52 protein-coding genes (2 of these 52 cut by a window edge) are annotated in these 57,551 nt (G+C 61.3%); 17 read left to right on the top strand and 35 right to left on the bottom strand.

The features are described 5' to 3' along the window. A protein-coding gene (locus tag BVU99_RS05435) for a PLP-dependent aminotransferase family protein (RefSeq protein WP_099817027.1) crosses the window boundary here: on the bottom strand, positions 1–420 show its 5' end (the start). It extends 930 nt beyond the left edge of the window; only the first 420 of its 1,350 coding nucleotides appear in the window; its start codon is at positions 418–420; its stop codon lies off the left edge, out of view. Between the two features lie 139 nt (positions 421–559). On the opposite strand from BVU99_RS05435, the gene BVU99_RS05430 reads away from it, so the two are divergent. The 3 genes from BVU99_RS05430 (at position 560) to BVU99_RS05420 (ending at position 2,710) form a co-directional block, all read left to right on the top strand. After that, the gene (locus BVU99_RS05430; RefSeq protein ID WP_043139101.1) at positions 560–1,189 is read left to right on the top strand and encodes a LysE family translocator; all 630 of its coding nucleotides are present in this window, start codon (positions 560–562) and stop codon (positions 1,187–1,189) included. Positions 1,190–1,222: 33 nt separating this feature from the next. After that, positions 1,223–2,074 (top strand): PhzF family phenazine biosynthesis protein, encoded by an 852-nt coding sequence (locus BVU99_RS05425; RefSeq protein ID WP_060435210.1) that lies wholly within the window; start codon positions 1,223–1,225, stop codon positions 2,072–2,074. Between the two features lie 69 nt (positions 2,075–2,143). Next, positions 2,144–2,710: a DinB family protein gene (locus tag BVU99_RS05420; protein ID WP_244590492.1), complete on the top strand. Its 567-nt coding sequence runs from the start codon at positions 2,144–2,146 to the stop codon at positions 2,708–2,710. A gap of 77 nt (positions 2,711–2,787) precedes the next feature. Here BVU99_RS05420 and gorA read toward each other — a convergent pair whose 3' ends face one another. Together gorA and BVU99_RS05410 are read right to left on the bottom strand one after the other, a co-directional pair. Next, complete coding sequence (gene gorA, locus BVU99_RS05415) at positions 2,788–4,140, bottom strand: glutathione-disulfide reductase (RefSeq protein WP_025304617.1); 1,353 nt, start codon at positions 4,138–4,140, stop codon at positions 2,788–2,790. A 130-nt stretch (positions 4,141–4,270) separates the two neighbouring features. Next, positions 4,271–5,113 (bottom strand): 23S rRNA (adenine(2030)-N(6))-methyltransferase RlmJ, encoded by an 843-nt coding sequence (locus tag BVU99_RS05410; protein ID WP_004931012.1) that lies wholly within the window; start codon positions 5,111–5,113, stop codon positions 4,271–4,273. A 135-nt stretch (positions 5,114–5,248) separates the two neighbouring features. Between BVU99_RS05410 and BVU99_RS05405 the strand changes: the two genes are divergently transcribed. From BVU99_RS05405 to rsmJ, 4 genes are all read left to right on the top strand, one after another. Further along, complete coding sequence (locus tag BVU99_RS05405; protein WP_025304616.1) at positions 5,249–5,653, top strand: ASCH domain-containing protein; 405 nt, start codon at positions 5,249–5,251, stop codon at positions 5,651–5,653. Positions 5,654–5,669: 16 nt separating this feature from the next. Then, positions 5,670–6,131 carry an HIT family protein gene (locus BVU99_RS05400; protein ID WP_025304615.1) on the top strand — a complete coding sequence of 154 codons (462 nt, stop codon included), beginning with the start codon at positions 5,670–5,672 and terminating at the stop codon, positions 6,129–6,131. 118 nt (positions 6,132–6,249) lie between these two features. Beyond that, positions 6,250–8,292, top strand: a complete 2,043-nt coding sequence (gene prlC / locus BVU99_RS05395) for an oligopeptidase A (RefSeq protein ID WP_025304614.1) — start codon at positions 6,250–6,252, stop codon at positions 8,290–8,292. Between the two features lie 8 nt (positions 8,293–8,300). Further along, positions 8,301–9,047: a 16S rRNA (guanine(1516)-N(2))-methyltransferase RsmJ gene (gene rsmJ / locus BVU99_RS05390; RefSeq protein WP_043139088.1), complete on the top strand. Its 747-nt coding sequence runs from the start codon at positions 8,301–8,303 to the stop codon at positions 9,045–9,047. Between the two features lie 28 nt (positions 9,048–9,075). On the opposite strand, the gene BVU99_RS05385 is transcribed toward rsmJ, so the two are convergent. The 10 genes from BVU99_RS05385 to BVU99_RS05340 all read right to left on the bottom strand — a co-directional run bounded on the left by BVU99_RS05385 (position 9,076) and on the right by BVU99_RS05340 (position 20,214). Continuing rightward, positions 9,076–9,675 (bottom strand): SIS domain-containing protein, encoded by a 600-nt coding sequence (locus BVU99_RS05385; RefSeq protein WP_043139085.1) that lies wholly within the window; start codon positions 9,673–9,675, stop codon positions 9,076–9,078. After that, positions 9,675–11,312: an FGGY-family carbohydrate kinase gene (locus BVU99_RS05380; protein WP_038873847.1), complete on the bottom strand. Its 1,638-nt coding sequence runs from the start codon at positions 11,310–11,312 to the stop codon at positions 9,675–9,677. Before BVU99_RS05380 ends, BVU99_RS05385 begins: the two co-directional genes overlap by 1 nt. Before the next feature lie 10 nt (positions 11,313–11,322). After that, positions 11,323–12,276 carry an ABC transporter permease gene (locus BVU99_RS05375; RefSeq protein ID WP_025304610.1) on the bottom strand — a complete coding sequence of 318 codons (954 nt, stop codon included), beginning with the start codon at positions 12,274–12,276 and terminating at the stop codon, positions 11,323–11,325. 1 nt (position 12,277) lies between these two features. Beyond that, on the bottom strand, positions 12,278–13,267 hold the full coding sequence (locus BVU99_RS05370) for an ABC transporter permease (RefSeq protein WP_015379367.1): 990 nt from the start codon (positions 13,265–13,267) through the stop codon (positions 12,278–12,280). After that, entirely contained in the window at positions 13,260–14,759 is a 1,500-nt protein-coding gene (locus BVU99_RS05365) for a sugar ABC transporter ATP-binding protein (RefSeq protein ID WP_099817026.1), read from the bottom strand. The genes BVU99_RS05370 and BVU99_RS05365 overlap by 8 nt, the downstream gene beginning before the upstream one ends. 105 nt (positions 14,760–14,864) lie before the next feature. Continuing rightward, positions 14,865–15,851 carry an autoinducer 2 ABC transporter substrate-binding protein gene (locus tag BVU99_RS05360; protein ID WP_025304608.1) on the bottom strand — a complete coding sequence of 329 codons (987 nt, stop codon included), beginning with the start codon at positions 15,849–15,851 and terminating at the stop codon, positions 14,865–14,867. A 329-nt stretch (positions 15,852–16,180) separates the two neighbouring features. Next, positions 16,181–17,524 carry an NADP-specific glutamate dehydrogenase gene (gene gdhA, locus BVU99_RS05355; protein ID WP_099817743.1) on the bottom strand — a complete coding sequence of 448 codons (1,344 nt, stop codon included), beginning with the start codon at positions 17,522–17,524 and terminating at the stop codon, positions 16,181–16,183. Between the two features lie 199 nt (positions 17,525–17,723). Beyond that, positions 17,724–18,161 (bottom strand): universal stress protein UspA, encoded by a 438-nt coding sequence (uspA, locus tag BVU99_RS05350; RefSeq protein ID WP_004930988.1) that lies wholly within the window; start codon positions 18,159–18,161, stop codon positions 17,724–17,726. Positions 18,162–18,428: 267 nt separating this feature from the next. Continuing rightward, the gene (locus tag BVU99_RS05345; RefSeq protein WP_025304607.1) at positions 18,429–19,337 is read right to left on the bottom strand and encodes a LysR family transcriptional regulator; all 909 of its coding nucleotides are present in this window, start codon (positions 19,335–19,337) and stop codon (positions 18,429–18,431) included. Between the two features lie 103 nt (positions 19,338–19,440). Beyond that, on the bottom strand, positions 19,441–20,214 hold the full coding sequence (locus BVU99_RS05340) for an SDR family oxidoreductase (protein ID WP_099817024.1): 774 nt from the start codon (positions 20,212–20,214) through the stop codon (positions 19,441–19,443). Positions 20,215–20,648: 434 nt separating this feature from the next. On the opposite strand from BVU99_RS05340, the gene uspB reads away from it, so the two are divergent. Further along, entirely contained in the window at positions 20,649–20,984 is a 336-nt protein-coding gene (uspB, locus tag BVU99_RS05335) for a universal stress protein UspB (protein WP_016930435.1), read from the top strand. Positions 20,985–21,057: 73 nt separating this feature from the next. On the opposite strand, the gene pitA is transcribed toward uspB, so the two are convergent. Continuing rightward, the gene (gene pitA, locus BVU99_RS05330) at positions 21,058–22,560 is read right to left on the bottom strand and encodes an inorganic phosphate transporter PitA (protein ID WP_025304605.1); all 1,503 of its coding nucleotides are present in this window, start codon (positions 22,558–22,560) and stop codon (positions 21,058–21,060) included. Between the two features lie 300 nt (positions 22,561–22,860). Between pitA and BVU99_RS05325 the strand changes: the two genes are divergently transcribed. Continuing rightward, entirely contained in the window at positions 22,861–24,060 is a 1,200-nt protein-coding gene (locus BVU99_RS05325; RefSeq protein ID WP_043139059.1) for an NAD(P)/FAD-dependent oxidoreductase, read from the top strand. Between the two features lie 17 nt (positions 24,061–24,077). Here BVU99_RS05325 and BVU99_RS05320 read toward each other — a convergent pair whose 3' ends face one another. From BVU99_RS05320 to BVU99_RS05300, 5 genes are all read right to left on the bottom strand, one after another. Further along, entirely contained in the window at positions 24,078–24,314 is a 237-nt protein-coding gene (locus BVU99_RS05320; protein WP_043139055.1) for a hypothetical protein, read from the bottom strand. A 137-nt stretch (positions 24,315–24,451) separates the two neighbouring features. Beyond that, on the bottom strand, positions 24,452–24,868 hold the full coding sequence (locus tag BVU99_RS05315) for a VOC family protein (protein WP_049205612.1): 417 nt from the start codon (positions 24,866–24,868) through the stop codon (positions 24,452–24,454). Between the two features lie 144 nt (positions 24,869–25,012). Next, positions 25,013–25,429, bottom strand: a complete 417-nt coding sequence (locus BVU99_RS05310) for an SRPBCC family protein (RefSeq protein WP_049294966.1) — start codon at positions 25,427–25,429, stop codon at positions 25,013–25,015. 36 nt (positions 25,430–25,465) lie between these two features. Further along, positions 25,466–26,263, bottom strand: coding sequence for an SDR family oxidoreductase (locus tag BVU99_RS05305; RefSeq protein ID WP_025304600.1), 798 nt, complete (start codon positions 26,261–26,263; stop codon positions 25,466–25,468). 53 nt (positions 26,264–26,316) lie between these two features. Then, positions 26,317–27,327, bottom strand: a complete 1,011-nt coding sequence (locus BVU99_RS05300) for an aldo/keto reductase (RefSeq protein ID WP_025304599.1) — start codon at positions 27,325–27,327, stop codon at positions 26,317–26,319. A gap of 141 nt (positions 27,328–27,468) precedes the next feature. Here BVU99_RS05300 and BVU99_RS05295 point away from each other — a divergent pair, with 141 nt between their 5' ends. After that, entirely contained in the window at positions 27,469–28,368 is a 900-nt protein-coding gene (locus BVU99_RS05295) for a LysR substrate-binding domain-containing protein (protein ID WP_025304598.1), read from the top strand. Positions 28,369–28,400: 32 nt separating this feature from the next. Here BVU99_RS05295 and BVU99_RS05290 read toward each other — a convergent pair whose 3' ends face one another. The 3 genes from BVU99_RS05290 to BVU99_RS05280 are packed head-to-tail and all read right to left on the bottom strand — an operon-like array spanning position 28,401 to position 34,764. Then, a complete protein-coding gene (locus tag BVU99_RS05290) occupies positions 28,401–30,584 on the bottom strand; it encodes a virulence factor SrfC family protein (protein WP_099817023.1) in 2,184 nt (727 codons plus the stop codon). After that, a complete protein-coding gene (locus BVU99_RS05285) occupies positions 30,581–33,526 on the bottom strand; it encodes a virulence factor SrfB (RefSeq protein WP_168186791.1) in 2,946 nt (981 codons plus the stop codon). Before BVU99_RS05285 ends, BVU99_RS05290 begins: the two co-directional genes overlap by 4 nt. Next, positions 33,526–34,764, bottom strand: coding sequence for an SrfA family protein (locus BVU99_RS05280; RefSeq protein WP_099817021.1), 1,239 nt, complete (start codon positions 34,762–34,764; stop codon positions 33,526–33,528). The genes BVU99_RS05285 and BVU99_RS05280 overlap by 1 nt, the downstream gene beginning before the upstream one ends. Before the next feature lie 297 nt (positions 34,765–35,061). Between BVU99_RS05280 and BVU99_RS05275 the strand changes: the two genes are divergently transcribed. Beyond that, complete coding sequence (locus BVU99_RS05275; protein WP_049205608.1) at positions 35,062–35,976, top strand: DMT family transporter; 915 nt, start codon at positions 35,062–35,064, stop codon at positions 35,974–35,976. Here the strand turns inward: BVU99_RS05275 and BVU99_RS05270 are convergent. The 9 genes from BVU99_RS05270 to BVU99_RS05230 form a co-directional block, all read right to left on the bottom strand. Further along, positions 35,973–37,466 (bottom strand): PLP-dependent aminotransferase family protein, encoded by a 1,494-nt coding sequence (locus BVU99_RS05270; protein ID WP_043139028.1) that lies wholly within the window; start codon positions 37,464–37,466, stop codon positions 35,973–35,975. The two genes, BVU99_RS05275 and BVU99_RS05270, sit on opposite strands and share 4 nt — an antisense overlap. 79 nt (positions 37,467–37,545) lie before the next feature. Next, entirely contained in the window at positions 37,546–38,169 is a 624-nt protein-coding gene (locus BVU99_RS05265; protein ID WP_043139025.1) for a LuxR family transcriptional regulator, read from the bottom strand. 101 nt (positions 38,170–38,270) lie between these two features. Next, positions 38,271–38,801, bottom strand: a complete 531-nt coding sequence (locus BVU99_RS05260; protein WP_230203414.1) for a fimbrial protein — start codon at positions 38,799–38,801, stop codon at positions 38,271–38,273. Between the two features lie 8 nt (positions 38,802–38,809). After that, positions 38,810–39,754: a fimbrial protein gene (locus BVU99_RS05255; protein ID WP_049209137.1), complete on the bottom strand. Its 945-nt coding sequence runs from the start codon at positions 39,752–39,754 to the stop codon at positions 38,810–38,812. Continuing rightward, positions 39,732–40,343, bottom strand: coding sequence for a fimbrial protein (locus tag BVU99_RS05250; RefSeq protein WP_060448478.1), 612 nt, complete (start codon positions 40,341–40,343; stop codon positions 39,732–39,734). The genes BVU99_RS05255 and BVU99_RS05250 overlap by 23 nt, the downstream gene beginning before the upstream one ends. Before the next feature lie 11 nt (positions 40,344–40,354). Then, entirely contained in the window at positions 40,355–41,098 is a 744-nt protein-coding gene (locus BVU99_RS05245; RefSeq protein WP_049209134.1) for a molecular chaperone, read from the bottom strand. Positions 41,099–41,128: 30 nt separating this feature from the next. Continuing rightward, entirely contained in the window at positions 41,129–43,630 is a 2,502-nt protein-coding gene (locus tag BVU99_RS05240; RefSeq protein WP_080440189.1) for a fimbria/pilus outer membrane usher protein, read from the bottom strand. 79 nt (positions 43,631–43,709) lie between these two features. Next, on the bottom strand, positions 43,710–44,261 hold the full coding sequence (locus tag BVU99_RS05235) for a fimbrial protein (protein ID WP_099817020.1): 552 nt from the start codon (positions 44,259–44,261) through the stop codon (positions 43,710–43,712). Between the two features lie 88 nt (positions 44,262–44,349). Then, positions 44,350–44,886: a fimbrial protein gene (locus BVU99_RS05230; protein ID WP_049209131.1), complete on the bottom strand. Its 537-nt coding sequence runs from the start codon at positions 44,884–44,886 to the stop codon at positions 44,350–44,352. Between the two features lie 1,106 nt (positions 44,887–45,992). Here BVU99_RS05230 and BVU99_RS05225 point away from each other — a divergent pair. From BVU99_RS05225 to fetB, 3 genes are all read left to right on the top strand, one after another. Then, on the top strand, positions 45,993–46,280 hold the full coding sequence (locus BVU99_RS05225; RefSeq protein WP_099817019.1) for a FaeA/PapI family transcriptional regulator: 288 nt from the start codon (positions 45,993–45,995) through the stop codon (positions 46,278–46,280). 191 nt (positions 46,281–46,471) lie between these two features. Continuing rightward, positions 46,472–47,149, top strand: coding sequence for an iron ABC transporter ATP-binding protein FetA (gene fetA / locus BVU99_RS05220; protein ID WP_004930881.1), 678 nt, complete (start codon positions 46,472–46,474; stop codon positions 47,147–47,149). Next, a complete protein-coding gene (gene fetB / locus BVU99_RS05215) occupies positions 47,136–47,909 on the top strand; it encodes an iron export ABC transporter permease subunit FetB (RefSeq protein ID WP_025304582.1) in 774 nt (257 codons plus the stop codon). The genes fetA and fetB overlap by 14 nt, the downstream gene beginning before the upstream one ends. Positions 47,910–47,944: 35 nt before the next feature. Here fetB and BVU99_RS05210 read toward each other — a convergent pair whose 3' ends face one another. Continuing rightward, the gene (locus BVU99_RS05210; protein WP_043139001.1) at positions 47,945–48,781 is read right to left on the bottom strand and encodes a TIM barrel protein; all 837 of its coding nucleotides are present in this window, start codon (positions 48,779–48,781) and stop codon (positions 47,945–47,947) included. A gap of 31 nt (positions 48,782–48,812) precedes the next feature. After that, positions 48,813–50,255, bottom strand: coding sequence for a sugar porter family MFS transporter (locus BVU99_RS05205; protein WP_025304580.1), 1,443 nt, complete (start codon positions 50,253–50,255; stop codon positions 48,813–48,815). Between the two features lie 556 nt (positions 50,256–50,811). Between BVU99_RS05205 and BVU99_RS05200 the strand changes: the two genes are divergently transcribed. Next, positions 50,812–52,317, top strand: a complete 1,506-nt coding sequence (locus tag BVU99_RS05200) for a CoA-acylating methylmalonate-semialdehyde dehydrogenase (RefSeq protein ID WP_025304579.1) — start codon at positions 50,812–50,814, stop codon at positions 52,315–52,317. Positions 52,318–52,394: 77 nt separating this feature from the next. After that, the gene (iolB, locus tag BVU99_RS05195) at positions 52,395–53,216 is read left to right on the top strand and encodes a 5-deoxy-glucuronate isomerase (RefSeq protein WP_049209128.1); all 822 of its coding nucleotides are present in this window, start codon (positions 52,395–52,397) and stop codon (positions 53,214–53,216) included. Positions 53,217–53,254: 38 nt separating this feature from the next. On the opposite strand, the gene BVU99_RS05190 is transcribed toward iolB, so the two are convergent. Continuing rightward, entirely contained in the window at positions 53,255–54,091 is an 837-nt protein-coding gene (locus tag BVU99_RS05190; RefSeq protein ID WP_004930856.1) for a MurR/RpiR family transcriptional regulator, read from the bottom strand. Between the two features lie 203 nt (positions 54,092–54,294). Next, on the bottom strand, positions 54,295–56,226 hold the full coding sequence (iolC, locus tag BVU99_RS05185; protein ID WP_025304577.1) for a 5-dehydro-2-deoxygluconokinase: 1,932 nt from the start codon (positions 56,224–56,226) through the stop codon (positions 54,295–54,297). 545 nt (positions 56,227–56,771) lie between these two features. Here iolC and iolD point away from each other — a divergent pair. Then, positions 56,772–57,551, top strand: the start of a protein-coding gene (gene iolD, locus BVU99_RS05180; RefSeq protein WP_099817018.1) for a 3D-(3,5/4)-trihydroxycyclohexane-1,2-dione acylhydrolase (decyclizing). Its footprint extends 1,161 nt past the window's final position; only the first 780 of its 1,941 coding nucleotides appear in the window; it begins with the start codon at positions 56,772–56,774; the stop codon falls past the right edge of the window.

Raw genomic sequence — 57,551 nt, 5'->3', positions numbered from 1 at the left:
CAACAGACGCCGATGTTCCAAGTGCCCGGTCGGAGGGGAATAGAGGTTCAGATGATCTGCATCCATTTTCCGTGCGATGCCGGCCAGCGTGCGTGCCAGCAAACGGTCAGTCAGCATCGCCGGCGGCGCATTGGACGAGAGATCGATTTCACGTTCTTCACGGGCGCGGCGGATCGCCACGAACATCCCGCGCCCCTTCACGCTGCGGACCAGCCCGCGTCGTTCCAGGATGGCGTAGGCTTTGGTCACCGTGCCCAGACCGATCGCCAATTGCCAGGCGAGGGGGCGGTGTGCCGGCAAACGATCGCCTCCTTGCAGCTTGCCCTCGATAATGTCGTCAGCCAACGCCAGCACCAGCCGTTCGACGGTAGTGGCTTCCACGTTGGCCAGGCGGGGTTGCCAGGGGGATTGAAGCCGCATGGTCGCTCTCCGGAGAAAGAATATAGTGTCACGTGACACTATTTAAATAGGCGAAAAGTGTAACACATACTATGTTGGTGAGGAGCCCCGGCGTTTTCAACAACGGCTCGGCCGTAAGGCGGGTCAGCGGAGTTTTTCCATGATGGTCAGTCAGCTTGCATTGGTTTACGGCGCCTATCTCCTCGCTACCGCCAGCCCCGGCCCCAGCAACATGGCGATCATGGGCGTGGCGATGCGTGACGGCCGCAGGCCCGCATTGGTGCTGGCCGCCGGCGTGATGACCGGATCGCTGTGCTGGGCGATGTTGGCCGCGACCGGCCTTTCCGCCGTGTTGGCCACGTATGCGCAGGCGCTGTGGACCATCAAAATCGTTGGCGGCGTGTATATGCTATATCTGGCGCTGCGCGCTGGAAAGTCCGCGTTACGGACGTCCGCCGCGGCGCCGGGCATGGCCGCAGGGCGCGATGCGAGGCCTTATCGGGCGCTTTATCGGCAGGGCGTGCTGATGCACCTCGGCAATCCCAAGGCCATCATGTCCTGGATGGCGATCATGTCGCTGGGATTGCGGCAAGGCGCGCCTGAGCAGGTTTTACCGGCAATTATTGGCGGTTGCGCGCTGCTCGGCGTGACGATTTTCGGGGGGTATGCCCTGCTGTTCTCAACGGCGCCGATGATCGCGTTTTACACCCGGGTGAGGCGCTGGATTGAAGGAACGCTTGCGCTGCTGTTCGCTTTGGCGGGCCTGGAGCTGTTGATATCGCGGGGGTAATGAACGCCCGGCGTTAACCTGAGGAGAGAAGCGATGGTTTTTGGCATGCAGATGGTGGATGTCTTTGGCGCCGGGCCGCTCGCCGGCAATCCGTTGGCGGTGATCACGGGCGCCGGAGCGTTGTCGACGGAAGACATGCAGTGTTTGACGCGTTGGTTCAACCTGTCGGAGACGGCCTTTTTGCTGCCGCCGACGCACCCCCAGGCGGATTACCGGGTGCGGATATTCACCCTGGATCGTGAAATGCCATTTGCCGGACACCCGACGCTGGGCAGTTGTCATGCCTGGCTCACTGCGGAGGGGATGCCGCGCAATAGGGCGGAGATCATCCAGGAATGCGGGGCGGGCTTGGTGAGCATTCGCCGCGAGGCAGGACGGCTGTGTTTTGCCGCGCCGCCGTTGATTCGCTCCGGGGCGCCCTCAGAAGAGACGTTGGCCGACGCGCTGCAGTTTTTAGGTATCGCGCCTGAGGAGGCGCTCGATGCCGCCTGGATCGATAACGGTCCGGGGTGGCTGGGGATCCGGCTGGCCAGCGCTGAGCGGGTACTTTCCCTGACGCCGGCGAGAAGCTGGCCGCGCAGAGTGGACATTGGCGTCGTCGGCCCACATGCCGATGGTGACGCAGCCTTCGAAGTTCGCGCCTTTTTGAGCGATCATCTTGGCGCTATCGTCGAAGATCCGGTCACCGGCAGCCTCAATGCCTCGCTGGCCCAGTGGTTGTTCGCAAGCGGCGTGGTCAGCGGTGGCTATATCGCCGCCCAGGGCCGCTGCCGTGGGCGCAACGGGCGCGTGCATATCACCCGCGACGAGAGCGGCCGGATTTGGGTGGGCGGCAATACGCGCACTCAGGTCGAAGGGCGGCTGCAAGGGATTGGCACGGCGTAGAAAGCGTCGCCGCACTGTGTGCGGCTGAACGGAATATCGATTTTCATCCGATGATAAGGAGTGAACAGTATGTCTGCGATGCCACCAAACGATACCCCTGTCGAAGCTGATATTACGCAGCCGACGACGGTCACCGAAACGTTGAAAATGCTGGTACGTTACAAAGCGTGGGCGAATGCGCTGACCTTTGACACCGTGATGTCCTTGCCGGCCGGTGAAGCCTTACGGCAGCGGCCGACCCGTTTTGGCAATATGGTGCATACCTTAAATCATGTGTACGTGGTGGACGATATCTTCAAACACCATCTGCAAGGCCGCAAGCACGGCTACACGGCGCGCAACACCGAGCAAACGCCTGCGCTTGACGACTTGCGGTGTGCGGTGGAGGAAATGGACCGCTGGTATATCGAACAGGTGGACAACTGGTCACCCGAGGCGCTGGCGCAGGTGGTACATTTCGAGTTCGTCGGCGGGGGGGAAGGCCGGATGACGCGCCAGGAAATCGTGCTGCATGTCGTCAACCACGCTACCTATCATCGCGGTTTTGTCGGCGATATGCTCTATCAAGTACCCTTCGCCTCGCCGGCGAACGATTTGCCGGTGTTTCTTCGCGATCATTACCGCCAGGCGCGGTGAGGCGAGCGAGAGAAATAAAAAAGCCAGACGCTTTCGCGCCTGGCCTGTTACGCGCCGAAACTCGGCGAGGTTGCGCCTCAGCGCATGGTGACGAACTCTTCCGCCGCGGTCGGGTGGATCGCCACGGTGTTGTCGAAGTCCTTCTTGGTGGCGCCCATCTTCACTGCCACCGCGAAGCCCTGCAGGATTTCATCCATGCCGAAGCCGATGCCGTGCAGGCCGACGATCTTCTCTTCTTTACCCGCGCACACCAGCTTCATGCGGCACGGCTGGCGGTGCTGCGTCACGGCGCTGTACATGGCGGTGAAGGAGGATTTGTACACCTTCACGTTGTCCGCGCCGAATTTCTCGATGGCTTCCGGCTCGGTCAGGCCGACGGTGCCGATCGGCGGGTGGCTGAATACCACGGTGGCGATGTTGCTGTAATCCAGGTGCTCGTCCGGCTTGTTGTTGAACAGGCGCTCGGACAGGCGGCGGCCGGCGGCCACGGCGACCGGGGTCAGCTCTACCGCGCCGGTGTTGTCGCCCACCGCGTAGATGCCTTTGACGTTGGTGTTCTGGAACTTATCGACGTCAATGTAGCCTTGCTCGTTGGTTTTCACTCCGGTGACGCCGAGGTTCAGGTTGTCGGTCGCCGGTTCGCGGCCGATGGCCCAAATCAGGCAGTCGACGGTGAATGCTTTGCCGTTTTCCAGCTGCAGCGTCAGGCTGCCGTCGGCGTTCTTGACGATCGCTTTCGGCACCGATTCGGTGTGCAGGCTCGGCCCCTCGGTGTTCATTACTTCCACCAGGGTTTCGACGATCATCGGATCGAAGCTGCGCAGCGGCGCGTGCTTGCGCACGAACAGGTGCGTTTCCGCGCCGAGCGCGTTCAGCACGCCGGCGATCTCCACGGCGATATAGCCGGCGCCGACTACGGCGACGCGTTTCGGCATGGCGTCCAGCTCAAAGAAGCCGTCGGAGTCGATGCCGTATTCCGCACCCGGAATAGCCGGATGGCTCGGGCGGCCGCCGGTGGCGATCAGGATGTGGTCGGCGGTGATGGTCTCGCCGTTCACCTCCACGGTGTGCGCATCCACGAAGCGCGCGAAGCCTTTGATCACGTCGACCTTGTTCTTGCCCAGCACGTTATCGTAGGAGTTGTGGATGCGGTCGATATAGGCGGTGCGGTTGGCGACCAGCTTCTTCCAGTCGAAGGCGTTGACGGTGGTGTCGAAGCCGTAGTCCGGGCCGTACTGATGGATGGCCTCGGCGATCTGCGCCGCGTGCCACATGACTTTTTTCGGTACACAACCCACGTTTACACAGGTGCCGCCCAGCTCTTTGGCTTCAATCAGCGCACACTTTTGGCCATACATGGCTGCCCGGTTGATCGATGCGATACCGCCGCTGCCGCCGCCAATTGCTAGATAATCGTAATGTTTCGTCATCTGGGATTTCCATGAGTTGTGAATTTGAAGAGGGTAAGAGTTTAACGCCTGACCGGGGTTTGTCGCAAAGATTGCGTCGATGGCTGCGATAGGTGGACGCAGGGCGCGGCAAACCGCGCCCTGATGGGGATTATTCCGGTACCACCCAGTTCACCAGATGGTGACCGATGCCCGACGGCACCAGCACCTTGTGCAGCCACGGCAGCACGTTTTTCATCTGCTGTTCCAGCTTCCACGGCGGGTTGATGACGATCATGCCGGAGGCGGTCATACCGCGCTGATCGCTGTCGGGTTTCACCGCCAGCTCGATCTGCAGGATGCGGCGAATGCCGGTGGCTTCCAGATCGCGCAGCATGCGTTTGATCTGCTGGCGCATCACCACCGGGTACCACAGCGCATAGGTGCCGGTGGCGAAACGCTTGTAGCCTTCCTGAATGCCTTTGACCACGTCCTGGTAATCGGTCTTCATTTCATACGGCGGGTCCATCAGGATCAGGCCGCGGCGCGACAGGGGCGGCAGCTGGGATTTCAGCTGCTGATAGCCGTCGGCGCGCTGCACTTTGGCGCGCTCGTCTTTCTGGAACTCGCTGCGCAGCAGCGGGTAGTCGCTCGGGTGCAGCTCGGTCAGGTGAATTTTGTCCTGCGGGCGCAGCAGCTGGCGGGCGATCAGCGGCGAACCGGGATAGTAGCGCAGCGTGCCGGAACGGTTGAAGTTGTGCACCACGCTCATGTAGGCCGCCAGCTCTTCCGGCAGATCGTCGCGTTGCCACAGCAAGCCGATGCCTTCCAGGTATTCGCCGGTGCGCTCGGCGTGTTCGCCGCTGAGCTGATAACGGCCCGCGCCCGAGTGGGTATCCAGGTACAGGAACGGCTTCTCTTTTTCCTTCAGCGACTCGATGATCAGGCTCTGAACGGTGTGTTTGAGCACGTCGGCGTGGTTGCCGGCGTGGAAACTGTGGCGATAACTTAACATGACGGGTGGCGGTTCCTTGTGCTCCGCAGACGGAGCATTCAATGCAATAAGGCTTATAATCTGCACAGTATAAACTGTCTGGCCGGGAAAAACCGGACTCCGTTGCCGCAGACGTTAACAGAAAGGGACAGGACGATGAGCAAACAGGCGATTTTGGCGAATTACCCCGACGCGGCGCGCTGGGCGTTCGGCGACGGCCCGGCGTTAGCCGACGAACTGCTGGGATTGGTGCTGAGCGGGGATAAAACCGCCACCTGCAGTTCCTATGCGAGCTATCGTCGGGAACAAACCCCGCGGATCGGCGATTACAGCATCGTTCTCGATGGCCGCGGCGAACCGGCCTGCGTGATCAGAACCCTGGCGCTGCGCCTGGTGCGCTACGACCAAGTGACCGCCGAGATGGCGGCCAAAGAGGGCGAAGGCGACAAAAGCCTGGCGTTTTGGCGCGAGGGGCATCAGGCATTCTTTACCCGCGAGGGGAGCTTTGCGCCGGACATGTGGCTGGTGTTCGAAGAATTCGAACGGGTTGAAACGCTGTGAATCACAAGGAGAAAGGATGAGCTGCATTTTTTGCGACATCGTGGCGGGCAAGGCGCCGTGCCATAAAATCTGGGAAGACGACGACCATCTGGCGTTCCTGTCCATCTTTCCCAACACCGACGGCTTCAGCGTGGTGATCCCCAAGGCGCACCACCCGAGCTACGCCTTTGACCTGCCGGACGAGGTGCTGAGCGCGTTGATGCTGGCGACCAAGCGGGTGGCAAAGCAGCTGGATCGCGCGTTCGACGACGTCGGCCGCTGCGGCATGGTGTTCGAGGGCTACGGCGTTGACCATGTGCACGCCAAACTGATCCCGCTGCACGGCACCGCGTCGCTGGAACAGTGGCGGCCGATCGAATCGACCTCGCCGAAGTTTTTCGCGCGTTACGAAGGCTATATCTCCTCCCACGACGCGGCGCGCGCCGACGACGAACAGCTGGCGGCGCTGGCCGCCCGCATTCGCCAATGCGCCGTTTAAGGCACGAACGATCAACGCCGGGCATTGATTTTCCTGTTGCCTGGCTCCATGTTAGAGATTCATACGCATTTTAAGGCTCGCCCCCGTGGCGGGCCCCAACGCTAATCAGGACTGCCCTATGACAAATCCGTTGCTGACCCCGTTTTCCCTGCCGCCGTTCTCGGCGATCCGCCCTGAAGATATCGTGCCTGCGGTGCAATCCGCGCTGGCGGACTGCCGCGCCGCGGTAGAGCGCGTGGTCGCGCAGCCGGGGCCGTTCACCTGGGACAATCTGTGTCAGCCGTTGGCGGAGTCGGACGATCGCCTGTCGCGCATCTGGTCGCCGATCGGGCACCTGAACTCGGTGAAAAACAGCCCGGAGCTGCGTGCCGCCTATGAGCAGGCGCTGCCCTTGCTGTCCGAGTACGGCACCTGGGTTGGCCAGCACGAAGGGCTGTACCAGGCCTACCGCAGCCTCAAAGAGGGCGCGGCGTTCGAGACGCTGAGCGTGCCGCAGCGCAAGGCGGTGGACAACGCGCTGCGCGACTTCGAGCTGTCGGGCATCGGCCTGTCGGCGGACAAACAGCAGCGCTACGGCGAGATCGTCGCACGCCTGTCCGAGCTGGGCTCCACCTACAGCAACAACGTGCTCGACGCCACCATGGGCTGGAGCAAACTGATTACCGACGAAGCCGAGCTGAGCGGCCTGCCGGAGAGCGCCCTGGCGCAGGCCCAGGCGATGGCGCAGGCCAAAGAGCAGGACGGCTGGCTGCTGACGCTGGACATGCCGAGCTACCTGCCGGTGCTGACCTACGCCGACAACCGCGCGCTGCGTGAAGAGATGTACCGCGCCTTCGCCACCCGCGCCTCCGATCAGGGGCCGAACGCCGGCAAATGGGACAACAGCGAAGTGATGGCGGAAACGCTGGCGCTGCGCCATGAGCTGGCTCAGCTGCTGGGCTTTGACACCTACGCCGACAAGTCGCTGGCGACCAAGATGGCGGAAAGCCCGGAGCAGGTGATCGGCTTCCTGAGCGATCTGGCCAAGCGCGCCCGCCCGCAGGCCGAGCAGGAGCTGGCACAGCTGCGCGCCTTCGCCAAACAGCACTATGGCGTGGACGAGCTCGACGCCTGGGACATCACCTACTACGGCGAAAAACAGAAGCAGCACCTGTTCTCCATCAGCGACGAGCAGCTGCGCCCGTACTTCCCGGAACAGCGTGTGGTGGAAGGGCTGTTCGAAGTGGTGAAACGCATCTACGGCATCACCGCCAAAGAGCGTAAAGACGTGGAGACCTGGCATCCGGACGTGCGCTTCTTCGATCTGTTCGACGCCGACGGCGAGCTGCGCGGCAGTTTCTACCTCGATCTGTACGCCCGCGAAAACAAACGCGGCGGCGCCTGGATGGACGATTGCGTCGGCAGCCTGCGCAAGGCCGACGGCACGCTGCAAAAACCGGTCGCTTACCTGACCTGCAACTTCAACCGTCCGCTGGGCGACCAGCCGGCGCTGTTCACCCATAACGAAGTGACCACGCTGTTCCACGAGTTCGGCCACGGTCTGCACCATATGCTGACGCAGATCGATACCGCCGGCGTCTCAGGCATCAACGGGGTGCCGTGGGATGCGGTCGAACTGCCGAGCCAGTTTATGGAAAACTGGTGCTGGGAGCCGGAAGCGCTGGCGTTTATCTCGGGCCATTACCAGAGCGGCGAGCCGCTGCCGAAGGCCATGCTCGACAAGCTGCTGGCGGCCAAGAATTACCAGGCGGCGCTGTTCATCCTGCGCCAGCTCGAGTTCGGCCTGTTCGATTTCCGCATGCATTTCGAATACAGCCCGGAAAAAGGCGCGCAGATCCTGCCGACGCTGGCGGAAGTGAAGAAAATGGTGGCGGTGGTGCCTTCGCCGAGCTGGGGCCGCTTCCCGCACGCCTTCAGCCACATCTTCGCCGGCGGCTACGCGGCGGGTTACTACAGCTATCTGTGGGCGGAAGTGCTGTCGGCCGACGCCTACTCGCGCTTCGAAGAAGAGGGGATTTTCAACGCCGAAACCGGCAAATCCTTCCTCGACAACATCCTGTCGCGCGGCGGGTCGGAAGAGCCGATGACGCTGTTCAAACGCTTCCGTGGCCGCGAGCCGCAGCTGGATGCTATGCTGCGCCATTACGGCATTAAAGGATAACCCGACACGTGAGCGTGTGTTTATTGTGTGAAGCAGGCGCCGATCCCGGCGCCTTGTCTGTTTTGGCGCAGCGCTGGCGGCTGGTGTCCGATGACGATGCGCCGATGGCGCTGGTACTGACGCCGGAACGGCTGGAGCTGCGTAAGCGCGACGAGCCGAAGCTCGGCGGGATCTATGTCGACTTCGTCACCGGCACCATGGCGCACCGGCGCCGTTTCGGCGGCGGCCGCGGCGAGGCGGTGGCCAAGGCGGTCGGCATCAAGGGCAGCTACCTGCCGGACGTGGTGGACGCTACTGCCGGGCTGGGGCGCGACGCCTTCGTGCTGGCGGCGCTGGGCTGCCGGGTGCGGATGCTGGAGCGCAATCCGGTGGTGGCGGCGTTGCTGGACGACGGACTGCAGCGCGGCTATCAGGATGCGGAAATCGGCCCGTGGCTGCGCGAGCGCCTGACGCTGTTGCACGCCTCCAGCCTGACGGCGCTGGCGGATCTCAGCCCGCGCCCCGAGGTGGTGTATCTCGATCCGATGTTCCCGCACAAGCAAAAAAGCGCGCTGGTGAAGAAAGAGATGCGGGTGTTTCAATCGCTGGTGGGCAGCGACGATGACGCCGACGGCCTGCTGGAGCCGGCGCGCCGCCTGGCGACCAAGCGCGTGGTGGTGAAACGCCCGGACTACGCGCCGCCGCTGGCCGACGTGCCGGCGCACGCCGCCACGCTGACCAAAAGCCACCGTTTCGATATCTACATGCCGCTGTAATGTCAGCCGGGCCCGCCGTGTCGGGCCCTCAGTTTTCCTCCCGCAAACTTTTCCCCACGCCGCCGCCCGGATGCACCGCCAGCAAGGTCTCCTTGTCGTAACCGCTGCGCGCCATCAGGCAGGCGCAGGCGGCGTCGAAGATCGCCAGCACCAGCACAATTGAGGTGGTGGCCAGCATGTTCAGCGGATCTATCTCCTTTTGCACCCCGGTGGCGATCGTCAGCTGCGCCGCCTGCGCGATGGCGGAGTGCGGGTTTTCCGTCACCGCGATCAGCGTCACCCCCTTGGCCTGCAGCGTCGGCAGCAGGCGGGTTAGCTCGTCGGAATTGCCGCCGCGCGAGATCAGGATCAGCAGATCGTCGGCGCGCAGAAAACCCAGATCGCCGTGCGCCGCGCCGGTGGCGTCGAGGTAGATCGCCGGCCGTTCCACGCAGGCTAGCATGTGGGCTATCTTGCGCGCCGCAATCCCCGAGGTGCCGACGCCGGTGACGGCGATTTTACCGCGGCAGTCGGCCAGCTGCGCCAGCAGCCGTTGCCAGGTGCGCGCGTCGAGGCGCTCGCCCAGCTGCGCCAGCTCCTGGCTGTAGGTTTGCCAACCCTGCACGGCCTGCCGCCACTCCTGCTGCATCACGCCTCCTCCTGCATCAGCCGGCGGTATTTCATGTGGTCGTTGTACAGCTCATGGAACACCCGGTATTTGCGGTCGTAGTAGCTTTTTATCTGATTGGTCTGCGGCGTCACCGTCTTGCCGATGCGGCTCATGGCGCTCATCGCCTCCGGCAAGGTGTCGAACACGCCCGCCGCCACGGTGCCCATCATCGCACCGCCGAGCAGCATCGCTTCGCTTTCCTCCGGCAGCAGCATGGCGCAGCCGGTGGCGTTGGCGTGCTCCTGCACGAAGATCGGGTTCTTGGTGCCGCCGCCGCTGGCCATGATGGTGTCGATGCTGTAGCCGCTGTGGTTCATGGTTTCGATGATGTGGCGGGTGCCGAGCGCGATGGCCTGAATGGTGGCCAGGTAGTGCAGCGCCATATCCTCCGGCGTGCGCGACAGCTTCAGCCCGGTCAGGATGCCGGTCAGCGTCGGGTTGGCGCGCGGCGAGCGGTTGCCGTGGAAGTACGGCAGCATGTGAATGTCCTGCGTCAGGAAGGCGATATTCTCCGGCTCGCCGGCCATGCGGCGCAGAATGGCGTTCAGCACCTCATAGATGGTCTGCCCCTGGGTTTTCGCCTGCGCCAGCAGCTCCGGGTAGCACGGGTGCGACTGGATGACGTGGTCGATCAGCGCGCCGGTGGCAGACTGGCCGCCCTCGTTCAGCCAGTATTCCGGCAGGATCGCCGAGTAATACGGCCCCCAGACGCCGCCGATAAAGCGCGCGGTGCGCGACATCGCCATATGACCGGTGGAGGTGCCGCCGATCAGCGCGACGCGGCGGTTGAAGTCGGCCACCTCACCGGAGACGCCGGTGGCGCCCAGCGTGCCGAGGGTGCCGGCGTGGGCATCGATTATCGATACGCTCACCGCCGTGCCGGCGATCAGCCCCATCTCGCTGGCGGCGCGCTGAGTCAGGCCGTGGCCCAGCGGCTCGCCCATCATTTTAACGTCGCTGCCGATCTTGGCCGCGTCGTGTTCCAGCACGTCTTCCAGCCCGATCTGCTGGAAGTAGCTCTTGTCCCAACGCTGCTCGTGGCCGAGATAGGTCCACTTGCACACCGTCGAGCACAGCGAACGGGTGGCGTCCTGGGTGGCGCGCCAGGTGAGGAAGTCCGGCAGATCGAACAGGTAGCCGGCGTTGGCCCAGGTGGTGGGCATGTGCTGTTTCAGCCACAGCAGTTTCGGCGTCTGCATCTCCGGCGAGATAATGCCGCCGACGAAGTCCAGCACCCGGTGTTTGGTGGCGTTGATGCGCTCGGCCTGGGCGATCGCCCGGTGATCCATCCACACGATGATGTTCTGTTCGGTGCGGCCGGAGGGGCTGACGGTCAGCGGCTTGCCCTCTTTATCCAGCACCACCAGCGAACAGGTGGCGTCGAAGCCCAACCCCTTGACCTGGATCGGGTTGATGTCGGCCTGGTTGACCGCGTCGCGCACCGCATTGCACACCGCCTGCCAGATGTTATCCGACGACTGCTCGACGAAATCCGCCTTCGGCCGGTACAGATCGATGGCCCGGCTGGCCTGGCCGACCATGCGGCCGTTGAGATCGAATACGCCTGCGCGCGCGCTTCCGGTGCCCACATCTACGCCAATAAAATAGCTTGCCATTATTTTCTCCTCAGGCTTTTCGATTCTGTAACGCGATAAACAGGATCAGCACGCCGCCCCACAGGGCCATGGTCAGGTAGCTGCTGACCCCCAGCAGATTGAGGCCGCTTTCCAACATTTGCAGCACGATCAGCGCCAGCACCAGCCCCAGAATACGGCCGAAACCGCCGTCCGGGTTAATGCCGCCCAGCACCGAGGCCAGAATGGTCACCAGCAGATAAGATTCGCCGTAGCCGGCCTTGGCCGAGTTGAACTTGGCCATCATCAGCAGGGCGGCGCCCCAGCCGAGCAGCGCCGACAGGATATACACCGCGATCTGCACCCGCGCGGTGTTCACGCCGCTGAAGCGGGTGGCCTGCTCGTTGGAGCCGATCAGGTACAGGCTGCGGCCCAGCGTGGTGTGCTCCAGCAGCAGCCACAGCCCGACCGCCACCAACAGAAACAGGATCAGTGCCACCGGCACACCGAGCACGGCGCCGTTGCCGAGAAATTGAATCGCCGCCGGGAAGCCGGAGATCACCGCGCCGTTGGACAGCAGGATATTCAGGCCGGTGATCAGGGTCATGGTGCCGAGCGAGGCGAGGATCGGCGAAACGCCGATCCAGGCCACCAGCACCCCGTTCAGTGCGCCGATCGCCACCGCCACCAGCAGGCCGGCCAGCAGCGCCAGCACCAGGAACAGCGGCTGGTCGGGATGGCTGACGATGATCGCCGCCATCACCAGCGAACAGGCGTTGGCGCCGGCGATGATCGACAGATTGATGCCGCCGGTCAGCATGGTGATGCCCATGCCGAGCGCCAGCAGGCCGAGGATCGGCAGCTGCGAGGCGATCGACTGGAAGTTGCCGAGGCTGAAGAAGCGCGATCCGAGCAGACCGGCGAACAGCAGCGCCACCGCGATGATGATCGCGCCCTGCAGACGAATGATCCGATCGCTTGGGATCAACCGAGTTAACTGCGTCATGTCAGATCTCCTTGAGCAGCTTGCGTTTTTCGTTCCAGGCGGTGGTGCTGATGCTGATCAAAATGATCGCGCCGCTGAACACCTGGTGCCAATAGGCCGAGACGCTGAGCAGCGTCAGCCCATTTTGCAGGAAGGCCAGCAGCACCACGCCGAGCAGGGTGCCGGTCAACGATCCGCGGCCGCCGCTCATGCTGGTGCCGCCCAGCACCACCGCCGCCAATACCGTCAGCTCGAAGCCGAGCAGCGAGTTGGGCGCCACCGACTGGGTGATCTGCGCCTGCACTACCGCCGCGACGCCGGCCAGAATGCCCATATAGCCGTAGACGCAGAAGTGCAGCCGCAGCAGGTTCAACCCCAGGCGCGACGCCGCGTCGCGGTTGCCGCCCATGGCGTAGATCTGGCGCCCCAGCCGGGTGCGGTTCATCAGCACGCCGGTGACGACGATGGTCGCCAGCAGGCACAGCAGCGGCAGCGTCAGGCCGTAGTCGTAACCGTCGGCGCCCTGGAACGAGAACCAGTTGATGCCGTTCATGAACCAGTCTGGGAAGCCGTACAGCCAGGTGCCGTTGGTGGCGTACACCAGCAGGCCGTAGAACAGGTTAAGGGTAGCGATGGTGATGATGATCGCCGGCACCTTCAGCCAGTACACCAGGAAACCGTTCACCAGCCCGAGCAGCAGGCCGACGCCGATCGCCAGGGCGAACGCCAGCGGGAAGCTGCCGCCGTGCTGGATCACCCAACTGGCCATCACATACTGGGCGATGGCGGTGACCGCCGGGAACGAAATGTCGATGCCGCCGGCGATCAGCACCACGAACAGCCCGCAGGCCAGAATGCCGAGAATGGCGTAGCTGGTGGCGACGTCGGTCAGGTTGCCGAGCGTCAGAAACTCATCGGTACCGGCGCTTAGGCCGATCGCCAGCAGCAGCACCAACAGGCCGAGATAAAACTCGTGCCGCCCGGCCAGGCGGGCCAATAATGACTTATCCATTCACCACCTCGGCGATCTGTTGTTCGGTACTCTGGTGCGGCGCGAATTCGGCGAGCAGTTCGCCCTTGCGCATCACCATCACCCGATGGCTGTTGTAATAGGCTTCCGGGATCTCGTCGCAGATCATCAGCACCGCCATGCCTAGCTGCGCCAGATCGCGGGCGATCTGGTAGATCCCCTCTTTGTTGGCGATGTCCACGCCGACGGTAGGCGAGTCGAGGATCAGGATCTTCGGCTGGGTCGCCACCCATTTGGCGATGGCGATACGTTGGGCGTTGCCGCCGGACAGGGTTTTCACCGGCAATGCGCTGTCGGACACCTTGATGTTCAAATCGCGGATCAGCCGGTTGACCAGCTCGGTCGCCTTGGCGTGATCCAACAGCCCGAGCGAGGTATGCAGCCGATCGAAGACGGTGACGATGGTGTTGTCGTAGATCGATTGCTCCATGATCAACCCCTGCGTCAGGCGATCTTCCGACACATAGCCGATGCCGTGGCGCACCGCTTCGCGGTTGTTGTGCAGCTGCACCGTGCGGCCCTCGATGCGGATCTCGCCGCTGTCCGGCCGCGTCATGCCGAACAGGCTGAGGCACAGTTCGGTGCGGCCGGCGCCGAGCAGGCCGACGATCGAAACGATCTCGCCGCCGCGCAGCGCCAGATTGACGTTGCGGTATTTCTCGCCGCGGCTGAGGTTGCGCACCTCGAGCAGCGGCGCTTGTTCAGCCGGCGGCAGCGGCGGCAGCGGGCTGTAATGGAAGCGTTGGCCGGTCATCAGGAACGCCAGTTCATGGCTGTCCAGTTCGCTGGCCGGCCAGGTGCCCACCAGCTTGCCGTCGCGCATTACGCTGATGCGATCGGCGACTTCCATCACTTCGTCCAATCTGTGGCTGACGAACACCACGCAGATGCCGGCCGCCTTCAGTTCGTTAACCACCCGCAGCAGGCCGTCGACTTCCTGGCGGGTCAGCGAGGCGGTCGGTTCGTCCATGATAACCAACCGCGCTTCGGCGGCGATGGCGCGGCAAATCGCCACCAGCTGCCGATCGGCGATCGACAATTTTTCCACCTTTTTATCGGGATCGATGTGTACGCCGACCCGTGCCATGGCGTCCAGCGCCGTCTGGCGCATCACCCGCTTGCGCACCCAGAAGTGGCCGCCGGGCAGGTAACGGTGGATAGCGATGTTTTCCGCCACCGTCAGGTTAGGGAACAGCGACAGGTCCTGGTAGATCACCTGTATGCCGTAATAACCGGACAGCTGCGGCGTCAGGGCGTGGAAGAGTTTGCCTTCCAGCGAAATGTTGGCGCCTTTTTCCGGCTGATAGACGCCGGAGATGATTTTAATAATGGTGCTTTTGCCGCAGCCGTTTTGCCCGGCCAGGCAGTGCACTTCGCCTTTATTCAGCGTCAGGTTGATCTGGTCTAATGCCAGCACGCCTGGGAATCGCTTGCTGATATTCTCCAGGGTGATAAATGCGGGGGAGGCTGTCATAACGTTAACCTGTGCTTGCGTAGCGGCCGAAGCCCTGGGCGCAGCAACGCTGCGCCCCTACGAGGGTTTAACTTCTTTCCCGGTGTGGCGAAATTACGCGAAAAATCAGAATCCGAGCGATTTGGCGTTGTCTTTGGTCACTTCCAAAATCTTATTAAACCGAATCACTTTGTGTTCCATATCGACGTCGGCCTTACCGAGGCCCTCGATCGACAGGTCCTTATTCACTTCCTTGCCCTGCAACAGCTGGTCGGCCACCGTCACCAGCGCATAACCGGCGTCTTTCGGATCCCACAGCAGCGCTTTCTTGATGTCGCCGCGCATCAGGTAAGGGGCGGCCTGCGCCGGCATGGCGATGCCCACCACTGCGATTTTGTCCTTGGCGCGTTTCTTGGCCACCGCCTGGCCGGCGCCGATCGGGCCGAGCGAACCGAAGCCGATGATGCCCTTCATCTGCGGATAGGTTTTCATCAGATCCAGCGTGGTGGCGTAGGATTTGTCGATGCTTTCCGCCACCGGCAAGCGCGAGGTGACTTCAAACATGTCCGGGTATTTTTCTTTCTGGTATTTGATGGCGAAGTCGGCCCAGGCGTTGTGCAGCGGCACGGTCAGCGAACCGACGTAGATCGCATAGCCGCCTTTGCCGCCCATGTCTTTCGCCAGCTCATCGACGTTGGCCTGCGCGTATTTCTCGCTGTCGATGGTCTCGATGTCCCACTGGCCGATCTGTTGGTCCGGGGATTCATGGGTCAGCACCACGATGCCTTTGTCGCGCGCTTTTTTCAGCACCGGTTCCAGCACCTTGGCGTCGTTCGGCACCACGATGATGGCGTTGACGTTCTTGGCGATCAGATCCTCAATCACCTTGACCTGCGCGGCCGGATCCGGCGTAGAAGGGCCGGTCTGGTAGGCGTTGACGTCGAGTTTTTTCGCCGCTTCGTTGACGCCCACTTCCATGCGGTTGAACCACGGGATGCCGGTCACTTTGGCGACTACGGCAATCTCATACTTATCAGCGGCGAACACAGGTGTTGTCGATAACATGCACGCAGAAACCACACATGCATTTAATAATGCGAGGTTAAATTTCATTAGCTGTACCTTTTTTTATCTGTAGGGGTGGCGGTTTTTCCACCGCTGCAGATTACAAAGGAATGGAAGAGGGGGCGTAGCTGAAGTTAATGAAATGTGATCTGCGCACATTTAAGTAAAATATTGGCGTATTTAGTGTTAAATAAATGTTTAATTATTTGATGGTGGTAAATTTACTACCAATTAAATGGTAGTAAATAACTATTTATTAACTTTTATTTAACTAGGTTGCATCATTCTGATGGCGTGAAGGCATAAAATAATGCCGGCGCAGAGGCCGGCATTGAAGCATTTAATCGATGTGTGAACAAGATCACCTTTACGACGGATTACAGCACGCCCTGCGCCAGCATCCCGTCCGCGACCTTGACGAAACCGGCGATATTCGCGCCGTGTACATAGTGGGTTTGCTTGCCCTTGCCGCCGTATTCCACGCAGGCATGGTGAATATCCGCCATGATATGTTGTAAACGTACATCCACTTTTTCCGCCCGCCAGCCGATGCGCGCGGCGTTTTGCGCCATCTCCAGCCCCGACGTGGCCACGCCGCCGGCGTTGGCCGCCTTGCCGGGTGCGAACAGCACCCCGGCGTCGAGGAAGGCGTCGGTGGCCTGGATGGTGGTCGGCATGTTGGCGCCTTCCGCTACCGCCTTCACCCCGTTGCGGATCAGCGTCTGCGCCGCCTCGAGATCCAGTTCGTTCTGGGTGGCGCACGGCAGGGCGATATCCACCGGCACGTTCCACGGCTGTTGGCCCGCCAGATAGGTCAGGCCGCGTTCGCGGGCGTAGTCCGCCACCCGGCCGTAACGCTGGTTTTTGATCTCCGCCAGGTGCGCCAGCTTCTCGGTAGTGAAGCCGTCTTCGTCCACCAGGGTGCCACCGGAATCCGACACGGTGATCACGCGCGCGTCCAGTTCCAGCGCTTTTTCGATGGTGTACTGCGCCACGTTGCCGGAGCCGGACACCGCCACCCGCATGCCCTCAAAGCCCAGGCCGTGGCGCTGCAGCATGGCGTCGGTAAAGTACACCAGGCCGTAGCCGGTCGCCTCGGGGCGGATCAGGCTGCCGCCGAAGGAGAGCCCTTTGCCGGTAAATACGCAGGCGGTGTTGTTGGACAGTTTCTTCATCATGCCGGCCATAAAGCCGACTTCACGGCCGCCGACGCCGATGTCGCCGGCCGGCACGTCGGTGTCCGGCCCCAGATGGCGGTACAGCTCGGTCATCAGCGCCTGGCAGAAGCGCATGATCTCGCCCTGGCTTTTGCCCTTCGGATCGAAATCGGAGCCGCCTTTGCCGCCGCCCATCGGCAGGGTAGTCAGCGCATTCTTGAAGGTCTGCTCAAAGCCGAGGAACTTCAGGATCGACAGGTTTACCGATGGGTGGAAGCGCATGCCGCCCTTGTAGGGGCCGATGGCTGAGTTGAACTGCACGCGGAAGGCGCGATTGACCTGCACCTGGCCGCGATCGTCCACCCAGCTGACGCGGAACTGAATGATGCGCTCGGGCTCTACCAGGCGTTCCAGCAGCGCCTGTTCGCGATAGCGCGGGTTGCGCTCGATAAACGGCCACAGCGAGGTGAACACTTCGCGCACCGCCTGCAGATATTCCGGCTGGTGGGGGTTATGGCGTTGTAACGAGGACAGGAAAGACTCTACCGATACGGCATATTCCATGGATAACTCCTTTTCGCATTAAGTTTCCCCCGCTATTTCTTATAGATTTGGGTGTGGGTGATGCCCGGGGGAGGATGTTGTGTCTTTAGCGACTATATCATCGGAGGGCGGTTGATTATCAAGCGATTAATCGGCGTGGCGGCATGAAAAACGCCCGCAGGGCGCGGGCGTTGGGTAGTTAAGTTAGCAAGCGCTTACTTTATTCGTCTTCTTCGTCGCGCAGCGGCACGATCAGCATATCGATGTGCACGGTATTGATCAGCTGGCGAGCGGAAGACATCAGCTTGCTCCAGAAGTCCTGATGGTGGCCGCACAGTACCAGGTCCATGTCGTATTTCTTGATGGCATCGACCAATACCTGCGCCAGATCGCCGCTGCCGCTCAGGGTCTCGGTGATCGGGTAGCCGGCGTTCTGCGACAGCTCGGTTAGCGCCTGATGGGTTTCCTCGGAGATGCGTTTTTGCATGTCGCCGAGATTGACGTCGATCAGGCCAGTATAGAGGTCGGAATAGTTGACATCGACGTGGATCAGAGAAACTTTAGCGTTGTACGGCCGCGCCATCGAGACGGCTTTTTCTACCAGGATCTTGCTTTCCGGGGATAGGTCCACCGCGATCAGTATGTGTTTGTAAGCCATAAGAATACTCCTTCCATAAACATGCCGATTAAAAAGGGTTAGCAGGCGTTCCGTTTACCCGCCTGGCGCTTTTGGTTCCATAGTATCATTCGGATAACGCAATGATATGTTGGGGCGATCACACTGCGCCGCATCGAAAATCTCTCCGCCCGATACCTTTCGTTGTACACCCGCGCGGCGTAAAAGCCTATGGGTTATGCGGGCTTTAACGGTCTGACCGCTTGAATTATAAGCGTTATTAAACAAAGTATAGCGCTAAATGTGCAATCAGCGCTCCAGATGCGGCTGCAGCAGGCTTTCAAACCACTCATGAAACACCGCCAGGCGGCGCGATCGCTGGCGGCGATGGGGGTAGATCAGGGCGATCGGCATGGAGGCGGCGCGGTAACCGGGCAGGACTTCCACCAGTTCACCGGCGTCGAGCAGGTGTTGCACGTCGTAGCGCGGGATTTGCATCAGCCCCAGCCCGGCGCGGCAGCAGGCGATATAGCTTTCGGCGTTGTTGACCACCACCCGGCTGGGCAGTTCGAGGCGTTGCGTATGGCCGTCGTCGGTCAGGTATTCCCAGGGGGATTCGCGGCCGGTTTTGGGCGAGGCGTAACCGATGCTCCAGTGCCCCTCAGCGAGGTCGGCGGGCTGGCGCGGATGGCCGAATTCGCTCAGGTAGGCGGGGCTGGCGCAGTTGATCAGCGCGATATGGCCGAGCGGGCGCATCACCAGGCTGCTGTCGTGCAGATCGCCGACGCGCACCGCGCAGTCGACCCCTTCCTGCACCAGATCGATGGCGCGATCGGCGGAGCCGAGCACCAGCTGCAGATGAGGGTGGCGCCGCAACAGGCTAGGCAGCGCCGGGGCGATCAACCGGCGAGCGATGCGGCTCGGCACGTCGACGCTGAGCCGCCCGGAGGCCTGCCGCTGGCTGGCCTGAAACGACTGATCGATGTCTTCCACCTCGGCCAGCAGCGGGCGCAGCCGCTCGAGCAGCTGTTCGCCGTCGGCGGTTAGGCGCACTTGCCGTGTGGTGCGGTGCAGCAGGCGCACGCCCAGCTGTGTTTCCAGTTGTTGCACGGCGGCGGACACCGAGGCGCGCGGCACCTCCAGCGCGTGGGCCGCCCGGATAAAGCTGCCCATTTCCGCCACCTGCACGAATACGCGGTATTGATTGAATCTGTCCATCTCGTGACCTGCTGTTCCGTGGCGCCGTTTCTGACAGAGAGTGTAGCCGTATGACGCGGTTGCGCGCGAGCAGGTGCGGGGGCATCTCCGCCCCCCGTCGAACTTATTTGGTGGTGTAGCCGCCGTTGATCAGGATGGTTTGGCCGGTTACCCACCAGCCGTCGCTGACCAGATGGCGGATGAACGGCACCACGTCTTCGATATCGGTCAGGCCGGTTTTGCTGAACGGCGACAGCGCCGCCGCCGTCTTGTGGTAGGCCACGGCGTCCGCACCCTCAGCCGGGTAGAAGAACGGGGTGTCCATCGGGCCGGGGCCGACCGCCGTCACGGAGATGCCACGCTCGCCGAACTCCTTGGCGGCGGCGCGGGTGAAGTGCTCCACCGGCGCTTTGGTGCCGGCGTAAGCGGCGTAAAACGGCGTGAAGGCGCCGAGCAGCGAGGTGACCAGCGTACAGATTTTACCGTTGTCGTTAAGGTGCTTGCCCGCCTCTTTCAGGAAGAAGAACGCGGTTTTGGCGTTGACCGCGGTCATCTCGTCGTACTCGGCTTCGCTGATGTCGACCATCGGCTTTTTCAGCACCTTGCCGACGGTATTGATGGCGATATCCGGCTTGCCGACGGCGGCGACCGCATCGGCGAACAGCTTCTCGACCGCGCCCGCGGTGGTCAGATCGGCCTGCAGCGCGACGCCTTGCGCACCGGCGGCCTGAATGGCGGCGACGGTTTTCTCCGCTTCGGCTTTGGAGGCGGAGCTGTTGTAGTGGATCACCACCGCTTTGGCGCCTTGCTCAGCCAAATCGCGCGCGATCAGCCCGCCGAGGTTCTTGGCGCCGCCGGCGATGAGGACGGTTTTTCCCTTGATTGAATGGTTTGCCATAACAGTTTCCTTGGATGAACGTAACGGAAACCTGAGTCTAGCCAGCGTGGGAGGAAAGATCAGCGGCGTGGCGCGGGATAGACTATCCATAAAAACCGCCTAATCGAAAACGGGCGGTTATCGCTTATAACGTCCCGGCAGGTGACTTTTCGGCACAGGGCGGTAAATTTTATCCACTGCTCAGGCCAGTTTGCGTTTCATTAACCTACAATGATGGATATGGGCCTCATCATTTCCCCTCTGAGTGGAACCACGCCGTGCAAATCTCTCTGTGCGGTGCGGTAACGTCTCCGGAGGCGGTGGGTTATGGGCATGGCCCGTGCAGGCAAAAAAAGGGGATGAGAGCGGTAAGCTCCAGCAGAGTATCGGGTAATGAGGTAGGGCGGTTGGACCCGGCGGAAGGCCGCGGATAACAACGCCTTGAGGGGGTAATCATGATCAGTACCGTCGCGCTGTTTTGGGCCTTATGTGTGGTGTGTGTGGTAAACATGGTGCGGTATTACTCTTCTCTGCGCGCGTTGCTGGTGGTATTGCGCGGCTGTGACCCGTTGCTGTACCAGTACGTCGACGGCGGCGGTTTCTTCACCGCCCACGGGCAACCCAGCAAGCAGCTGAGGCTGGTGCGCTATATCTTCGCGCAGCGCTATGTCGAGCATCACGATCCGGAGTTTATCCGCCGCTGCGAGCGGGTGCGCGGGCAGTTTATGCTGACCTCGGCCCTGTGCGGCCTGGTGGTCATCAGCCTGATAGCGCTGATGATCTGGTATTAATGCCTTTCTGTTTCCCTTGATGCAGGCAAAAAAAAGGCGGCCCAGTGGCCGCCTTCCTCATGATGCTTATCGCTTAGATCAGCTTCAACGCAACCCAATACAGCGCACCGGAAAGCAGGATCGAGATTGGTAGGGTCAGTACCCAGGCCAACAGGATGTTCTTCACGGTTTTGCTCTGCACGCCGCCGCCGTCCACGATCATCGTCCCGGCAACCGCCGAAGAGAGGACGTGGGTGGTGGAGACCGGCATGCCGGTATAACTCGCCACGCCGATAGACAGCGCTGCGGTCATCTGGGCCGATACGCCCTGGGCGTAGGTCATGCCTTTCTTGCCGATCTTCTCGCCGATGGTGGTGGCCACGCGTTTCCAGCCCACCATGGTGCCGAGCGACAGCGCCAGCGCGACGGCGACGATGATCCACATCGGCGCGTACTCGACGGTCTGCAGCAGATCCTGACGCAGGTTCTTCAGGAAACGCTGGTCGGCGGATGAGGTTTCCGGCAGCTTGGCGACTTTATCCGCCGTGTCGGTCACGCACATCAGCAGGCGGCGCAGGTGGCTGCGCTGGTCAACCGTCAGCTGATCGTAGCTTTGCAGGTTGGTCAGCATGCCCTGAGCCAGCTCGATCGCCGGCATGGCGCGCGAACTGTCGCAGTGGAACTCGGCAGGCTTGCCAGGCGCGGCTTCGTCATCCGGGCTTGGCACCAGCGGCGTCAGCGACACCGCATGCGACAGCGCGTCGCCGTGCTGCTGGTAATATTGCTGCAGGTGGGTCACGGCATCACGCGTACGGGTGATGTCATAACCGGTTGCATTCATATTGACCACGAAGCCGGCCGGCGCAACGCCGATCAGCACCAGCATGATAAGGCCGATACCTTTCTGGCCGTCGTTGGCGCCGTGCGAGAAGCTGACGCCAATCGCCGACAGGATCAGCGCGATACGGGTCCAGAACGGCGGCTTGCGTTTGCCGTCGACCTTTTCACGTTCCGCAGGGGTCATGTGGATACGCTGGCGTTTCTTGGTGCCACTCCAATAGCGGCGCAAGGCGAACACCATCACTCCCGCCACCATCATGCCGACCAGCGGCGAGAACAGCAGAGAAAGGAAAATGCCAATCATTTTCGGGACGTTAAGCGCATCCACGACCGAGGTGTGGGTCATCAGGGCGTTGGTTAAACCGACACCGATGATTGCGCCTATCAGCGTATGGGAACTGGAGGCCGGCAGACCGAAATACCAGGTGCCGAGGTTCCAGATGATTGCCGCCAGCAGCATGGAGAAGACCATGGCTAATCCGTGTGCTGAACTGACGTTCAACAACAGATCGGTAGGCAGCAAGTGGACGATGGCGTAAGCAACACTCAAACCGCCGAGCATTACGCCAAGAAAGTTGAACAAACCTGCCATCACGACCGCAAGTTGCGAGCGCATGGCGCGGGTATAAATAACTGTAGCGACCGCATTGGCCGTATCATGAAAACCGTTGATGGCTTCATAAAACAACACGAACAACAATGCGAGAATTAACATCAGGCCGGTATGGAAATCCAGGCCAGCGAACAAATGCAGCATAAGCGTTACGCCAGTTTGTGGACATGAACGCCGCGCATTATCAGTGACAACCGGTGCCGGGGAAAAGGAAAATATGACGTTTTTTTGATTTGGACATGACGAAACGATGACGCGCCTATAACAAAAATATGGAATATCAACGCGTTAATCTGCTCTGACCTCTGTAATATTTTCTTACTATGGCGTTGGCGCCGCCGGGGCTTTACAATCTGCCGCCGTGAATTTGGCGGTGACCGGCGGCGAAACGGCGTAATATGGCGCTCTTTTGTCGCGATTGTGGTTTTGATAAGTGAGGCTCAGGTGGAACAGTTTGATGTCGTAGTGATTGGGGCGGGCGCCGCCGGCATGTTTTGCGCCGCGCAGGCGGGGCAACTCGGTTGCCGCGTATTGCTGCTCGACAACGGCAAAAAACCGGGCCGCAAGATCCTGATGTCCGGCGGTGGGCGCTGCAACTTCACCAACATGTACGCCGAACCGGCGGCCTATCTGTCGAACAACCCGCACTTCTGCAAGTCGGCGCTGGCGCGCTATACCCAGTGGGACTTCATCGATCTGATCAACCGTTACGGCATCGCTTACCATGAAAAAACGCTGGGGCAGCTGTTCTGCGACGATTCGGCGCAGCAGGTGGTGGATCTGCTGGTCAAAGAGTGCGAGCTGGGCCAGGTGACGATGCGCCTGCGCAGCGAAGTGCTGGACGTAGAGAAAACCGAGAATGGCTACGCGCTGGCGCTGAATGGTGAAAAAGTGAGCGCTCGCTCACTTGTGGTGGCCAGCGGCGGATTATCCATGCCGGGGTTGGGCGCGTCGCCGTTCGGTTACAAACTGGCTGAGCAGTTCGGTCTTAAGGTGCTGCCGACGCGCGCCGGGCTGGTGCCGTTTACCCTGCATAAACCGCTGTTGGAGCATGTACAGACGCTGTCCGGCGTCTCGGTGCCGGCGGTGATCACCGCCGAGAACGGCGTCAGCTTCCGTGAAAGCATTCTGTTTACCCATCGCGGCCTGTCCGGCCCGGCGGTGCTGCAGCTGTCCAGCTACTGGCAACCGGGTGAGTATGTGAGCGTTAACTTACTTCCTGAGCTGGATCTGGCGGGCTTCCTGGATGAACAACGCTTGCAGCACCCGAACCAAAGCCTGAAAAATACCCTGGCGCTGCACTTGCCGAAGCGGCTGGTGGAGTGCTTGCAGACCCTGGGACAATTGCCGGAGGCGACGCTGAAGCAGCTGAATGCGCCGCAGCAGGCGGCGCTGGTGGATCTGTTGCAGAACTGGCGCGTGCAGCCGAACGGCACCGAAGGCTACCGCACGGCGGAAGTGACGCTCGGCGGTGTCGACACCAACGAACTTTCCTCCAAGACGATGGAAGCCCACAAGGCGCCGGGGCTCTACTTTATCGGCGAAGTGGTGGACGTGACCGGGTGGTTGGGCGGCTACAACTTCCAGTGGGCCTGGAGCTCGGCCTGGGCCTGCGCCCAGGCGCTGGCGGCGCAGGGGCGTTAACGTTCAGCAGTGACGGGTTAGGCCGATTTTTTTGGCATAAAACGCAGACACAACCCCGCGACCGCCGCTGCTGCTGCATAAAGCATTAGCAGGTAGGCGGTCGAAAGCGCTTGCGGATCGCCGAGACCCCATTCATTAGACTTGTGAACCATTTCCCACGCCATGTCCGGTGTCAGCAGCAGCCGAGAGGGAATGATGTTCGGCAAGACAGCGAATACCAGGACAAAAATCACCGAGGCGATCGGTTTTCTCATATGGGGCAGCGCCTCTCGTAGCCAATGACATCGATAGAACCATAAGCTAGCAGCTTATTGTTGGTGCGTGGAACACCTACCCGTGGCGTTCAAACAGATGGGGCCGATAAGGCTCCATTATCTATGGCCCGTTAATCTCATCCCGCCGGCCCTTTCAATTCCACGCGATTACCGTCCGGATCGCTGAAATAAATGGACGGCCCGTCGCCTTCCGCCCCATAGCGCGATTCGGCGGGATCAACGCCGATCCCCTGCGATCGCAGATAGGTCAACAACGCCTCTTCGTTGAACGGATCGATGCGCAGGCAGACGTGATCGACATTTTGCCTATGAGGATCGGGCGCTTCGCCGCCTTTTTTCCCCAGCACGCCATTGATGTCCACCAGGTCGATCATGGAGGCACCGGCGCGCAGGTGCACCAGCCCCAAATCCGGTCGCTGTTTGGCGATATCACAGCCGACGATCTGGGTATAAAAACGCAGGCTGTTCTGCATATCGCGCACGCGCAGAACCACATGATCCAGCCGTTGCAAGTTGAAGGGGCGCACGGTCATCTCCTCAAATGAACATCTCCTTTACAGCATAAGCGGCGATGACGGATTTATCCTGCTTCGCGGCGTGCCCGTTCGTGCGCCCAAACCCCAAAAAAAACGGCCGATGGGTGCAGCCATCGACCGTGGGGCTTAAGCGTTCAAGCGTTAACGAGGGAAGTTGCCGCTCAGCGCATCCAGGCCGCCCTGGTAGATGCCGCTGAACAGGGCGATGGCCTCGTCGTCGCTGATGTTGACCGGCGTGAAGCTGCCCGACCATTCCACGCGCGCCACGTTGGCGTCGTCGGTGGCGTGCACTGACAGGGTGGACAGGTAATTCACCACCGGGAACGGCGCTTGCATGATGGAGTAGCTGTAGCTGCGTTGACGGTTGTCGAACGCTTCCAGCCGCTCGATGACGGTGCCGCCGTCGGCGGTGGTTAAGGTACGCACGCGGCCGCCTTCAGAAACGACGCTTTTCGGGATGAACGGCAGCCAGTCAGGCAAGGCGTCGAAGCCGCCGATCAGTTGCCATACGGTGTCGGCAGATGCCGGGATGTCCATAGAGACGGATGTAGTAGCCATTTTCTTTCTCTCTTAATATCGGTTTCGGATACAGGGTTACATTGCCAGCGTATCTACGACGCCGCCGTCAACGCGCAGCGCCGCGCCGGTGGTGGCCGAAGACAGCGGAGACGCGAGGTAAACGGCCAGGTTGGCCACTTCATCGACGTCCGCCGCGCGCTGAATGATGGAGCTTGGGCGTTCGGTTTTAACGAACTCGTCGGCCTGATCGCGTGCGCTGCGCCCGGATTTGGCCGCCGCATCCGCCAGCATTTCTTGCAGGCCTTCGGTAAAGGTTGGCCCCGGCAGGATGGCGTTGACCGTCACACCGGTGCCGGCGAGGCGTTTCGCCAGGCCGTGAGACACCGCCAGGTTGGCGCTTTTGGTGACGCCGTAGTTGATCATGTCCGCCGGGATGGCGACGCCGGATTCGGACGACACGAAAATAATGCGTCCCCAACCCTGCTCGGTCATGCTCCGCGCATAGTGGCGCGCAAGACGCACGCCCGAGAGGACGTTGACGTTATAGAAGTGCATCCACTCGCTGTCGGGCACGGTAAAGAAGTCTTTATCGTTGAAAATGCCCAGGTTGTTGATCAGCACGTCGGCTTTCGGTTCCGCGGCGAACAGGGTGGCAGCCCCTTGTTCCGTCCCGAGATCTGCGACCACGCCGCGCACCTGCGCGCCGGGCACGTTGGCGCTGATGTCGGCGATAGCGTTATCGACCCCGGTTTTCTGACGGCCGACGATCACGACGGTGGCGCCCGTTTTGGCGAGCCCGCGCGCGATGCCGAGGCCGATGCCGGAGGTGGAGCCGCTGACGACGGCGACTTTGCCTGATAGATCCAGTTTCATCATGTATCTCATCGAGTTAATGGGGGTAATGGGGCCATGCGGCCCCATAAAACTTAACGAATCGGCAGCGGCGCGTTGTCGGCCACCAGTTTCTGACGGCGCATTTCGGCCCAGAATTCAGCCGGGATAACGGCGTCCAGCGCAGCCAGATCTTCGGCCATGCGGCCAGGGCGGCTCGAACCGGGGATCACGGCGGCGACCGCCGGGTTAGCCAGCGAGAACTGCAGCGCGGCGGCTTTGACGTCGACCTGGAAGCGAGCGGCGATCGCTTTGATTTGCGCCACTTTCGCCAACACCGCCGGGGATGCTTTCTGGTATTCGTAGTGCTCGCCACCGGCCAGCACGCCGGAGTTGTAAGGGCCGCCGACGACAATGTCGACGTTGCTCGCCAGGGCTTCCGGCATCAAACGCTGCAGCGCGCGTTCATGATCCAGCAGGCTGTAACGGCCGGCCAGCAGGAAGGCGTCCGGCTGCGTTTCGCTCAGGCCCAGCGCCAATTCGCAAGGCTCGACGCGGTTGACGCCGAGGCCCCAGGCCTTGATCACCCCTTCTTCACGCAGACGGGTCAGCGCGCGGAAAGCGCCGGTGCGAGCGATGTTGAACTGCTCAATCCAGTTGTCGCCGTAAAAGTCCTGGGCCGGATCGTGGATCCAGACGATGTCCAGACGGTCGGTTTTCAGGCGCTTCAGGCTGTCTTCAATGGAACGCAGCGTGGCGTCGGCGGAGTAGTCGTTGACGATCTTGTTCTTCAAACCGTGTTCGAACAAACCGCCTTTCTCACCCAGATCGCGGGCGGAGGTGTCTTCTTCTTCGTCCAGCATGATGCGGCCCACTTTGGTGCTCAGCACATACTCGTCGCGTGGGTATTGCGACAGCACTTCACCCATGCGGATTTCCGACAGGCCGGAACCGTAGAGCGGCGCGGTGTCGAAGTAGCGGATGCCCAGATCCCAGGCGCCGCTGACGGTGGCTTGCACGTCCTCTTGCGGGATGTTGCGGAACATATTGCCGAGTGGCGCGCCGCCCAAACCGATCTTGCCGGGTAAAATATTTTTGATGCTCATAGTCGATCCTCAATACGTTATCTTTTCAGGGAAACTTATGGGGCTCATACCTGTCTGCCCCGTCACGAGGCTAAAGATAACGTGGCAAGTTGTGACTTGATAGGACATAATTCGTCTAAGTTAAGTCCTTTGAGGTCTCACATGATCGATTTACGTCAGTTGAAATACTTTGTCGCGGTGGCGGAAGAGGAGCACGTCGGCCGCGCCGCCGAACGGCTGCACATTTCCCAGTCCCCGCTGAGCAGGCAGATTTCCCAGCTTGAGGAGCGCCTCGGGTTGATGCTGTTTGAGCGCAATCAGCAGCGCATCCGCCTGACGGCCGACGGCCAGACGTTTCTGGCCGAAACCCGCGCGCTATTGACGCACGCCAACCGGCTTGAGTCGCTCGGGCGCCGCCTGGGACGGGGGGAAGACGGCGGGCTGTGCATCGGCTATATCGAAAATGCGATGCACTCCGGCGTTTTGTCGAACGCATTGCGGGCGCTGCGGGTGTCCCGGCCGGATGTGCACATCGTGCTTTACAGCCAGCCTTCTTCCATGCAGCTCGAAGGGCTGCGGCAGCGTAGCCTGGACGTGGCGCTGGTCAATACGGCGCCGGATCGCGACGATCAGGATTTGGACTATACGCAGGTGTTGGACGATCGCATGCTGCTGGCCCTGCCGCAGACGCATCCGCTGGCTGAAAGGGAGACGCTGCAGCCGGCGGATCTCACCGATCAGGCCTGGATCTCGGTGATCCACAAAGAGGATGCCCATTCGCGCGACGACTTCGTGGCGGCCTGCGTGAAGGCCGGGTTTGATCCGGATATTCGGCTGGAAGCGGGCGAGCCGCTGACCGCGCTGGGGCTGGTCGCCGCCGGGTTGGGGATGACGCTGATCCAGCACAGCCTGCGGCATAACGCGCCGCAGGGCGTGGTGCTGCGCGAGCTGCCATGGATGCAATACACCACGCAGCTGTGGGCAGTGTGGCACAAGGCCAACCTGCGCCCGCTGGTCACCCATTTTCGCGAAGTGATGTCGGCCGGGCCGGCCTGCCACTGATCGCCGGCGGCGCCCGGCCCGGATTGCGCCCACTACGGCACAGCGCGCAGGGTGGCGACGATCGCCGCCAGGTCGGCGCGCTGCTCGTCTGCCAGCGCGGGCTGCGCCTGCGCGGCATTCTCCGCCAGCAGGGTTTGCAGGCCGATCAGCCAGTCATAGATATAAAACGCGGTATTCTTGGTCGGCGTCGGCGCCAGCCGGGTTAGCCGCTGCTGGCCGCTCCAATCCACCGCCGGCTGCGGCGGCGGGGTAAAGATCGGCTGGCCGGGATTGACGCGGCTTTCGGGGCGCGTTGCCACATCGCGCCGCGGGAAGCCGAGCCAGGCGACGAAGTCGCCCAGTAGCGCCAGCGCCTGACTGATCTGCCGATCTTCACCCTGTTCCGGCAGGCCCCCGGCGCACAGTGCACGCTCCAGTTCGTCGTCGAGCTGCAGGCGGCAGGCGGCGCCGATCAGCGCATCGACCAGCAATTCCAGGTGTGGTTTCTCGACGCCGAGCAGATCCAGCAACCGGCGGCTGTCCGGCAGCGCACGCAGATGATTGACCCAGTCTGCGAAGATCCGTGCGGCAAAAGGCGATGCGGGCTGCTCGCCGGGCGCCGCAGGGTCTTGCTCGCCGAACAGATCGATATCCAGCCCGAACGGTGAAGGCGCCATCGTCGGAGCCGGTGCGGTGTGCTGCTGTTGCTGATAAAGCTGGCGCAGCGTATCGCGCTGGGGTAGCAACCGCTCCAGCAGTTCGCCGTGGCGGCCGGCCTGTGCCTGCAGTGCGCGCAGCAGCTGTTGCGCGCGTTGCTGCGTCGCGTGCGGATCGGCGGCGGTGAGCCAGTTGCCGAGCAGGCTTTCCGTCAGCTCGCGCTGCAATTCCTCACGCTGTTCGAGCAGGCGCGCTTGCTTGTGGGCCGGACGCGCCTGAGCGGCCAGGTAGTTCACCATGCGGCGACAGTCCTGTTCATCCAGCGCCAGCAGCGTGGCCCAGCTGTCGCCGGGCTCGCCGACCTGACGCTGGACGGCGTCGTCGGGCCGCGCTTTGCCTTCCTGACGCGAGTCGAACGGCGTGATTGCCCAGATTAAACCGGGCTTGCGGCGTTGGCGCAGCGCCGGGGTTTCCCCCTGGGTGTGGTTGACCCAATCGCCGAGCGCCTGGCCGACGCGCGCGGCGTCCTGCGGCGTGGCGGCGGCATCGGTTACCAGCAGCAGGCTGGCGTGCTGGCCGTCCGAGCAGCGGGTCAATAAATGGGCGCGCTTTGCCTGTTGCAGACGCTGCGCCGGCTCCGCCTGCGGACAGCTGCGGCTGCCGGGCAGGTCGATCAGCGCCACCTCGGCGGGCAGGCCCGTCTGCGGCAGAACGGTGGTCACTTCGGCGGTCAGCCAGGCCAGATCGCTCAGTGCGATCTCCCGTTCATCGCCGTTTTCGGTCATGACGGCGATCGTGGCGTTTTCCGGTACGGCGTTTGCGGTCAGCAGCGCCAACGCGCGGCGCGGGGCATGAACCTGTCGGCTGCCGCCGAGGGTATGCAGCGCGTGCGCCAGCTGGCGATAACGCGCCGTCAACGTCGCCTCCTCTCCCCACAGCGGTGCAAACAGGCGCGCGCGATCGTCGATGCTCAGCTGCGGCGCCAGCGCCACGGCCTGCGGCCAGAAGTGCCTGTCGAGCGTGGGTTGCTCTTTGCCGCCGTGGCGGCGTTGGTTGTCCCACAGCGCCAGCACGGCGTTGCCATCGAGGCCATCGAGGGCGACGGCTTGGCGGTGGCGCGCCAACGCTTGCAAATGGCCGGCGATGGCGCGGGCGTCCCAGTCCGGGCGAAAGCCGCGCATCGCGGCGGCGTCGATCGTGATGGCCAACCACTGCGCTTCGTTGAGCAGCGCGAGGGCGATCGGATAATCGGCGGGCCCCGTTTCGGCCGCCGTGCAGTAGCGCACCGCGAGCGACAGGTCCGCGTTGAAGCGTTTGGCGCCAGGCGCCAGCGCCGCCAGCAGATGGGCCTTGGCGGCGGCGTTGTGGCCATACAAACCGATGGCGACCTGCGCAGGCCGGGTGTTTTCCAACTGGACGGCGCGGTTATGGCAACCGCGCAGACGCAGCGTCAGGCGATCGGCTTCCCGCTCCAGGCGGGCGGATTGTCGGCGTGTGGCGTCCACCCAGTCGATCGCCTGCACAATGCCGGCGCTGAGCGCGTTATTCGGAGCCGCTGGGGCAAAGGTGTGCGTTTTCATCGTGGGTAAATGCTCCCGCTGTCTATCCAGTAGTGGGTCGCACCGGAGGCGCTGGCAGCCAGGGTATTGAGTTTCAGTTGCAGGTGGTGAGCCGGGACGGGGCTGCCGTCGGCCAGCACCGCCTGCGCGATCTTGACGCTTTCGGCGCCCTGTTCGGCGCTGGCGGTGATGGCCAGACGCAGGCCGATCACCGCGTCGCCGGCCAGCTTGCGCGCCAGCTGGGCGTCATTGATGGTCAGCGTATAGAGCGGGGAGGCCGGCCAACGTTCGTTGTCCAACTGGCGGAAGCCCAGACGCAGTGGGCCGCGCAGCTGGAAGCTGACGGCGGGATCGAGCGCGAAATCGGCGCGATCCAGATCGATGTCGCGGTAATAGACGTTATCGTCCGCCAGCATGTTGTTGCCGTCCAGCATGCCCAGATAGCGAATGGTGGAGTAGGGCTGGAAATCGCCGACGTTGAAGTAAAAGCTCTCCAGCCGCAGATCGATCGCCAGCAGGCACAGCATGGCGCCCACGGCAGCGGTGGATTTCGGGTTGTCGATGCGGCCGCGTTTGTTGAACGGGTACCAGCTGCGGGTGTGGTAGCCCTCGAGAGGCAGAATGCGGCTGGCGGGCAGTGGCTGCAGGTGGCGCAGCAGCGCCTGCACGCCGGGGAAACGCGCCGGGCGGCCGGTCAGCAGCAGCACGTCGCAGGTATACAGCGCCACCACTTCGGCCAGCAGGCGCAGGCAGCGGCCGATGCCGATGCGATCGGACAAGAAGGCGGCGTGCAGATCGGCCAGGCGGGTCACCAGCGGGGTGTGCAGAATATCGAAGGCGTCGCTGTCGGCTTCGCGCTGCACTTCGCCGTTGATAAACGCCAGCACCTGCGGCGTCGGCGGCTGCGGCAGCAGATCGCCGAGGTTGGCGGCGATTTCCGCCCGGCTGTCCAGCGGATCGTACTGCTCATAGGCGGCGAGCAGCGCGCGTCCGGCGGGCATGAAGATCTGCAGCGCGGCCTGCTGACGCAGGGTGGAAAGCCCGTCCATGCGCCCTTCGTTGCCGAACAGTTTGTCCATCAGTGCCGCGGCGGCGCTCACGCCGGCGGCCTCGAACGCCTGTTGCACGGCGGGCAGGACAAACTGCTGGATGATGTCCAGCAAGATATCGTCGCCGGCGACCTTAAAGCCCTCGCGGAACAGCAGGCGCGGGTTGATTTTGATGTTGTTGCCTACGCCGTCATCGAGCGAGTAGTGCGTGATCGCCAGATCGGTGGTGCCGCCGCCGATGTCGATGGAGGCGATGCGCAACGTCTTGCCGGGCTGTTCACCCGGCGCCAGCGGCCGATCGGGCCGCGCCATGGCGGCGAAGAAGGCGTCGGTGCGGCCGGCGAAGTTCACCTGGGTTTCGTTGTACAGATAGACCATCTGGCCGCAGGTGGCTTCGTCCCACTCGATCTGCACTTGCGGCGCCGGGAAGCGGGTGTGCTCGCCGTTGAACGGCGCATCCTGCGGGTGCCAGCCGAGGGCTTTCCATACCAGCCCAATCGCTTCCTGCATGCGGCGGCGGAAGATCTCGCGCTCCGGCTTCGGCATCGCCGAAGGCAGCGTCAGGATGATGGCGCGTAAACGGCGCGGGGCGGCGGCGTTCGGCATGCGGCTGCGTTGGGCGATGCTGTTGATCTGCATCAGCGCCTGCGCCAACAGCTCGCTCAACATCAGGCTCATCACCGCACTGCGGCTGTAATGGGCGGCGAACACCGGCAGCCGTTCGGCCGTCGGCAGGGCGGACAGCGGCACGCCCTCGTCGTTGATCAGGGTGGTCAACGGCGCGGCGGCGGCCATCGGCTCGTGCCGCTCGTTGAAGCGCCAGCCGGGCGCATAGCGCTCCTCGTCCCACAGATAACGCCGTGGGCTGGAGATGCCGGTGGTGCCTTCATGCCCTTCGCGTCGCTGCGCCAATTGCGCGGCTTCATGGCCGACGCGGGTGATGGACGGCCATTGGAAGGCATCGTCGCGTCCGCTCTGGAAGGACAGATGCGGCTTGCCGAACGCGGCCCGAGAAAACTCCACCCGGCTCTCGAACAGTTCGTTGTAGACCTGATGCGGTTCGGACAGCGAGCGCAGCTGCAGCTCATAGGTTTGCTTCAGGCCGTTGCTCTCTTCCGGATGGTCCTCGACCAGCACGCCGCAGGTGTGAGAATTGCCGACGTCCAGCACCAGATCGACGTCGATCGCCGGTTGTTGCAGCGTCGCCGCCACCATTTTTATCTGCGGCACCGTCAGCTGATGGCCGAGCATGTGCAACAGGTTGAGGTAGTGCGCCTGATACTCGAAGGTTTTCAGCCCGGCGTTGATCTCCGCCTCGGCGCGCTGTTCCCGCTCGGCGGCGCGCTGGCTGAACGCCTCGCGCAGCCAGCCGTCCACCCAGGTCAGATCGAGGAACTCGCCCAGCTCGTGGTTGCGGTGCGCCAGCGTGAAGTTCAGCCCGGTGCCGAGATCGCTTTCGCCCGGCGCTAATGCTTCCTGGCCGGGCGCGGCGGCGCGGGTGTCGAAGGCCAGCACCACGCGCAGCAGGTTACCGTCCTGATCCGGCTCATCCAACTGCACCACCTGCAGACGTGCCCAGTTATCCGGGCCCGATAAAAACATTCCCGAGGTGGTGTAGCGCAGGAACGGCAACGGCAGCCAGAGCTTATCCAGCAGGCGCAGCGACTGCTGCAGCGGGTAGCTGAACTCCGGCCGTACCACTTCGGCGGCCTGGTCGCCCACGGCCGGCAACTGGTATTTGCCGCTCTCGGCCTCCCATTGCAGGCGCAGCAGCGGGCCGCTGGCGGTCTTGCGCACGAATTTGCCGGGAAACTCGGCGTCCAGCCGCGGCGTCAGGGCAAAGTCCAGAAACTGAATGCCGCTGTCCTGAATCAGCGTAACGCCGTGTTTGTAGTCAGTAAGGGGGGCCAGCATCATTTACTCTCGCGCTTGAACGTCATGGGATAGGTGGTGTCCGCATCGTAGCGGCCGGTGCACTCCGCCGCGCCGGTCTCGCCTTGGCGGCAGACGATTTCCGGGATCTGATAGCGGCTGCCGTCGCTGCAGCGCGCCTTGGTGCGGCTGTTGATCACCAGATTGCCGGACTGCATCAGGCCGGCTTCGACCGCCGCCCGGCAGGTGACGCCGTCGCCGTAGGCGATGATGGCGCTGCCTTTGCCCGCGTTCAGGCGGTATTGCAGGCTGGGGCGTTTGCCGGTGATCGGATCTTTCAGCGCCACCGTGGCGCGCCATTTGCCGTTAAGGAAACGGGTGGAGCCAGCCTTCACTGCCTCGGGTGGCAGCACCAGCGCATTTTTGTCCAGCGGTTGCGGGATGGTCGGCGCCGGGGGCGGCGGCATCAGCGTGGCGTGCGCCAGCGGCAAGCGCAGCTTAGGCAATGGCGCGGCGGTTTTTTCCGGTGGTGCCGGAGGGTGCACCTCAGCCGGCATCGCCGGTTGCGGCGTCGGTGAGCGGTGCAGCCAGGCGGCCAGCGCCGCACTGCCTAACAGCAGTACCGGTAACAGCCACAGCGCGTGGCGCCGACGCGGGCGCACGACGGCAGGGGATTCGACGGGGGCCGCCGGAGCGAGCACCGGTTCAGGCTCGGCGGCCGGTGTTGGTTTTGCCGGTTCAACAACGGCCGGCTTGCGTGGTGCGGCGGCGATCGGCGCCGGTTTTTCCACTTCCGATTCGAGCGGGCGCAGGCAGGCTAACGGATCGTCCGGGCTCTGCGCCTGCGGTTTGATAAAGCCCCAAAAGGTCAGCACCGGTCGGTCGTCTACCAGGTAGACGTGGTTGGGATCGGGAATATGCATCGCTTTGGCCAGCAGCGCGCCGAACAGGCGGTGGCTGGGATGATCGGTCGCCCGGGTCTGTTCCGTCAGGCTGCGGAAGGTCGCCAGACAGTGTTCCAGGTGGCGCACCGCCTGCGCGCGCTGGGCGTCGCTTGCCGCCAGCCAGGAGGTCACCTTTCCCGGGAAGGGCGCATACCAGTCGATGCGGGTGCCGCTTTCGTTCGGCTGGGGGATCGCCAGACAGTCGGCGGCCTGCGGCTGCCGGCGAAGACGCAGGGTTTCCCGCAGCTGCTGCGCGCAGGCGTAGATCGGTTGCCCGTTCTCGCCTAAAGCGAGCACATCATCCAAACTGCCACTGCGTAAGAAGGGTTTCACCACGGCACCGCACCTTGTCCTGTTCTGCAAAAACGCATAAAAGTCCATGATACCCCGCAGGCGGCGGCGCCAAACGGCCAAGGACAGCCCGAAAAACGCCCTTCTTCGGCGTTAGCGATGCGCTTTGGCAACCGGCACAGTGAAAATCTCGCTATCTGGACCTGTCCGTGAGCCGCTTTATCTGAAAAATAGAACGCAACCCCGGCAAGCGACGCCGGGGAATGCTGTTCTCTTTCACTATGACCTCGCCTCGCGGGTTGCCGATTTCGGTATGCCTCAGGCGTGCGGAGCGTTCGCATCATGGACAGTCAGTCTGAAAAAACTCTCGTTGTTACCCCCGCTCATCCCGTTGTCGGGCATTCCGCCCAGGGCTGGATGAACGGCTTCCTCGGCATGATTATCTTCAGCGGCTCGCTGCCCGCCACGCGGGTGGCGGTACTGGAGCTCGATCCGCTGTTTCTGACGGCGGTCAGGGCGGCGATCGCCGCCTTGCTGGCCCTGTGCGCGTTGCTGATCACCCGCCAGGCGCGGCCGACGCGGGCCGATTTGCCGCCGCTGCTGTTTGTGGCGCTCGGCGTGGTCATCGGCTTCCCGCTGCTGACGGCGCTGGCGCTGCAGCACACCACCTCGGCGCATTCGCTGGTGTATATCGGCCTGCTGCCGCTGGCGACCGCCGGTTTTGGCGTCTTGCGCGGCGGAGAGCGGCCCAAGCCCGCTTTTTGGGCCTTTTCCGGTATCGGGGCCGCGCTGGTGGGGGCGTTCGCGCTGAGCCAGGAAAGCGGCGGTGCCTGGCAGGGGGATGCGCTGATGATCGGCGCGGTGCTGCTGTGCGGTCTGGGTTATGCCGAAGGGGCGGTGCTGTCGCGCCGGATCGGTGGCTGGCAGGTGATCTCCTGGGCGCTGGTGGTCGCCTTGCCGTTGACGCTGGTGGCGGCGTGGTGGGCGGCGCCGGCCACTTGGCCTGCCGTCAGCGGCGCCGCCTGGCTGTCGCTGGTGTACGTCTCGGTGTTCAGCATGTGGATTGGGTTTATCTTCTGGTATCGCGGCCTGGCGCAGGGCGGCATCGCCGCCGTCGGGCAGCTGCAGCTGCTGCAGCCGTTCTTCGGCCTGATGCTGGCGGCCTGGCTGCTGCAGGAAACCGTTCAGCCGATGATGATCGCCGTGATGGCCGGCGTGGTGGTTTGCGTGTTCGGCGCCAAGCGTTTTTCCCGCTAGGCGCCGCTGCCGGCGCAGGCCAGGATCACTTCGCCGAGCCGTTTCACCGCCTGCTGTACCTGGCGATCATGGTAACCGCCCAATCCCAGCACCAGACCCGGTTCACCGTGGCCGGGCGCATACATCGGCGACACCGCCCGCAGCGCCAACCCGGCTTCGTTGGCGCACTGGGCGACCCGCACGTCATCGAGATCTTTCCTCAGCCACAGCACCATGTGCATGCCCTGATCGCAGGGCTGCACTACCGCCAAATCGGCGGGGATATGCGTGTTGATCGCCTCGATCAGCACCCGGCGTTTCTCAGCGTAGACGCCGCGCATTTTGCGGATATGCCGGTCGAGATACCCTTCGGCGATAAAGGCGGCCAGTACGTGTTGATCCGCGCTGGGCGGGTGACGATCCATCAGGATCCGGGCGCCGCAAAAGGCGTCGACCAGCGGCGGCGGCACGATGGCGTAACCCAGCCGCAGCGAAGGGAACAGCACCTTGCTGAAGGTGCCGAGATAAAGCGTCCGCTCGGGCGCCAACCCTTGTAGCGAGGGGAACGGGTGGCCGGCGTAGCGCATCTCGCTGTCGTAATCGTCTTCCACGATCCAGGCCTGCCGCTCTTTGGCCCAGGCCAGCAGGGCGCTTCGTTTCGCCATGCTCATCGGCATGCCCAGCGGGTATTGATGCGACGGCGTGACAAAGGCGGCTCGGGCGTCGGCGGCCAGGCGCACGCCGGCGGCGACGTCGATGCCGTCGTTAGCGACGGGTACCCTGATCATGTGCCGATCGCGAAACAGGCTGTTAAAAAGGGCGGTGATGCCGGCGTAGGCGGGGTCCTCGACCCAGGCGCTGTCGCCGGCGTCCAGCAGGATCTGCGCGGCCAGATACAGTCCTTGCTGGGTGCCGGCGGTGATGAGGATTTGCTGCGGCGTGCAATTTACCGAGCGGGAACGGCGCACATAGTCGCAGATGGCTTCGCGCAGCGGCAACGCGCCCAGCGGATCGCCGTAGCCCGACGGGGCGCCGGGGCCGCGCGCCCGGATGCGGTTGCCGAGCCGCCGCCAGATATCGTCGGGCGCGGTATCGCCGATCGGCACCGAGACGGTGAACGGCACCGGCGGCAGCGCCCGCACCTGGGCGGCGAAGCGCGCCAGATGCTGCGCCTGTGAAGAAAGCGGAACCGCTACCGCCGAACTCGCCTGTACCGTGGCGCGTGGCGTGCGGCGCGGCGCCTGATAGTGGGCAACCCGGGTGCCGGAACCGGGCTGCGGTTCGAGAAAGCCTTCCGCCGTCAGCTGAGCAAAGGCCTCCAATACCGTGCCGCGCGCCAGATTCAGCGCCGCCGACAGCCGGCGTGTCGAAGGCAGCAGATCGCCCGCTTTCAGATCGCCTTTGTGGATAGCCCGGCGCAGGGCCTGCGCCAGCTGGTGGCTAAGCTGCCCCGCCTGGCGGTCAATCTCGCCGAGGGCGGGGACGTCAACGACTTGGGCTGTTCTGGGCATGTATTCCGGCTCGCTTTGCAGTACAAAAATGAGTATTCAGAGTAAACCACTCTGATATCACTCGCGAGCCTGTTGCCGCTCAGCTTAGCCCCCGCTGATTCAGCAGCACCTTATTCAACTCGCTGTTTTTACGCACGTTAAGCTTGCGCATCGCCGAACGCTTATGGGCGCTGATGGTTTTCTGGCTGCGCTGCAGCAGGCCGGCGATGCTGCAGGCGGACATGCCGCTGCTCATCAAACCCAACACCTTTTTTTCGCAGTGGCTGAGCGCGGCGATGCGGCAGGCCTGGCATTTCCACAGGCCGGCGGCGTGCAGCGCCACCCACGGATGCTGGATGAACTTTTCCAGCGCCATCTGCAGCTTGAGACGGATGGCATAGGCCGAATCGCGCCGATGGATGCTGAACAGCGGCGGCAGGTTTTTCACCTGTTGCTGGGTCGTGTCGTCGAGGATCAGCAGGGTCAGCTGCCGCTGGCGCGGGATGCCGTAGGCGCTCTGGTAGCAGCAGGCGCAACCCCAGCGCTCTTCCGGCGTGCGAAACACGATTTCGATGTTATCCAACGCCTGCAGCGCCAGCGGCGAGAACTGCGGGTACAGACGCTGGCATTCGTTCAGGGAGTGCAGATAGTCCTGCAGCAGCAGACGCAGCCCCTGCTGGTAGAAGTTATCGCTGTCGAACAGCGTGAAGCGAATATCTGGCATGGGTGGCTCCTTAAAAGGCCGCGCCGGAGCGAACGGTGACGGCCAATCGCCGGCGATTGCGCGCCGGTCGTTTTCCTGATTTCCCTGGGGCGGTGCGGGGCTTATTGGTACGCCAGCACAAAATTGGCGACGGACGTGAATTCGCCTTCGGTAAGGGTTTTATCTTTAATCGCGCTCGGCCGCGCCTGGACATAGGCGCTGAACCTCAGGGCATTGGGTCCGTCTTGCAATGTCACCGCATCAGCCGGCGTACCCAGATCAATCGCTTTGCCCGCACCGTCGAACAGCGCGATGGCGGCGCCGTTGGCGCCATTGTTGATCGCCAGTTTGCCCGGCAGTTCGGCATCTTCAGTGCCGGTAAAGGTGGCGGTGACTGATTTGAAAACGGCGGTTTTACAGTCGGTTAAGCGAATGGAAAATGACACGGGGTTGGTATGGCCGTAGTGGTACAACGTTTTGATCAACACCGTATCCATCTCGACGGTTTGGTGAAGAGACTGCGGGTCGATATTGCAGGGCCTGCTTACCACGGAACCGAAAAAGTCTATTTCCTTATTTTCCGCCGCGACTGCGGAGGAAAATAGAAAACCGATGCCGCACAGAGCGGTGATTGTCCGATAGCTATTCATCATCACCCCCCTTAAATATAATTAATCAGCAAGATTACGGTCTTGCGGAAATTGCCTTCCTGTCCTTCCCCGGTGGCCTGCAATGAGGCGCTGTAGGATTTTTGCACCTGATCGCGACCATTCATGTCGGCGAAACTGTCGAACTGATTGTATTTAATCCATTTGGGGTTGGAATTATCGTGGATGCGCAAGGTTGAACCATTATCCATATTCAAGCCGGTAGCGTCGGTCAGCGTGCCGTTTTTCACCATGAAATTGGCGTCCAGCGCGAAGCTGTCGCTGCAGCCGTTTTTGCGGATCAAGATGCTGAAATCCTTGCTCGCTACGGTGCCCGCATTGGGTTTCCAGGTGGGGATTTCACCGAAATCAACGCCTTCCGGGGTTGAAAGCTCCACCGACGCGGCGCACTGGATGACTTTGATCTTATCCAACCCGGTTAGGGTGAAACGGTAATTTTTCCCTGGGTGGACGTTGATGCCGCCTACGCCATCGAGCTGAAAAACGGCGATCTGGCTGGCGCCTCCCGCGATGATTTCTCCGGTTTTTTGCAAATACACCTGGTAATTGACGTGACCGAGCTCCCGTTGCTTGGGGGTACGAAACATATCGGTTTGTACCCGGGAATTGATCAGGCCAAGATCCTGGCCGTTATAAATCACCCCCATGGAGATGCCGGCGGCGAATTGCCGGTTATCCGGATTGGGATAGAAATAAACCCATTCCCCTTTGGGTTTGCTGGAATGCGCCCAGCACATAACGTCGCGGCTCATCGGTTTAGAGGTCCAAAGCCGGCTGCCGACCGGTAAGGTGGCCGGTATTGTCAACCGGCCAATATCCTCGCTCTCTTCGGTAATGCCGTTCTCGGTATTCAGGTGGCATTCCAGCGCCTGAGCGCCGAATGGCGTCGCCAGGCAACCCAGCAACGCCAGGCGTTTATAAATAGACCAACTGGACATGCACCACTCCTTTGAATTGGTTTGCTTCGATGAACTGACGGGTTGATTCCAACTGAGCGCTGAACCACAACGTATTGCCGCCGGGCTGCAAGACATAGGGGGCGCCGGGTTGGTTGAGGGACAATGCGCGGCCCCGTTGATCTTTCAGCCGCAGGCCAACGCCTTGTACGCCGCCGTGCAGCTTCAGCAACTGCGGATTGTCGGGATCGCTTTCACCGAGGAACACCAGCGTGGCGGCCTGCTCCCCCCGCAGGTAGAGCAGGCCGGCATCGCCATTGCGCATCCCGGCCGGATTGTCTGCCAGCGCCCTGGCGCCCAGCAGGCAATGGTTAAAGGCGAGACGAAAACGTACCGGCGCGCTTTGATCGCCGACATGCCGGAAGGCGATCGTACCGATCTCACCGAGATCGACCGACTGATCGCGGCTATCCGGCGCCAGGCTGCAGGGGGAGCTCAGCAGAGCGCCCTGAAAACCGACGGTGCCGCTGGTGCCCTGAACCTCTCCCGGCGGAGAGGCCATTGTGGCGCCGTTGCCGAGCAGCAAGGCGCCGATCAGCAGAGGCCGCAGGCGGCCGGTGAAGTCAGCCATGCCGTATCTCCTTATTTTTTTCCGGGTGCGGCGGTGCAGAGGCTAGCGCTGCAGGTGAAGCGCAGCTCGGGGTGGCCGCCGAAATCATTGATATAGGTGACGACGAAGGCGTCGAACCCATTGTCGCGCAAACGCACATTTTCGCTGGATTTGGGGGACAGCATCACCGGCTTAAAATCGCCGATCGCGCCACTGCCTTGCTTCTGCGTCTGACGGGCGATGCCGGTCAGCGTGATGTGGAACGGCGTCGGGTTTTCGATGGTGAAGCCGTCGACGGTTTTGTGGAACACCAGCTGCTCTTGCCATACCTCACCCTGCGGGGCGACGATGGCCTTCGGGCGGAAGAACAGTTTGATCTGCGTTTGCAGCGCCAGTTGCATCACGTTGGCTTTGCTGCTTTTGGGCGGAATTTCGCGCAAATTGAAATAAAACACCGATTCGCGATCTTGCGGCAATAGCTCAGCTTCCGGCGTTTTGGTAATGCGCACGACGCTGCGTTCTCCGGCTTCCACCCGTTGCAACGGCGGCAATACCACCAGCGGCGAAACGATCTTTTGATGTTGCGCATTCTCGATCCAGGCCTGAGCAAGAAATGGCAACTCTTTGTTCTCATTGGTTATGTTAAGGCTGATCGATTTGGCGTCGCTCACATAGATGGCGCGCGTGCGATCCAACGCGATCGCCGCGTCGGCCGTCGAAGCCAGCGTCATCAACGCCAGGCTGCCCGCGGTTACTGCTATCGAATGTTTGTTCATGTTATTCGTCTACTCTCAATGTGTTGCGGATTACGGTTTGGCGCACGGCAACAGCAGCCGGTCCAGCGGTTTGGCGGCGCCTGGGATGGCGATGTGGCACTGACGGCGGCCTTCCCAGGCGACGTCCAACCGTTCTTCCGGTTGGACGCCGGTCAGATATACCGATCCGCCGTCGTTCACCACCGCGATCTCCCGTCCGGTCGCACTCAGCACCGTGGCGCCGAACGGCGGTTCGCTGCCGTCTGCCAGCTTGATGGTGGCCAACAGCTTGCTGCCTTTCACCACCTCGAAGTGGCGATAACCGATGGCGCCTTCAGTCAGCGTGCCCTGCACCACCGCGCGCGTGGCTTCAACGTCGTCCGCCAGCTTGTTGACGTCGATGCGCGTATCGGTGTTGTAGTAGCTGGTGATATCCGAGATCACCGCCAACCCGAAGCGGTTGCTGTAAGCGCGGCCGTTGTTGATTGGCACGCCGGCGACACCGTTGGTATCCAGCATCATGCGGCTGCCGCCATTGCCGGCGTTCTGGTGCGCGGCGACGCCGTGCCGGGTAGCGGTCAGGCCGCCGCGGAAAGTTCCGCCTATCGAGGAGTAACTGCCCTGCTGATAAGACGCGTTGGCGTTGAGCGTGCCGAACGACGCGTTATGGGTGTAGTAACCGCTCGCCGTCGGTTTGCCGGACTGGGTGACGCCGCTGCCGACCTGCCAGGTATTGTTGATGTCGCTGTTGTCGGTGTAGGTCGCCGTTTGGGTCACGTCGTGATTATTGACCTGCAGCGCGTAGCCCAGGCGGTTGTGCTCGCCGATAGGCACGGTGAAATTGAGCATCGCGCTATCGTCGGTGCGGCCCCGATAGTGAGTGCGATAGGCCGCCAACGAGGCGGTGATGTTGCTGATCCCGCCGAAGTCGAACAGCTTGCTGGTCGACATGCCGTAGCGATTTTGCGCACCGGCGTCCCAGTAAGTCTGGTGTGAGTAGGTCAGATAAGCGGTGATCGCCTGAGCGCTGTCCTCCGCCATAAAGGTTTTGCTGGCGGTGACGGTATACAACTCTTTTTGTCGGCCGCTGTAGCGATCGTCAATGTCGCCGTAGCGCGCCTGCAGGTACTGCGACATGGTCATGAACTTGCGCTGCGAAAAGCGGTAGCCGGCAAAGGTGATTTGGCCGTTGAGTTCGTCGAAACGTTTGGCGTAGTTGACCTTGAATGACATGCCTTTGGCGCTGGGTTCATCGGGCAGGCGCGCGATCGACTGCGTGGCGTCCACCGACAGGGCGCCGAACAGGTTCAGGTCACGCCCCAGGCCGAGGGCCCAGGCGTTGTAATCGCCGCCGAGCAGTGCGCCGCCGTATAGCGACCAGGCGTTGCTCAATCCCCAGGAGAAATCGCCGGCAGAGAACACCGGCCCTTGCGTGCGGTGATCGTAGGCAGACGGCTTGCCCAGCGCCATGTTATAGCGCACGTAGCCGGGGCGGGTCAGATAAGGAATGCTGGCGGTATCTACCTGAAAAGTGGAAACGCTGCCGTCTTGTTCTTCCACTTTCACATCCAGTTTGCCGCGTACCGAACTGCTGAGATCCTGGATGGCGAACGGCCCGGCGGGTACCGTGGTTTGATACAGCGTGCGGCCTTCCTGAGAGACGGTGATCCGGGCATTGCTTTTGGCGATGCCGCGCACTTCAGGCGCGTAACCCTGCAGGTTGGGCGGCAGCATGCGCTCGTCGCTGGCGAGATTGAGGCCGGTAAAACGGTAGGCGTCGAACACCGGCGAATTCAGGTAGGTTTCACCCAGCGTCAGCCTGGCGGCCTGCATCGGCAGCGCGCGGTAGGCGTAGATCTGATTCCAGTCGAAATTGCTGTCGCGGCGGCCGTATTGCTGGTTGAAGTCGGTCTGGTAATCGGCGCGCAGGCGCCAGGCGCCCAGGTTGGCGCCCAACGTACCGTAGCTGCTGAGGCTTTCGGCGGTGCCGTTGTCGTGGTGCTGTTTGCCTATTTGGCCGCTGAGATTGTAATCCAGCAGTATGCCGGGGATGCCATCGTCCCACTGCTCGGGCGGCGTCCAGTCGGGATCGGAATATTTCATCCAGGCCTGCGGAATGGTGATCGCCAGTACGCCGCCGCTGATGCGATCGGAAACCGTTGCGCCTTTGATGCCGCGAATGTCGGCACACTGGTTGTCGTGCCACAGGGTGACTTTTTTGGCCGCATCTTCTTTCAGCGCCATTTTTTCCACCAGGTCAGGCGGCAGGCACACCTGGCTGCCGCTCTTGTCATCCGGCGACGGGAAATACTGAATGCTGCGCTGGGGCAGCGTTTTCTGGTTGATTTTGATATCCAGCAGATAGGTGCCCGGCATGACGTAACCGGCGTCGGAAAAGCGGGATAAGTCCACTTTGCTGCGTTCGCCGATATCCAACACGTCGGTATTGAATTCCGTGGCGGAAAAGACCGGTTTTGCCCAGAGAAAAGAGAGAATGACGATGATGGGCGTTTTTTTTATTGTCAGTAAAGACGTCATAGAATGATCACTCATGGCAAATCCGCGCCTAATAGCAGGTCATCCCGTACGACCTGAATACGTAATGCTGTACAGCGTTCCTAACGAAAACCGGCTACAGATAAGACAGGGTAAATTTGGCCAATGAGCTGAAACCGCCCGCCCGTGCCCTGTCGGGGTGAATGCGCAACTGGGCGCCAAAGCGCAGCGTGTTGTCGCCGGTGACGATCAGATAATCTGCCGTCGTGCTGCCGAGCGGGATCGGGGTACCGGCGTCGGTCAGCAACTCGATAGCCATGCCGCGCGCCTCGCCTTGGACGGCGAGCCATTGCGGATCTTGGCTATCCGCGATGCCGCTGAAGGTGAGGTTGGCCGTGCGATAAATAAAATCGGGCTTTATCTGGCTGGCCAGTTCGCAGTTCACCAGCCTGATGGCGAAGTGGCGGCGGCTTCCGATGAGGCTCGGCTGGGCATCTCGCCCGGCGTCGCTCATTGAAACCAGCCCGAAATCAACGGTTTGATCCAGACTGTCGCCGGCGATGTTGCATGGCGTTTCGACGATTTCGCCGCCCAGGCTGACTTTGCCGTGGCCCTGAGTTTTCGCCGTGGCGCTAGCGCTGCTGATGCTGAGCGCGATCAGCAATGCGCCTCGCCAATGGATGGTCATGCTGGCTTCTCCCTGTCGAGATCGGTTCCTTTGCCGGAGCCGGCGTCGTTAAGCATGGGGATGCCCGTGCCGGCATCCCCAACGAGGCTTACTGATAAGCCAGGGTAAAGTTCGCCACGCTGGTGAACTTGCCCGGCACGACGGCGCCGGAAGCGCTGTTACCTTGCAGGTATGCGGCGAATTTCAGGGCGTTGTTGCCTTCGTTCAGGCCCTGGCCGTCCGTTGCGGTGCCCAGCTCAACGTCCTTGGCGTGCAACTGGTCGTAAATCACGATGCCCGCGCCGCTGGCGGAACCGCTCAACGCCAGCAGTTTGCTGTTGACGGCATCCGGCGTGCCGGTGAAGGTCACCTTGACGTTTTTCATGGTGTTGAGCGCGCAGTCTTTCAGCTCAATGCTGAAGGGTTCGGCGCTGGATTTGCCTTCTTTGGCCAGGATGCGGCTGCTGATCTGGCCCATCGGGACGGTTTGATCGACGGAGTCCGGCGTGATGCTGCAAGGCGCATCGATAATTTCACCGCTAAAGGTTACGGTGCCGCTGCCCTGGTTCGGGGTCGGTGCCGCATGTGCAACGGAGGCGGTGGAAAAAGCAATGACGGTCGCCAGCATTAATTTATTCAGTTTCATTTCTCAGGTTCCTGTAGAGAGTATTTAAATAAAAAGAAAAGCACACCTAAATCCCCGCAGAGCGGCAACGCCTTGTCAGCTGCGCTGCGACGGGAGCCAGATCCTTTTGCTTTGGGCAATACGCACACCCTTCGTTATTTGTTTTCAATAACGAAATGGTTATGTGATGTTTAGTCGGTTTTATTTGATTTTAAAAACCGAATGTCGGCATGGCGTTTTGCTGGGAATATTCTTGCAAACAATAGCATTGCTTGGAAATAGATTTTATTAAAATAAGTCAAATTCAGAATATAAAACCAAAAGGAAAAAGTTAAATATAAGATCAAAAACCAATAGATCGTATGTAAATATTATCCAGAATAAATCACTGTATAAATAAGGTTATGCGAGATATTAGATCGACTGGAATAGCTGTTGCCCTACAATGCACAATATCGCTTTGCTAATATTACGCTTTGACGGCCATTGAAAAATTTTCTTTATGAAACAAAATGAAAAACATAAGCATTTGTTTTATATAATTTTGTGTGGTTAGTTGTCCGTATGGCGTTCCAACGCCAATTCCTAGGTTGCCGAATTGGTTTTAACAAAAAAATAACAACATAGCAGAGGGAAGATTATTCTTATTGGATGCTATTTTTTGGACGCATTTATGTTATTTAACCCATTGTGATTAACCAGAAAAGGGCAGGAAATGCCATGTTCATCATATAATAATGACCTAAGTGATAATGAAAGGATGAACAATGGAATGATTACTGGGATTAATGCTTTAAGCAGAGGTAAGGCGAATGCGTTGACGATGTTGATAATTATTTCTTCACGGTTCGTTATGGGATTGTTTAAACATCTTCGTACCATGATAACCGTGAAAAAAATTGCACAGAAAAATCCTAGTGAAAAATCCGAGGGTCAATGCATGACATTTTATCTGCAAAGGTTGGATTCATTAATAAATATTCATTCTCGCGGTTTTCGACAGCGCCAGGTCTATTTTATCGGAACAACGCTGTTTGCGCGGATACCGCCGTGATTTATCCCCCTGCGCATCGCTGACGTGCAGCCATGAGCGGGGAGCTCAGCAGTAACCACTCAGGAGGAATGCTATGGCCAAGGTGCCGAAAACGTTTGAAAGTAGAAAATCGCTGATGCTGGATGTGTTGCAAGGATTGTGCAGGGAGCGTGTGGAAGGATCCGGGGGCCATCATCCCCCGCCGGAACAGTGGCCGAAGACGCGCGAGCTGGCGGATAAATGCGGCGAAAATATTTATACCACCCGCACCCTGCTGCTGGCGCTGGAAAAGGAGGGCAAGGTCCACTGCACCCACCGCAGCATCAACAATTCTCTCCGTTGGTACAGCTGCGACGAACAGGCAGCGATAAAAAAAGAGTGATTCGACCCTGGTGGTCGCTTTTGACTATTCCCACAGCTAATCATTAATTAAATTTATCATTTGACGGGGCGTTTCGCTCCGTCAATCCTCCCTCTTCGTTCACTGCCATCCGCACAGCCATTGCTAAGATGTTTTTTGCGGCCATATACTTATCGCTCAGACGGGAACAGGTGTAGGGAGCCGGCATCGTAATGAAGGAAAAGAAAGACATACTGAGATTGGATGATATTCATTATCAAATAGACAGCCAGGTGATCCTGGATTCCGTCTCTTTCACGCTGGGTGAAGGCGAGTTCAAACTGATCACCGGGCCTTCCGGCTGCGGGAAAAGCACCCTGCTGAAAATCATCTCTTCCTTAATGGATCCGACCAGCGGAAAGCTCTATTTCGACGGCCAGGCGATCGACGAGATGTCGCCGGAGGCGTATCGCAAGCAGGTCTCTTACTGCTTCCAGACGCCGTCACTGTTCGGCAATACGGTTTACGACAATCTGGCGCTGCCTTACCAGATCCGCCAGGAACCGCCAGCCGAGCGAAAAATGAAGGCCGATCTGGCGCGTTTCGGGCTGCCGGAGGCGATGCTGACCAAAAGCATCAATGAACTGTCCGGCGGGGAGAAGCAGCGCGTGTCCCTGATCCGCAACCTGCAGTTTATGCCGCGGGTGCTGTTGCTCGATGAGATCACCAGCGCGTTGGACGAGGAAAATAAGCGCAACGTCAACGAAATAGTGCATCAACTGGTGGCGGAACACCGGCTGGCGGTGCTGTGGGTGACGCACGATACCGAAGAGATAGCGCATGCGGACGAGGTGATCACCCTGCGCGCGCATGGCGCCGAGCAACAGGAGCAACAGCATGAATCAGCATAACATCACCAACGAATCCTTGGGCTTGTCGATGGTGCTGGTGGTGGTCGCCATCCTGATCAGCCACCGGGAAAAACTGGCGCTGGAAAAGGACATTATCTGGAGCATCTGCCGCGCGGTGGTGCAGCTGATCATCGTCGGCTACGTGCTGAAGTATATTTTCGACCTGGATAACGCCGTTCTCACCGTGTTGATGGTGCTGTTCATCTGCTTTAACGCGGCCTACAACGCCAAGAAACGCAGCAAGTACATCGAACACGCGTTCGTGACGTCGTTTATCGCCATTACCACCGGCGCGGTGCTGACGCTGGCGGTGCTGGTATTGACCGGCTCCATCGAATTTACACCGATGCAGGTGATCCCCATCTCCGGGATGATCGCCGGTAACGCCATGGTGGCGGTGGGGCTGTGCTACACCAACCTCGGCCAGCGTTTCAAAGGCGAGCAGCAGAAGATTCAGGAGATGCTCAGCCTGGGGGCTACGCCCAAGTTCGCGTCGGCGGCGCTGATCCGCGACAGCATCCGCGCTTCGCTGATCCCGACCGTGGACTCGGCGAAAACCGTTGGGCTGGTCAGCTTGCCGGGCATGATGTCCGGGCTGATCTTTGCCGGTATCGATCCGGTGAAAGCGATCAAATACCAGATTATGGTGACCTTCATGCTGCTTTCTACTGCCAGCCTGTCAACCATCATCGCCTGCTATTTGGCCTACCGTAAGTTTTACAACGAGCGCCACCAGCTGGTGGTCGGCAACCTGAAGTAACGCCATGAAAAACGGCCTCCGCGGAGGCCGTTTTTTTACCCTTGCAGCAGGGCGATGCTCTGGCGGATTTCCCGTTCGATATCCGCCTCGCTCCAGCTGTCCAGTTGTGAAGAGAAGGGCTCGAAGGCATAGACGCCGGTGTAGCCCAGGCGTTCGAGGTTCTGTACCTGGCGGCCGCTCTCCAGCCGATCGCCCTCGCTCAGCATAATGCGCTCTTCGTCGCTCAACGTGCCTTTATCCCGCCCGTCCTCCACGCCGGACAGATGCACCAGGCCGATCTGCGCCACCTGGATCTGCGCGTCGAAGTCGGCTTGCGTCACGCCGCTCAGATAGTGGTGGAACGTATCGAGCACGATACGGTACGGCGCGCCCGAGTCGCGGATGAGCGCCTGGGTCAGCAGCGACGATCGCAACGAGCTGATGCCGAAGCCCAACGGTTCGACGTATCCCTGTACGCCATAGCGCGCAAACAGCGGTGCCAGCAGCCGCAACGCGGCGAGGGTGTCGTCGCGTTTTTGCTGCTCGCTGCGCGTGTCGTCGGCGCTGCAGTGCGGGCACAGCACCAGCGCCCGGCTGTGGATGGCCTGCGCCTGCGCCAGCAACGCTTCGGCGCGCTGCTGCAGCGCCGCCGGGTCATCCATCAGATTGAACATGCCGAGGGCGTTGATCGTGACGATTTCAATGCCGTATTGCGCGGCGAGCGCGTTGAGCTGCGCGTCGCTCAGATCGTCGGTCACCTTGCCGCTGGGCATGTCGTTGCGCAGCTCAACTTTGCTGAGCCCGCAGCGTTTCACCAGGCGGAAAAAATGGTCCAGATTGAGATTCGGCGCGATCTTGCGGTTAATGCAGAAGCGGTCCAGCGCAATGTTCATGGGCATGACTCCAGCGGTCAGGGTTGAGAGATCAGGATTTGCCGTTTTCCAGCGGCAGCGGCTTGCCGTCGGGCAGGGATTGGCGGTGGCGTTTGGCCATCACCACCTGCTCCATTTTTTCCAGTGAGACGCCTTTGGTTTCCGGAATATAGCGGCCGATAAACCAGTAGCTGAACAGACAGCAGGCGGCGAAGATCCACATCGGGAAGGCGCCGTGGAAATGCGAGAACAGGTAAGGGTGGTCGTTGATCATCGGGAACGACTGCGACACCGCGAAGTTGGCGACCCACATGCAGCCGACGGCGATGCTCATCCCCTGCGCGCGCATGCGGTTCGGGAAGATTTCCGACACCAGCACCCAGGCGCCGACGCCCCAGGACAGCGCATAGAACACCATGAAGAACAGCATGCCGAACAGCGCGAAATAGCCGGTGGCCTGCGTGTAGAGCGCGTACGAGGTGAGCAGCAGGCCGGCGATGGCGCCCAGCGTGCCGTAACGCATCAGCGGAATGCGGCCCATGCGATCCATCAGCATGGCGCCGATGACCGAACCGACCAGCTGCAGCACGCCGATCCAGATGGTCTGGAACAGCGCTTCCTGCGCGTTTTCGGTGACGGTTTTCAGCACCACCGGCGCGTAGTACATCATCACGTTGACGCCGGTGACCTGCTGTAACATGGCGATCATGCAGCCGACGAACAGGATAAACCGCACCCGCACATCGCCGTAGTTCAGCTTCCGGTGCTGCTGCTGTTGATCCTGCTGCAGCGAGTCTTTGATTTCTTTCAGCAGATTCTGCGCGTGGGCGGCGTTGGAGACCTTGGTCAACATCGCCAGCGCCTGATCGTCGCGGCCCATCATCACGTTCCAGCGCGGCGATTCAGGAATGACGAACACCAGGATGCAGAACAGAATGCAGGGGATCACGCCCGAGGCGAACATCCAGCGCCAGCCCATTTCCACCAGCCAGGCTTCGCTGGCGATGCTGGCGATTTTGAAGTTGACGTAGAAAATCACGATCTGGCCAAAGACGATGGCGAATTGCTGCATGCTGAGCGCCCGCCCGCGCATGTCTTTCGGCGACACCTCCGACATGTACATCGGCGACACGGTGGCGGCAATGCCGACCGCCAGCCCGCCGATGATGCGGTAGATGACGAACCAGGTGAAGGTCGGGGCCAATGCGGCGCCGACGGCGGACACGGTGAACAGCAGCGCCGCCAGCATCAGCGCCTTTTTGCGGCCCCAGCGCGCCGCCAGCGGCCCGGCGGCGAAGGCGCCGACCACGCAGCCGATCACCACGTTGGAGACGGCCCAACCGGTTTCGGCCGGGCTGAGATCGAAATAGGTTTTCAACGCTTCGATCGCGCCGGAGATCACGGCGGTATCGTAGCCAAACAGAATGCCGCCCAGGGCGGCGATGCCGCAAATTCGCAATATGTAGCCGGTATTGTGCTTACGCTGATATGACATGTGTTGCTCCGATTTTTATCCTGGCTTCCGTCCGCACGGTCGGGGTGTCGGGAAGAGGGCGAGCGGAAGGGTGTGAACCGTGCCTGTCATCAAGGCGATGTCGTCGATAAATGCTGGAACAAACAAGAACATTTATTTCATAATTAGTGAATAATGGAATATTGATTTTTAGATCCAGTTCAAAAAAAACCGTCACCTCTGCGCCAGGCGCCTTGGGCGTTCGGGGGCGGACGGTAACGACGGCAGAGCAGGCTCAGTGCGGGTTTTCTGTAGCAAAGTCAGTGTGTATTAGCTCTGTTTTCTCCGCCGCTGTTGTGCTTTCCCTGGCACGACAATGAAAGCGCCAATCCGATCGATACCGCAAAATTGCGACCTCACGCACTAAAAACAAATTTTTCAAAACAATTTATTTGAAACTTTTTTTTCAATGAAATAGAGTTTGCTGCATCCGGTCAGGATTTAGCCGGCTTGCCGACGGAGTTTGGCGAGCGGGACGATTAACGCCGCGCCGCCTGTGAGTGGCCTGGCGACAGCGGACTTGAAAAGAGGGCGTGACATGAAAACCGTGGGTAATTTTATTGACGGGCAGGTGTGCCTGAGCAGCAGCAATCAAACCATCGACGTGCACAACCCAGCCAGCGGGCAGGTTGAGCGGCGCGTCACGCAGAGCACCGCCGCCGAAGTCAAACAGGCCATCGACGTGGCGCATCGGGCGTTCGCCGACTGGTCGCGCACCACGCCGCTGCGCCGTGCGCGCATCATGTTCAATTTCAAGGCGCTGTTGGAACAACACCGCGACGAGCTGGCCGAGCTTATCGTCAGCGAGCACGGCAAAGTGTATTCGGATGCGCTGGGCGAACTGACGCGCGGCATGGAAGTGGTCGAATTCGCCTGCGGTATCCCGCATCTGATCAAGGGAGAGTATTCGCCGGACGTCGGCAGCGGCGTCGACAGCTTCTCGCTGATGCAGCCGCTGGGTGTGGTGGCGGGCATTACCCCGTTCAACTTCCCGGCGATGGTGCCGATGTGGATGTTCCCCATCGCACTGGCCTGCGGCAACACCTTTATCCTCAAGCCGCCGGCGCTGGTGCCTTCGGCCTCGGTGCGCCTGGCGGAGCTGCTGAAAGAAGCCGGCCTGCCGGACGGCGTGTTCAACGTGGTGCACTGCGCCAATGAAGATGCGGCGCAGCTGTGCACCGATCCGCGCATTCAGGCGGTGAGCTTCGTCGGCTCCTCCACCGTGGCGGAACATATCTATACCACTGCCAGCGCGCACGGCAAGCGGGTACAGGCCTTCGGCGCGGCGAAAAACCAGGCGATCGTCATGCCGGACGCCGATCTGGACGCCACGGTCAACGCGTTGATGGGCGGCGCGTTCGGCTCCGCCGGCGAGCGTTGCATGGCGCTGCCGATCGCCGTGGTGGTCGGTGACGATACCGCCGACAAACTGATCGCCAAACTGAAGCCGCTGATCGCGCAGCTGCGCGTCGGGCCGGGCTTGCAGCAGGGTGGCGAAGAGAATGAAATGGGGCCGCTGGTGTCGTCTGCCCACCAGAAAAAGGTGCTGGGCTACATCGATCTGGGCGTGGAAGAAGGCGCAACCCTGGTGGCCGACGGCCGCAATTATCAGGTGCCGGGCTACCCTGAAGGCTACTACGTCGGCGGCACGCTGTTCGACCATGTGAAGCCGAATATGCGCATCTACCGCGAAGAGATCTTCGGGCCAGTGCTGGGCATCGTGCGGGTGCCGGACTATCGCACCGCCATCGACACGGTCAACGGCCATGAGTTTGGCAACGGCAGCGCCATCTTTACCGGCAGCGGCCACTACGCGCGTCAGTTCGTGCAGGAAGTGCAGGCCGGGATGGTCGGCGTCAACGTGCCGGTGCCGGTGCCGATGGCGTTCCACAGCTTCGGCGGCTGGAAGCGCTCGGTGTTCGGCGCGTTGAACGTGCACGGCACCGACGGCGTGCGCTTCTACACGCGCATGAAGACCGCCACCGCACGCTGGCCGGCCGGGCAGCAGACGGTGTCCGAATTCAGCATGCCGACGCTGGGTTAAGCGCTGTCATATTCAGGCCAGGCCGTTGCTCCTTCGGGGCAGCGGCCTTTGCACGGGTCATTAACAGGAGAATCGAGATGTCTTCACTGCTTGCCAAATGTCAGACGCCGAATGCCGAGGGGCGTATTCAGCACGTGACGCCGGAAAATGCCGGTTGGCGCTATGTCGGCTTTGACGTTTACCGCCTGACCGCCGGGCAGTCGCTGCAGCTGGAATGCGGCGACCAGGAACTGTGCCTGGTGCTGGTTGCCGGTATCGCCTCCGTCGCCACGCTGCGCGCCGAATACCCGCATATCGGTAAACGCATGAGCCCGTTCGAACGTACGCCGCCTTACGCAGTGTATGTGCCGCACCACGATCGCATCGACGTGCGGGCAGAAACCGATCTGGAGCTGGCGGTGTGCAGCGCGCCCGGCAGCGGCCACCTGCCTTCACGGCTGATTACGCCGGCGGATATCGGCGTGGAGCGGCGCGGCAAGGGGCGTAACCAGCGGTTGGTGCATAACATTCTGCCGGACAGTGAGCCGGCCGACAGTCTACTGGTGGTGGAGGTTTACACCGACGAGGGCAATACCAGCTCCTACCCGAGCCACAAGCACGATCAAGAAGACTCACCGCACGAAACCTATCTCGAAGAGACGTACTATCACCGCATACAGCCGGAGCAGGGGTTCTGCATGCAGCGCGTCTATACCGACGATCGCACGCTCGATGAGTGCATGCCGGTCTACAATCGTGACGTGGTGAAAGTGCCGCGCGGTTATCACCCGGTGGCGACCCTGGCGGGTTACGACAACTATTACCTCAACGTGATGGCCGGGCCGGTGCGGCAGTGGAAATTCACCTGGGAAAAAGACCACGCCTGGATTAACGGCGACGGCTATCCCGCCGCGCAATAAGCGCCTGAGGCCCGGCTTGCCGGGCTTTTTTGTCAGCCTTACTCGTCCCGGGCGTTATTCAGCGCCAGCGAGACCGCCAGCGTCTGCGCCAGGCACATCGAAGCCACCTGCGAGCGGAACCCGTCCACCTGCGCTTCGCGCACCACGAAACAGACGTCGCTGAAGGCGGCCAGCGGGCTGACCTGGCTGTCGGTGATGGCGATCTGCTGCGCGCCGCGCTTGGCGCCCAATTCCACCAGTTCCACCGCCTCGCGGGCGTATGGCGAATAGCTGATGGCGATCACCACGTCCTTCGGTTTCACCATGCTCAGCTGTTCGGTGAACATCCCGCCCAGGCCGTCGATCAGAAACGCGCGGCGCTCCAGATGGCGCAGCGCATAGGTGAGGTAGGAAGCGACGCTGAACGAGCGGCGCAGGCCGATCACGTAGATGTTTTCAGCGTTGTTGAGCAGCTCGACGGCGCGATCCAACTGCTCGGGAGCGATCTGCATCGCCAGCTGCTGCAGCGCCTGCGCGTTGACCATGGTGAATACGTTGAGAATCTCCGCCGGCTTCTCTGGCGCGACGTTGTCGTCGGTGGAGGTTTGGCGGAACAGGCGCGCGCGCTCGGTATAGTTCACCGTCTCTTCCATCAGATGCTGACGGAACACCTGCTTCATTTCGTTGAAGCCGCTGAAACCGAAGGCGTTGGCGAAACGGATCAGGGTGGAAGGCGGCACGCTGGCCTGTGCGGCGATGGAGGCAACGGTATCGAAAGCGATGCTGTTACTGTTATCCAAAATATAGCGCGCCACCTGTTTCAAACGCTTGCTCAGCGTTTCATAACGGTGGCGGATCTCGTCCTGTAACAGCGAAAGTTGAGTTGGGTTGTTCATCCATTCGGCTCGCAGTGGGGTGAAGGCGCATTGGCCTGACGCCTGAAATATTGACAGGGTATTTTAACAGACGGAGCGGAAATTTCATTTCCTCAAAAAGCGATTTATTCGATCGCACATTGCGCGACTTCACAGAAAATGGGCAAAAAAATCCCCTTAAAGCGGCGAAATGGCCTTAAGGGGACGTGAACCTGCTCTCGCTGTCAGTGCGTGCCGCCCGCCTGTGGACGGTACTGGCGCCAGAAACCGATCAGCGTCAGGTATTTTTGTTTCACCTGCTCGATCAGGGCCGCGTCGTCGATTTCCCCCTGCAGCCAGCGGCGCGAAGGTTGGCCGAAAATAGTGCGGCCGACGGCGAAACCTTTCACCCAGCGCGCATCTGCGGCGGCGGCAAAGCCCGCCTTCAGCACCGCCTCTGGGGAATCGAGCCCCAGGATCAGCACGCCGCGGCAGTCGGGATCGTAGGCGTCGATCAGCGCGCCGACCTGCTGCCAGTTTTCCGCGCTCAGCGGCGGCAGTTTCCACCAGTCCGGCTGAATGCCCAACCGGTAGAAGTGTTCAATCATCTCCAGGTAATAGCGCTCGTCCTTGTCGGCGTTGCCGTCCGGCAGGATCACTTCCAGCAGCAGCTCATGGCCGGATTTGCAGCAGCCGCGGTAGACGTCGGCGATCAGCTCATCCTGTTCGCGGCGCAGTTCTGCCGCGTCGTGCGGATGATAAAACACCAGGCACTTCACCACGTGCTCCTGCGGCCAGTCGATCAATTGCGAACCGATGTTGCCGTGCTCCAGGCGCAGCGGGCGCGAGCTGGGCAGCTCCACCGGCCGGCCAATCCACCATCCCTGACCGGTGATTTCGTTCAGCGCCGCCTGCCCGTAGGTGGTGTCGGCCAGAATGCCGCTGTTGCCGTTGAGGCCGGCCTGCGCGGCAGCCTGTTGCGCCGCCGTTAACAGCAGGGTTTTCAGGCGCGGAATGCGTTCCTCGCTGACGCCGGCTTCGCGCGCCATGTCCGCCAGCTGCTTGCGGTGATCGAAGGCGAATACGCACAATTCCGGCCACTGTTGCTTGCGGGTGGTGACCCGGTGCAGGTGATTCAGGCGTGCGTCGCGGTCCGGGCGCGTGACCTGTTGTTCACGCTGCAGATAGTCATCCAGCTCCCGTTTGGTCGGCATGGCCGGGGCGCAGCCGTGACGCGAGACCACCAATGCGCCGCAGGCGTTGGCGTAGCGGCAGGCCTGATCCCAGCCCTCATCGTTCAGGTAGCCGCGCAGCAGGCCGGACATAAAGGCGTCGCCGGCTCCCAGCACGTTCAGCACCTCCACTCGCACACCAGCGTGCAGCTTCACCTGTTCCCAGTCGTCGGCGATGTCATCTTCGAACACCGAACAGCCCTGCGCGCCGCGCTTGCACACCAGCGTGGCCGCCGTGGCCCGGCGCACGTTTTTCAGCGCCGTCAGCGTGTCGGTGCTGCCGCCGGCGATATGAAATTCCTCTTCGGTGCCGACGATCAGATCGAAATGGTGCAGCACCTCTTGTAGCTCGCGCGTTACCTGATCCGATTCCACAAAGCGGGTTTCGCCGTCGCCCAGCGACGTCAACCCCCACAGCACCGGGCGGTAATCGATGTCCAGCGCGGTGCGCAGGCCGTGGCGGCGCGCGTATTCCAGCGCCTTCAGCACCGCGGCGCGGGTGTTCGGGTGCGACAGGTGCGTGCCGGTGATGGCCAGCGCGCGCGCGGAAGCAATGTAGGCCTCGTCGATGTCGTCGGGCGTCAGCGCCATGTCCGCGCAGTTTTCGCGGTAGAAGATCAGCGGGAAGGTTTCCTGATCCTTGATGCCGAGGATCACCAGGCCGGTTAACCGACGTTTGTCGGTGATCAGGCAGCGAGTATCGGCCCCGACGCGCTGCAGCTCTTCGCGCAGAAAGCGGCCCATGTGTTCATCGCCGACGCGCGCCAGCATGCCGGATTTTAACCCCTGAATGGCGGTGCCGTAGGCCACGTTGCCGGAAGATCCGCCGAGGTACTTGGCGAATGTGCCGGCGTCTTCCAGCCGCGCGCCGATCTGCTGAGCATAGAAATCGACGGCGATGCGCCCGAGACAAATGACATCAAGCTGTTTTTCTTGTGTAGCCATACCCGTTTCCTTCTGTTTAAGCAAAACTCCGGCGGCGGCCCGAGCGTGGCGCCCTGCAGGAAGCATGTGGATAGTATGGGGAATGAAAATTTCAATTTCAATATAGAATGAAATTTACACCCCGAAAATGTGATGCGTTTAAAACATCGACAGGAGAACGGGAAAAGCCGATGAAGCGGCCATAAGACGGCGACCGGGCGCGCGCAGAAAAGGGGGTTAGATCAGGATAAAAGGCTGTCAGCCCGTGTGGTAACGGTTGTTATCGGCCGGTGCGCGGCGCGAAGCCAGTAAAGGCTGAATCACGAGATGAAACGGGCTTTTCATGTAATATGCGATCTTTATCGCAAAATGAAATGTTTCTTCTGTAATGTGATTTTATGAAAAATATATTTGTTTATAATCGCTTCACGTTTCAGGTTGTCGACTTCGTGAGCAGCGGGCATCGCCTGCTCAAGATAATAGCTGCCGCCGCGTAATACAAACACGGGATTGTCGGCTCGGCGCGAGCCCTTTCCGGGGCGGCCCTCAATCTAAAGGGTGAGTAAATGGGCAAGATCAGGCTAACCATGGCGCAGGCGCTCGTCAGATTTCTCGATAACCAGTATCTGCTGGCCGACGGGGTGGAAACCAAATTCGTCGCGGGCATTTTCGCGATTTTCGGCCACGGCAACGTGCTGGGGCTGGGGCAAGCGCTGGAACAGGATAGCGGCGATCTGCGGGTGCATCAGGGCCGCAACGAGCAGGGGATGGCCCATGCGGCGATCGGCTTCGCCAAACAAAAACTGCGCCGGCAGATCTACGCCTGCACTTCATCGGTCGGCCCCGGCGCCGCCAATATGATCACCGCCGCGGCCACCGCCACCGCCAACCGCATTCCTTTATTGCTGCTGCCGGGCGACGTTTACGCTTCCCGCCAGCCGGACCCGGTGCTGCAGCAAATCGAACAGTCTTACGATCTCAGCATCAGCACCAACGACGCGTTCCGCGCGGTGAGCAAATACTGGGACCGCATCGTGCGACCGGAACAGCTGATGAGCGCCTGCATCAATGCGATGCGCGTGTTGACCGATCCGGCGGAAACCGGCGCGGTTACGCTGTGTCTGCCGCAGGACGTGCAGGGGGAAGCCTACGACTACCCCGACTATTTCTTCCAAAAACGCGTGCACCGGCTCGATCGCCGTCCGGCGACCGACAGCATGTTGGCGGACGCGCTGGCGCTGCTGACGGCCAAACGCAAACCGCTGCTGGTGTGCGGCGGCGGCGTGAAATACTCGCAGGCCGGGCGGGCGCTGCGCGAATTCGCCGAGCGCTTCGGCATTCCGTTC

It is taken from the genome of Serratia sp. OLAL2 (assembly GCF_002752475.1).
Classification (GTDB): Bacteria; Pseudomonadota; Gammaproteobacteria; order Enterobacterales; family Enterobacteriaceae; genus Serratia; species Serratia bockelmannii.
Note: the sequence above shows the minus strand (reverse complement) of the source record. Positions and strands in the feature narration are given on the sequence as shown.

Coding starts and splice junctions, on each gene's coding strand:
- BVU99_RS05430 (WP_043139101.1), top strand. CDS start 560: ATGATGGTCAGTCAGCTTGCATTGGTTTACGGCGCCTATCTCCTCGCT.
- BVU99_RS05425 (WP_060435210.1), top strand. CDS start 1,223: ATGGTTTTTGGCATGCAGATGGTGGATGTCTTTGGCGCCGGGCCGCTC.
- BVU99_RS05420 (WP_244590492.1), top strand. CDS start 2,144: ATGTCTGCGATGCCACCAAACGATACCCCTGTCGAAGCTGATATTACG.
- gorA (WP_025304617.1), bottom strand. CDS start 4,140: ATGACGAAACATTACGATTATCTAGCAATTGGCGGCGGCAGCGGCGGT.
- BVU99_RS05410 (WP_004931012.1), bottom strand. CDS start 5,113: ATGTTAAGTTATCGCCACAGTTTCCACGCCGGCAACCACGCCGACGTG.
- BVU99_RS05405 (WP_025304616.1), top strand. CDS start 5,249: ATGAGCAAACAGGCGATTTTGGCGAATTACCCCGACGCGGCGCGCTGG.
- BVU99_RS05400 (WP_025304615.1), top strand. CDS start 5,670: ATGAGCTGCATTTTTTGCGACATCGTGGCGGGCAAGGCGCCGTGCCAT.
- prlC (WP_025304614.1), top strand. CDS start 6,250: ATGACAAATCCGTTGCTGACCCCGTTTTCCCTGCCGCCGTTCTCGGCG.
- BVU99_RS05385 (WP_043139085.1), bottom strand. CDS start 9,675: ATGCAGCAGGAGTGGCGGCAGGCCGTGCAGGGTTGGCAAACCTACAGC.
- BVU99_RS05380 (WP_038873847.1), bottom strand. CDS start 11,312: ATGGCAAGCTATTTTATTGGCGTAGATGTGGGCACCGGAAGCGCGCGC.
- BVU99_RS05375 (WP_025304610.1), bottom strand. CDS start 12,276: ATGACGCAGTTAACTCGGTTGATCCCAAGCGATCGGATCATTCGTCTG.
- BVU99_RS05370 (WP_015379367.1), bottom strand. CDS start 13,267: ATGGATAAGTCATTATTGGCCCGCCTGGCCGGGCGGCACGAGTTTTAT.
- BVU99_RS05365 (WP_099817026.1), bottom strand. CDS start 14,759: ATGACAGCCTCCCCCGCATTTATCACCCTGGAGAATATCAGCAAGCGA.
- BVU99_RS05360 (WP_025304608.1), bottom strand. CDS start 15,851: ATGAAATTTAACCTCGCATTATTAAATGCATGTGTGGTTTCTGCGTGC.
- gdhA (WP_099817743.1), bottom strand. CDS start 17,524: ATGGAATATGCCGTATCGGTAGAGTCTTTCCTGTCCTCGTTACAACGC.
- uspA (WP_004930988.1), bottom strand. CDS start 18,161: ATGGCTTACAAACACATACTGATCGCGGTGGACCTATCCCCGGAAAGC.
- BVU99_RS05345 (WP_025304607.1), bottom strand. CDS start 19,337: ATGGACAGATTCAATCAATACCGCGTATTCGTGCAGGTGGCGGAAATG.
- BVU99_RS05340 (WP_099817024.1), bottom strand. CDS start 20,214: ATGGCAAACCATTCAATCAAGGGAAAAACCGTCCTCATCGCCGGCGGC.
- uspB (WP_016930435.1), top strand. CDS start 20,649: ATGATCAGTACCGTCGCGCTGTTTTGGGCCTTATGTGTGGTGTGTGTG.
- pitA (WP_025304605.1), bottom strand. CDS start 22,560: ATGCTGCATTTGTTCGCTGGCCTGGATTTCCATACCGGCCTGATGTTA.
- BVU99_RS05320 (WP_043139055.1), bottom strand. CDS start 24,314: ATGAGAAAACCGATCGCCTCGGTGATTTTTGTCCTGGTATTCGCTGTC.
- BVU99_RS05315 (WP_049205612.1), bottom strand. CDS start 24,868: ATGACCGTGCGCCCCTTCAACTTGCAACGGCTGGATCATGTGGTTCTG.
- BVU99_RS05310 (WP_049294966.1), bottom strand. CDS start 25,429: ATGGCTACTACATCCGTCTCTATGGACATCCCGGCATCTGCCGACACC.
- BVU99_RS05305 (WP_025304600.1), bottom strand. CDS start 26,263: ATGAAACTGGATCTATCAGGCAAAGTCGCCGTCGTCAGCGGCTCCACC.
- BVU99_RS05300 (WP_025304599.1), bottom strand. CDS start 27,327: ATGAGCATCAAAAATATTTTACCCGGCAAGATCGGTTTGGGCGGCGCG.
- BVU99_RS05295 (WP_025304598.1), top strand. CDS start 27,469: ATGATCGATTTACGTCAGTTGAAATACTTTGTCGCGGTGGCGGAAGAG.
- BVU99_RS05290 (WP_099817023.1), bottom strand. CDS start 30,584: ATGAAAACGCACACCTTTGCCCCAGCGGCTCCGAATAACGCGCTCAGC.
- BVU99_RS05285 (WP_168186791.1), bottom strand. CDS start 33,526: ATGCTGGCCCCCCTTACTGACTACAAACACGGCGTTACGCTGATTCAG.
- BVU99_RS05275 (WP_049205608.1), top strand. CDS start 35,062: ATGGACAGTCAGTCTGAAAAAACTCTCGTTGTTACCCCCGCTCATCCC.
- BVU99_RS05270 (WP_043139028.1), bottom strand. CDS start 37,466: ATGCCCAGAACAGCCCAAGTCGTTGACGTCCCCGCCCTCGGCGAGATT.
- BVU99_RS05265 (WP_043139025.1), bottom strand. CDS start 38,169: ATGCCAGATATTCGCTTCACGCTGTTCGACAGCGATAACTTCTACCAG.
- BVU99_RS05260 (WP_230203414.1), bottom strand. CDS start 38,801: ATGATGAATAGCTATCGGACAATCACCGCTCTGTGCGGCATCGGTTTT.
- BVU99_RS05255 (WP_049209137.1), bottom strand. CDS start 39,754: ATGTCCAGTTGGTCTATTTATAAACGCCTGGCGTTGCTGGGTTGCCTG.
- BVU99_RS05250 (WP_060448478.1), bottom strand. CDS start 40,343: ATGGCTGACTTCACCGGCCGCCTGCGGCCTCTGCTGATCGGCGCCTTG.
- BVU99_RS05245 (WP_049209134.1), bottom strand. CDS start 41,098: ATGAACAAACATTCGATAGCAGTAACCGCGGGCAGCCTGGCGTTGATG.
- BVU99_RS05240 (WP_080440189.1), bottom strand. CDS start 43,630: ATGAGTGATCATTCTATGACGTCTTTACTGACAATAAAAAAAACGCCC.
- BVU99_RS05235 (WP_099817020.1), bottom strand. CDS start 44,261: ATGACCATCCATTGGCGAGGCGCATTGCTGATCGCGCTCAGCATCAGC.
- BVU99_RS05230 (WP_049209131.1), bottom strand. CDS start 44,886: ATGAAACTGAATAAATTAATGCTGGCGACCGTCATTGCTTTTTCCACC.
- BVU99_RS05225 (WP_099817019.1), top strand. CDS start 45,993: ATGGCCAAGGTGCCGAAAACGTTTGAAAGTAGAAAATCGCTGATGCTG.
- fetA (WP_004930881.1), top strand. CDS start 46,472: ATGAAGGAAAAGAAAGACATACTGAGATTGGATGATATTCATTATCAA.
- fetB (WP_025304582.1), top strand. CDS start 47,136: ATGAATCAGCATAACATCACCAACGAATCCTTGGGCTTGTCGATGGTG.
- BVU99_RS05210 (WP_043139001.1), bottom strand. CDS start 48,781: ATGAACATTGCGCTGGACCGCTTCTGCATTAACCGCAAGATCGCGCCG.
- BVU99_RS05205 (WP_025304580.1), bottom strand. CDS start 50,255: ATGTCATATCAGCGTAAGCACAATACCGGCTACATATTGCGAATTTGC.
- BVU99_RS05200 (WP_025304579.1), top strand. CDS start 50,812: ATGAAAACCGTGGGTAATTTTATTGACGGGCAGGTGTGCCTGAGCAGC.
- iolB (WP_049209128.1), top strand. CDS start 52,395: ATGTCTTCACTGCTTGCCAAATGTCAGACGCCGAATGCCGAGGGGCGT.
- BVU99_RS05190 (WP_004930856.1), bottom strand. CDS start 54,091: ATGAACAACCCAACTCAACTTTCGCTGTTACAGGACGAGATCCGCCAC.
- iolC (WP_025304577.1), bottom strand. CDS start 56,226: ATGGCTACACAAGAAAAACAGCTTGATGTCATTTGTCTCGGGCGCATC.